28 protein-coding genes and 1 pseudogene (1 of these 29 only partly in view) are annotated in these 48,263 nt (G+C 71.7%); 22 read left to right on the forward strand and 7 right to left on the reverse strand.

Annotated elements, in window-relative coordinates:
* A protein-coding gene (locus tag ABIA38_RS39590) for a DUF2254 domain-containing protein (RefSeq protein WP_424643818.1) crosses the window boundary here: on the reverse strand, positions 1-458 show its beginning. Its footprint begins 922 nt before the window's first position; only the first 458 of its 1,380 coding nucleotides appear in the window; the start codon lies at positions 456-458; its stop codon lies beyond the left edge, outside the window.
* 91 nt (positions 459-549) lie between these two features.
* On the reverse strand, positions 550-2,373 hold the full coding sequence (locus ABIA38_RS39595; RefSeq protein ID WP_424643819.1) for a glycoside hydrolase family 15 protein: 1,824 nt from the start codon (positions 2,371-2,373) through the stop codon (positions 550-552).
* Positions 2,374-3,075: 702 nt separating this feature from the next.
* Between ABIA38_RS39595 and ABIA38_RS39600 the strand changes: the two genes are divergently transcribed.
* From ABIA38_RS39600 to ABIA38_RS39610, 3 genes are all read left to right on the forward strand, one after another.
* Positions 3,076-4,752 (forward strand): CTP synthase, encoded by a 1,677-nt coding sequence (locus ABIA38_RS39600; protein WP_424643843.1) that lies wholly within the window; start codon positions 3,076-3,078, stop codon positions 4,750-4,752.
* 172 nt (positions 4,753-4,924) lie between these two features.
* Positions 4,925-5,284 carry a TrmO family methyltransferase domain-containing protein gene (locus tag ABIA38_RS39605; protein ID WP_424643820.1) on the forward strand — a complete coding sequence of 120 codons (360 nt, stop codon included), beginning with the start codon at positions 4,925-4,927 and terminating at the stop codon, positions 5,282-5,284.
* Positions 5,285-5,738: 454 nt separating this feature from the next.
* Positions 5,739-13,937 carry an RHS repeat-associated core domain-containing protein gene (locus ABIA38_RS39610; protein ID WP_424643821.1) on the forward strand — a complete coding sequence of 2,733 codons (8,199 nt, stop codon included), beginning with the start codon at positions 5,739-5,741 and terminating at the stop codon, positions 13,935-13,937.
* Positions 13,938-14,011: 74 nt separating this feature from the next.
* Here ABIA38_RS39610 and ABIA38_RS39615 read toward each other — a convergent pair.
* Positions 14,012-14,458 (reverse strand): annotated as a pseudogene (locus ABIA38_RS39615) (glutamine amidotransferase-related protein); the annotation flags it as partial.
* Positions 14,459-14,740: 282 nt separating this feature from the next.
* On the opposite strand from ABIA38_RS39615, the gene ABIA38_RS39620 reads away from it, so the two are divergent.
* From ABIA38_RS39620 to ABIA38_RS39695, 16 genes are all read left to right on the forward strand, one after another.
* Positions 14,741-15,361 carry an NUDIX domain-containing protein gene (locus ABIA38_RS39620; RefSeq protein WP_424643844.1) on the forward strand — a complete coding sequence of 207 codons (621 nt, stop codon included), beginning with the start codon at positions 14,741-14,743 and terminating at the stop codon, positions 15,359-15,361.
* Positions 15,362-15,538: 177 nt separating this feature from the next.
* On the forward strand, positions 15,539-17,659 hold the full coding sequence (locus ABIA38_RS39625) for a tetratricopeptide repeat protein (RefSeq protein WP_424643822.1): 2,121 nt from the start codon (positions 15,539-15,541) through the stop codon (positions 17,657-17,659).
* Positions 17,660-17,859: 200 nt separating this feature from the next.
* Positions 17,860-18,978 (forward strand): alanine dehydrogenase, encoded by a 1,119-nt coding sequence (ald, locus tag ABIA38_RS39630; RefSeq protein ID WP_424643823.1) that lies wholly within the window; start codon positions 17,860-17,862, stop codon positions 18,976-18,978.
* 209 nt (positions 18,979-19,187) lie between these two features.
* Positions 19,188-20,063, forward strand: a complete 876-nt coding sequence (locus ABIA38_RS39635; RefSeq protein WP_424643824.1) for a tyrosine-type recombinase/integrase — start codon at positions 19,188-19,190, stop codon at positions 20,061-20,063.
* 354 nt (positions 20,064-20,417) lie between these two features.
* Entirely contained in the window at positions 20,418-21,392 is a 975-nt protein-coding gene (locus ABIA38_RS39640) for a ParA family protein (protein ID WP_020555592.1), read from the forward strand.
* Positions 21,377-21,943: a hypothetical protein gene (locus tag ABIA38_RS39645; RefSeq protein ID WP_424643825.1), complete on the forward strand. Its 567-nt coding sequence runs from the start codon at positions 21,377-21,379 to the stop codon at positions 21,941-21,943. The genes ABIA38_RS39640 and ABIA38_RS39645 overlap by 16 nt, the downstream gene beginning before the upstream one ends.
* Positions 21,944-22,076: 133 nt before the next feature.
* Positions 22,077-23,777: a segregation/condensation protein A gene (locus ABIA38_RS39650; RefSeq protein ID WP_424643826.1), complete on the forward strand. Its 1,701-nt coding sequence runs from the start codon at positions 22,077-22,079 to the stop codon at positions 23,775-23,777.
* 143 nt (positions 23,778-23,920) lie between these two features.
* Complete coding sequence (gene scpB / locus ABIA38_RS39655; protein ID WP_424643845.1) at positions 23,921-24,544, forward strand: SMC-Scp complex subunit ScpB; 624 nt, start codon at positions 23,921-23,923, stop codon at positions 24,542-24,544.
* Positions 24,544-25,530, forward strand: a complete 987-nt coding sequence (locus ABIA38_RS39660) for a pseudouridine synthase (protein WP_424643827.1) — start codon at positions 24,544-24,546, stop codon at positions 25,528-25,530. Before scpB ends, ABIA38_RS39660 begins: the two co-directional genes overlap by 1 nt.
* Positions 25,531-25,820: 290 nt before the next feature.
* On the forward strand, positions 25,821-28,211 hold the full coding sequence (locus ABIA38_RS39665) for a vWA domain-containing protein (RefSeq protein ID WP_424643846.1): 2,391 nt from the start codon (positions 25,821-25,823) through the stop codon (positions 28,209-28,211).
* Positions 28,212-28,285: 74 nt separating this feature from the next.
* Positions 28,286-32,368 carry a tubulin-like doman-containing protein gene (locus ABIA38_RS39670; RefSeq protein ID WP_424643828.1) on the forward strand — a complete coding sequence of 1,361 codons (4,083 nt, stop codon included), beginning with the start codon at positions 28,286-28,288 and terminating at the stop codon, positions 32,366-32,368.
* Positions 32,365-34,824, forward strand: coding sequence for a hypothetical protein (locus ABIA38_RS39675; RefSeq protein WP_424643829.1), 2,460 nt, complete (start codon positions 32,365-32,367; stop codon positions 34,822-34,824). Before ABIA38_RS39670 ends, ABIA38_RS39675 begins: the two co-directional genes overlap by 4 nt.
* Positions 34,821-35,876, forward strand: a complete 1,056-nt coding sequence (locus ABIA38_RS39680) for a protein kinase domain-containing protein (protein ID WP_424643830.1) — start codon at positions 34,821-34,823, stop codon at positions 35,874-35,876. The genes ABIA38_RS39675 and ABIA38_RS39680 overlap by 4 nt, the downstream gene beginning before the upstream one ends.
* Before the next feature lie 43 nt (positions 35,877-35,919).
* A complete protein-coding gene (locus ABIA38_RS39685; RefSeq protein WP_424643831.1) occupies positions 35,920-38,235 on the forward strand; it encodes a TRAFAC clade GTPase domain-containing protein in 2,316 nt (771 codons plus the stop codon).
* 1 nt (position 38,236) lies between these two features.
* A complete protein-coding gene (locus tag ABIA38_RS39690; protein ID WP_424643832.1) occupies positions 38,237-40,351 on the forward strand; it encodes a hypothetical protein in 2,115 nt (704 codons plus the stop codon).
* Positions 40,348-42,414, forward strand: coding sequence for a hypothetical protein (locus ABIA38_RS39695; protein ID WP_424643833.1), 2,067 nt, complete (start codon positions 40,348-40,350; stop codon positions 42,412-42,414). The genes ABIA38_RS39690 and ABIA38_RS39695 overlap by 4 nt, the downstream gene beginning before the upstream one ends.
* A gap of 21 nt (positions 42,415-42,435) precedes the next feature.
* Here ABIA38_RS39695 and ABIA38_RS39700 read toward each other — a convergent pair whose 3' ends face one another.
* The 3 genes from ABIA38_RS39700 to ABIA38_RS39710 form a co-directional block, all read right to left on the reverse strand.
* Positions 42,436-42,750 (reverse strand): type II toxin-antitoxin system PemK/MazF family toxin, encoded by a 315-nt coding sequence (locus ABIA38_RS39700; RefSeq protein WP_424643834.1) that lies wholly within the window; start codon positions 42,748-42,750, stop codon positions 42,436-42,438.
* Positions 42,751-42,779: 29 nt separating this feature from the next.
* Positions 42,780-43,025, reverse strand: a complete 246-nt coding sequence (locus ABIA38_RS39705; protein WP_424643835.1) for a hypothetical protein — start codon at positions 43,023-43,025, stop codon at positions 42,780-42,782.
* A 174-nt stretch (positions 43,026-43,199) separates the two neighbouring features.
* Positions 43,200-44,285: a prephenate dehydrogenase gene (locus ABIA38_RS39710; RefSeq protein WP_424643836.1), complete on the reverse strand. Its 1,086-nt coding sequence runs from the start codon at positions 44,283-44,285 to the stop codon at positions 43,200-43,202.
* Between the two features lie 196 nt (positions 44,286-44,481).
* Between ABIA38_RS39710 and cmk the strand changes: the two genes are divergently transcribed.
* Genes cmk through der form a run of 3 tightly spaced genes read left to right on the forward strand, consistent with a single transcriptional unit; the run spans position 44,482 to position 47,343 of the window.
* Positions 44,482-45,168 (forward strand): (d)CMP kinase, encoded by a 687-nt coding sequence (gene cmk, locus ABIA38_RS39715; protein WP_424643837.1) that lies wholly within the window; start codon positions 44,482-44,484, stop codon positions 45,166-45,168.
* Complete coding sequence (locus ABIA38_RS39720) at positions 45,165-45,830, forward strand: lysophospholipid acyltransferase family protein (RefSeq protein WP_424643838.1); 666 nt, start codon at positions 45,165-45,167, stop codon at positions 45,828-45,830. The genes cmk and ABIA38_RS39720 overlap by 4 nt, the downstream gene beginning before the upstream one ends.
* A gap of 43 nt (positions 45,831-45,873) precedes the next feature.
* Positions 45,874-47,343, forward strand: a complete 1,470-nt coding sequence (gene der / locus ABIA38_RS39725; RefSeq protein WP_424643839.1) for a ribosome biogenesis GTPase Der — start codon at positions 45,874-45,876, stop codon at positions 47,341-47,343.
* 135 nt (positions 47,344-47,478) lie between these two features.
* On the opposite strand, the gene ABIA38_RS39730 is transcribed toward der, so the two are convergent.
* Positions 47,479-47,841 (reverse strand): hypothetical protein, encoded by a 363-nt coding sequence (locus ABIA38_RS39730; protein ID WP_424643840.1) that lies wholly within the window; start codon positions 47,839-47,841, stop codon positions 47,479-47,481.
* Positions 47,842-48,263: the final 422 nt, after the last annotated feature.

A 48,263-nucleotide genomic window follows, 5' to 3' on the forward strand; every position in this document is an offset into this window, starting at 1 on the left:
ATCAGGAACACCGCGAAGGTGACCTTGGTGACCCGGCTGCGGACGTACACCCGCACCACGCGCGGGGTGAACTGACTCGCCATCTGGAGCGCCACCAGGGTGATCGAGAAGACCACGCCGATAAAGGTGAGCATCGCCGAACTCATGGTCGCGATGGCCTCTTTGGCCCCGGTGGCGACATGCAGGAACCAGTCGTAGCCGTCCTTGAGCCAGGGCCGACGGTGGTGCGCCAGATAGTCCGGGATCCACCGGTCCAGCGACAACATCAAGGTGGCCAGCGCCCACCCGGAGGCCAGCCCGATCAGCGGCGCGAACCAGAAGCCGTCCCGCAGATGTTCCCGCCAGGGGGTGAGCGGACGCCGCCGGCGGGCCGTGGGCAGGAACGGCAACGACGAAACGGGCGACGAGCCGGCCGGCTCGTCGCCCGTGGTGGCGGTCGTGGAACGTTCGCGGGTCATGGTGTCGGGAGGTACCACCCCGAACCGGTACGCACACCTGCACAGCGCGCATACCGCCCCCGGCGCCGTCCCTGCCCGCGCCGGTGCGGTACTAGTCCTGTTCGGCAGCCGCCGCCGCGCGCATCGTGGCGGTCAGCCGCAGTGCCGTGTCGATCAGTGGCACGTGACTGAACGCCTGCGGGAAGTTGCCCACCTGGCGCTGCAGGCGCGGGTCCCACTCCTCGGCGAGCAGGCCCAGGTCGTTGCGCAGCGCCAGGAGCCGCTCGAACAACTCGCGCGCCTCCTCGACCCGGCCGATCATCGCCAGGTCGTCGGCGAGCCAGAACGAGCAGGCCAGGAACGCGCCTTCGTCGCCGGGCAGGCCGTCCAGACCGACGCTGGAGCCGTTGGTGGGGTAGCGGCGGACGAAGCCGTCCTCGGTCAGCTCGCGCTGGATCGCCTCGATCGTGCCGATCACCCGCTTGTCCTCCGGCGGCAGGAAGCCCACCTGCGGGATCAGCAGCAGCGAGGCGTCCAACTCGGTGGAGCCGTAGTACTGGGTGAAGGTGTTGCGGTTGGCGTCGTAGCCGTACGCGCACACCTCGCGGTGGATCTCCTCGCGTACCCCTTCGAGGTGTTCGAGCATCTTTTGGGTATCGGAGTCCATCGGTTCGTCGACGAGCATCCTGATGGTGCGGTCCACCGCGACCCAGGCCATCACCTTCGAGTGCACGAAGTGCCGGCGCGGCCCGCGCACCTCCCAGATGCCCTCGTCCGGGTCGCGCCAGTGCTGCTCCATGTAGTCCATCAGCTTGAGCTGCAGCGCGTGCGCGTGGTCGTTGCCCTCCATGCCGGAGACCCGGCCCAGGTGCAGCGCGTCGACCACTTCGCCGTAGACGTCGAGCTGGAACTGCTCGGCGGCGGCGTTGCCGATCCGGACCGGGTGCGAGCCCTCGTAGCCGGGCAGCCAGGTCGCCTCGTACTCGGTCAACCGGCGCTCGCCGCCCACGCCGTACATGATCTGCAGGTTCTCCGGATCGCCCGCGACCGCGCGCAGCAGCCACTCGCGCCACGCCTTCGCCTCGTCCACGAACCCGGTCTTGAGCAACGCGCCCAGCGTCATCGCCGCGTCGCGCAACCACGTGTAGCGGTAGTCCCAGTTGCGCACGCCGCCCACGTCCTCGGGCAACGACGTGGTCGGCGCGGCGACGATGCCGCCGGTGGGCGCGTAGGTGAGCGCCTTGAGGGTGATCAGCGAGCGGACCACCGGCTCGCGCCACGGGCCCTGGTAGGTGCAGCGGGTCATCCAGTCGGCCCAGAACACCTCGGTGTCCGCGAGCGCGGACAGCGCGTCGGTGCGCAGCGGGCCCTCGACGTGCGAGGGATGCCACGTGAGGGTGAAGGTGACCCGGTCGCCCTCGCCGAGGGTGACGTCCGAATAGGTGGTCAGGCCGCGCCCGTAGGACTCGGCGTCGCTGTCGAACCACACCGCGTCGGGGCCGGCCACCGCGACGGTACGGCCGTCCGCCTCGCGGCGCACCCACGGCACGACCTTGCCGTAGTGGAATCGCATGCGCAGTTCCGAGCGCACCGGTACCTGGCCCGACACGCCCTCGACGATGCGCACCACGACCGGCGCGCCGACCAGCGCGTCGGCGGGCGGCATGAAGTCGATCACCCGAACGGTCCCCCGGGGGGTCTCCCATTCCGATTCGAGGATCAGCGAGTCGCCGCGATACCGGCGGCGCGTCGCGGGGCCGCCGGAGAGCGGCGCGACCCGCCACGACCCGTGTTCCTCGCTGCCGAGCAGGCCGGCGAACACGGCGGGGGAGTCGAAGCGGGGGAGGCAGAGCCAATCCATGGAACCGTCGCGGCCCACGAGCGCGGCGGTCTGCATGTCCCCGATGAGGGCGTAGTCCTCGATGCGGCTGGTCACGGGCAACGCTTTCCGTTCCTGGTCGTCCTGATGGTGCCGGTCGTCCTGGCTGTGCGACCTGCTGGGTACGTACTGGGGCGTGGGGCTCCGTTGTGCGCTCCACGCGCGCTGATCGACTGTTTTGATCGCCAGTCGTCAGAGGTTGATCGATTCATTGCGTTTCGGTACGTCGATCGCTTCAATCGCTTCATCCAGGGTGCACCACACGCGCGTGATCGACCGCCACAGCGGTGGTCGAATCGACCGGTGCTCCCGAAATGTCGTCCCGTCGGGATCCGGGGGACGGGCACCCGTCGCGCGCGTGGGTTCCGCTGCGCGCAGGTGTCGGCGAACGGAGGAAGGCTCGCGCGCCGCCTGCGTAGCATAGTGCGCCTGCGGCGCCGAAACGTGCCTGCGGCCCACCCCGCCTGTGCCGAGTCGGTGCCGCGTTTGTGCCGAGGTCGGCCGACTCGATCGTTGACTCTGTGTCGAATCCGACTCGGCCGTTCCGTCGGCATGTGCCCGGATTCTCCCGTGCGTTGTCACTGTGGGCAATCGCCGTATGGTGTCGCAGTTGTTCCGCACCGGGTGCGGGACCTCGGCCCCCGACGCTGTTAGGCTGGTATCCCGTGGACTTGGTGGGACTGTTCCGGGCCCGCATCGGCCCAACAGCGTCCCCTTCGAAATCCCCTCCATCCAAACCACGGGAGCCCCTCCTTGGCAGTGCCTCAGACGCCCAGTCGCACCCGGCAGGCGAAGCACCTTTTCGTCACCGGAGGCGTCGCCTCCTCGCTCGGCAAGGGGCTCACCGCGTCGAGCCTCGGAGCGCTCCTCAAGGCGCGCGGCCTGCGGGTCACGATGCAGAAGCTGGACCCCTACCTCAACGTCGACCCCGGGACGATGAACCCGTTCCAGCACGGCGAGGTGTTCGTCACCAACGACGGCGCCGAGACCGACCTGGACGTCGGCCACTACGAGCGCTTCCTCGACGTCGACCTGCACGGCTCGGCGAATGTGACCACCGGTCAGGTGTACTCGACGGTGATCGCCAAGGAACGGCGCGGCGAGTACCTCGGTGACACCGTGCAGGTCATCCCGCACATCACCAACGAGATCAAGTCGCGGATCCGGGCGATGGCCGCGGACGACGTGGACATCGTGATCACCGAGGTCGGCGGCACCGTCGGCGACATCGAATCGTTGCCCTTCCTCGAATCCATCCGCCAGGTCCGACACGAGGTCGGCCGGGACAACGTGTTCTTCCTGCACGTCTCGCTGCTGCCCTACATCGGCCCGTCGGGCGAGCTGAAGACCAAGCCGACCCAGCACTCGGTGGCCGCGCTGCGCAGCATCGGCATCCAGCCGGACGCGATCGTGCTGCGCGCGGACCGCGCGGTGCCGCAGGACATCAAGCGCAAGATCTCGCTGATGTGCGACGTGGACGAGGAGGCCGTGGTCGCGGCCATCGACGCCCCCTCGATCTACGACATCCCCAAGGTCCTGCACTCCGAGGGCCTGGACGCCTACGTGGTGCGCCGGCTCGGGCTCAACTTCCGGGACGTGGACTGGACCCAGTGGGACGACCTGCTGCGCCGGGTGCACCAGCCCGAGCGGGAGGTCACCGTCGCCCTGGTCGGCAAGTACATCGACCTGCCCGACGCCTACCTCTCGGTCACCGAGGCGATCCGCGCGGGCGGCTTCGCCAACAATGTGCGCACCCGGATCAAGTGGGTGACCTCGGACAACACCGCCACGCCCGAGGGCGCCGCGCGCGAACTCGGCGACTGCGACGCGGTGCTGGTCCCCGGCGGCTTCGGCGACCGGGGCGTCGAGGGCAAGGTGCAGGCGATCACCTACGCCCGCGAGCACCGGATCCCGACCCTGGGCATCTGCCTGGGCCTGCAGTGCATGGTGATCGAGGCGGCCCGCAACCTGGCCGGCCTGGCCGGCGCCAACTCGCTCGAATTCGACCCGGAGGCCACCCACCCGGTGGTCGCCACGATGGCCGACCAGCTCGACATCGTCGCGGGCCAGGGCGACCTGGGCGGCACGATGCGGCTCGGCCTGTACACCGCGGACCTGGCCGAGGGCACGATCGCGCGCGAGGTCTACGGCGCGACCCAGTCCGAGGAACGACACCGGCACCGCTACGAGGTCAACAACGCCTACCGCGCCCAACTGGAGGAGACCGGCCTGGTCTTCTCCGGCCTGTCGCCCGACGGCCGATTGGTCGAGTACGTCGAACTCCCGCGCGAGCAACACCCGTACTTCATCGCCACCCAGGCCCACCCGGAACTCAAATCCCGCCCCACCCGCCCACACCCCCTCTTCGCCGGCCTGGTCGCCGCAGCGGTCCGCCGCATCAAGGGCGAGGACCGCGTGGCCGAGACGACGTCCTGACCCCGGGCCGCCGGCGCTCGACCTGACCGGCAACCCGAAACAGCCACCCGCCCGGAGACCCGGGCGGGTGGCTGTTCTCTTGCCCGGACCGCCGCAACACCGCAGCACCGGGGCACCGCAGAGCGTCGACCGTCGTCCTACCGCGCCCGGATTTCGCCGCTATCGACCGGGCTTGGCGGACTTCTCGCATCTGGAGATCGTCTTTCGCTTCCACCTCACCGATCCGACCGACCTGAACCTCGGCGCCTGCCGGCCTCGGGACAACCCGGACTGGCCGGAGGTCGGGATCTTCGGCCACCGCAACATGCGGCGCCTGAACTGGCTGGGGGTATCCCGTTGCCGCCTGGTTGCGGTCGACGGCCTGGACCTGCACGTCGAAGACCTCGATGCCGTGGACGGGACACCCGTACCGGACGTGAAGCCGTGGTTCGGTGAGATGGGTCCGCGCGGACCACAGCATCAGGCCGACTGGACCACCGTCATGCTCCGCGACTACTTCGCGCAGCAGCCCCGGAGCAACGGCAGCCGGTAGCCGACCACCCGGGTCGGCACCTCCGGGCCGACCCTCCGAACCCGGGCGCGCTCCAAGCCGAAACCGGCCACCCGCTCGAACGTCGGGTAGCTAGCTTCTCGGTGTCGGAACGGTCGTCATGTCAGCGCCCGACAAGCGGTGCTCGGGGTCGAGTACCCGGTGGGGAGTGCACCCTGATCCGGGGGCGGTGGGCCGCCCGATTTCGACGGAGCGCGCCGCCACTCCCGCAGACCCGAACGTCCCGTGATGTCCGCAGTGTTCCCGACCGTGCGGCGACCGTCGGGGAAACGTGGGATGAAGCCCTTCGCCAACCATGGCGCTTGTTGGTGCCAGGTCCCCAGGATCGAAACCGCGTCGCTTGCGGCGTGTGGGGTCCGGGGAGGACCGGACGTCGCGATGCCCGGACCCGGGATCCGGGATCGCGGCTTCCGCCGTGGCTCGTGGGGGGCCGGCGATGGTGATTCGTGCACGTGTGGGGTTGGTCGGGGTCGTGATTCCGGCCCTGTTGTCGGGACTGCTGTCGTCGTGGGCCGCGACCGCCGACGATCGGTCCACGCCCTCCCGATCCGGTGCGTTGCCACCGGGCGTGGTCTCGGTCGCGCCGACCGCGCCGCCGCCGCTGCCGAACACCCGGACCGAGGCCAAGCCGGGCGAAGCCCTGTACGAGGCGCGCGAGCGGCTCAAGCGGTCGGTCGCGGAACGGGAGAGCCCGCCGGCGCCCCCGTCGGCTCCGGTGGCGATGAGCGACGCGCTGCGGGCCAACGAGAGTGCGCTGGAGCGTCGCGGCGCGGTGGTGGACACGCCCAACCCCGATCACCTCGACATCGCGCGTCCGCCTCGCGTCGAGAAGGGGCCGCGACTGGCCGAGTTGCCGCTCGCGAAGGACGGCGCCAACGCGGACCTGCCACGCGCCGACCCCGCTCAGGAGAAGGCACCGGCACCGGGGAAGGTCTCACGGCCGACCGAAGCCGCAGCCCCACGCACCGGTGCGATCGCCGCGGACAAGGTCTACGGCGCGCAGTACGCGAGTCCTTCGGCGTTCACGGTGGACCCGACCTACGCCCAACGCGGCTACGCGTGGGTGACCATCACCAACGACTCGAACTTCACCTGGCCCGCCGACTCGCCAATCCGGCTCTCCTACCACGTCTACCGGCCCAACGGAACGATCTACAACTTGGTCGGCCTCTCCACCCCGCTGCCGATCACCTTGGAGCCCGGGCACTGGCTCCAGATGAGCACCGTGGTGGAGCAGTTGCCCGCCGGAGCTTTCAAGATCGTGTGGGATCTGCTCGATGGAGGCTCGTGGTTCACCGAACACGGTGTGCCGGGAGTGACCTGGGACATCAACCTGCCCCACCAACCCCCCTCGGCCCGCGCCTACACGCCGACCGACGGGAGCACCCAGTCCACCCTGGACACCTCGTTCTACATCGGCGTATTCGGCGACGACACCCAACCGATCGACATCGAGTACGAACTGTGCGCGCAGGGCGGATCGAGCGGGCCGCAGCCGCAATGTCGGGACAGCGGCTGGCTGCGCGTCGGCACACCCACGCAGAGTTTCTCGATGTCCCATCATTGGACCCCGCCATCGGGCTGGATCCTGTGGAACACCACATACCGCTGGCGTGTGCGGGTCCGGGACGCCGCCGCGACCACCCCGTGGAGCGGACAGGCAAGCCTGACCACCATCGTGCAACCCGTCGAGGGGCTCGGTCGCCTCGGCGTCGACCCCACCTCGGTCGACGCGGCCGGCGTCGGCCTGTTCCGCGGCAACTACACCCGTCGTGAGATCGACATGGCGATTCCCGGGCGCGGACTGCCGCTACAGATCGAGCGGATCTACAACAGCGCCAACCCGACACGCGGGGTGTTCGGCCAAGGCTGGTCGTCCGTACTGGACATGCGGTCCGCCACCGAGGCCGACGGTTCGGTGCTGATCACCTACGCCGACGGCCGCCGGGTCCGCTACGGCCACAACCCGGACGGGGGATACGTCGCGGCATATGGCGAAGGCAGCGGCGCCGAAGTCTCCGGCCCGAACGAGGTGCGGATGGAGGACGGCACCAGATACCTCTTCAACGCCAACGGCAGGCTCACCACGATCGTCGGCGCGAGCGGCCAGGCCCAGTTCCTGACCTACGACACGCAGGGCCGGCCCGCCTCGATCCGCGAGGGCTTCGAGTCGTGGTCGCGCACGCTGTACTTCGGTTGGGTCGACGGCGGCATCGGCTGGGTGGCCACCGGCCCCAACGGCGTCGGGAGCGCCCGTTGGCAGACCTACAGCTACCAGAACGGCTACCTCGCCGGCACCTGTGAGGCGACCAACTGGTGCCACTCCTACCGATACGGGTACGCCCAACCCCCCGACAGCATCGCCCGCATGGTGTACGTGGAAGGAACCCGGCCGGGCATCGGGACCGAAATCTTCTACACCGGCGACTACGTCGGCTTGGTGAAGTTCGCCGACGGCGCGGCGTGGACCTATGTACGCGGCCCGGGCCGATCGGCCAACGGCGCATTGGTCGTCAAGGTACACGCACCGAACGGGCTCGTCACCCAGTACGAATTCGATGCCAGAGCCTCGCTCTGGTATCGGTGGACCGGGGAGAACCCGACCCCGTCCACGACCAAGGTCTGGGGATACGACGCCTTCGGCCGGCCGTCGTCCACGTTGGACGAGAACGGCAACGTCACCGAGACCTACTGGGGCAACGGGCGCGCCACCGACCACAACACGTACCGCGACGCCAACACGATCGTCAACACACACCTCGTCTACCACCTCGGGCTGCCCAACGACCCATGGAACGGCCGGCTGGTCGGAACCCAGGACGCGAACGGTCACAAGACCTCGTACAGCTACGAAACCGCCGACTCCGGAAACGAGTTCGTCGGCCTGGTGGAGTCGAGCACGGCTGCGGACGGCGGCGTCACCAGACGCACCTACACCTGCGTGAACCCCGAGCCTCGCCCACTCGTGGTGAACGACCCCGGGGCGCCCCTGGCTTCGCTGCAACCATGCGGCCTGGTGCGCAGTGTCACCGACCCGGACGGGCGGGTGACACGCTACGAGTACAACCGGTTCGGCGATCAGACTCGTGCCATCTCGCCGAGCGGTCAGGTCACCGACGCCTTCTACGACGATCTGGGCCAGGCGGTGCGCCGCGTCGTCGACGGCGTCGAGACCACCTACACCTACGACGCCGTCGGCCGGGTCGCGACGGTCACCGACGCCGCCGTCACCAACCCGATCTCCGGAGTTCGCCACCAAAGGCACGTCCGCAACCTCTACGACGGCGACGGCAACCTGACCGAGCGCCGCGACACCGACCTCACGCCCTACGCGTCCGGGGGCGACGTGGCCCGCGTCACCGCCTACAAGTACGACGTGCGGGGCCGTCGGACGGAGGAACTGCGGGACGGGCAGACCGTCGGATACACCACCTACGGGCCGATGGGCGAAGTGCTCACCAGCATGGAGCCGAACACCAACACCTACTCCTTCACCTACGACTCGTTCGGCAGGCTGTCCGAGACATGGCTGCGCCAGTACACGGAGCCGGGCACGCGCACCGAACGTCCCGTACGGATCGAGGCGCGCGCGTACGACCCGGTCGGGCGACTGACCTTCCTGGGCGACTCGATGAACCGCTGGGTCACCTACGGCTATACGACCGACGACCTGCGCCTGACCGAGACCCTCACGGTCTATCACGACCCGGTGACCAATCAGTCCCGGGACATACCACTGCGCACCCTCACCTACGACCGGGCCGGCAACGTACTCACCGACGTCAAGGGCGGCGGAGACACCAAACTGGTGACGGCGCTCGGGTACGACGACGCAAACCGCAACATCGCCACGACCATCGACCCGGGTGGCGTCAACCGGGTCACCACGACCGCCTACAGCAAGGCCGGGACGCTGCTCCGGACCGCCCGCTCGGACGGCCGTGACGAGGTCGACCGCAGCACCCACATCTACGACGCGCGCGGCCGACTGACCGCCACCGCGACGCGGTCCAAGCGGGCGCCGGCGGATCCGGGTTTGCTCACCTCGTTCCGGCGGGACACGGCGGGCCGGGTGTTGTCGACCACGGATCCGCGTGGCACTCCGCCGATCGGCTCGACCGATCCGCCCGACGCGCGATTCACCACCGATCAGACCTACGACGTCCTCGGCCGGGTGAGCACCATCACCGGGCCGCCGATCCCGGTCGAGGACGGTGCCGGCGGTCCCACGCGCTCGGAACGCCCAGTGGACACCCGCGGCTACAACACCTTCGGCGAACTCACCCACACCCGGGACGCCCTCGGCCGGGTGACCACCACCGTCTACGACGTGCGAGGCCGACGTATCAAGATCGTCCACCCGCAGGTCACCAACCCGGACGGGTCGACGGTGTCGCCGTCCGAATCCTGGTGGTACGACGACGCAGGCAATCCGACCGCGTATCAGGACCGGTCCGGCCAGGTCACCCGGACCGAGTACGACAACCGCAACCGCCCGTTTCGGGTCACCCTGCCCCCGGCCGCGGACAAGGCGGATCCGTATGTGGTGACGACCGTTCGCGACGATGCGGGCAATGTGCTCTCGCAGCGCGATTCGCTGGGCGCACAGCAGTTGTGGACATACGACGGCATGGATCGCATGCTGACCTCCGCCGTCACCCAGCGCGGATTCGGCGGGCAGGTCAAGCAGTTCGTCACCGGCTATCGCTACGACGACCTCGGCCGGCTTCTCGAGGTCACCTCTCCGACCAAGACCCAGTCCACCCGCTACACCTACAACGCCGCCGGCGACAGGTTGACCGAGACCGTGGCCGGACACGGTTCGACGAGGTACGAGTACGACCCCGTCGGCCGGTTGACGAAGACCGTCGATCCGGTGGGACGCTCCCGCGAGAGCCGGTTGGACTTCGACGGGACGGTGTCCTCGGTCGTCGACACCGGCGCGGACGGGTCGTCGATCGGCGCCGAGGAATACACGCGCGACGCGGTGGGCAACGTCACCCGCCTGAATGTCCTGCGCGGCGGGAGCATCGGCTGGACCTCGCGGTACCTGGAGTACGACGCCGAGAGTCGCCTCACCTCGCTGCGCGAGGGCGTCGCCGACCCGACCGTGCCCGGCCAGACCACCACGTTCGGGTACGACCCGGTGGGCAACCGGGTCCGCACCACCGACCCGCTCGCGCACTCGACCTACACCGCGTACAACGCGTGGGACCTGCCGAGCACCCGCACCGAACCTGCCACCGCCGCGCAACCGGCGCCGGCCGATCGTACGTGGAACACGTCCTACGACGCGGCGGGGCGCACCACCACCGCTGTCGAACCGGGCGGGGTGGTCCGCAAGTTCGAGTACGACCGGCTCGGCCGTACCGTGCGCGACAGCGGCACCGGAGCCGACCGGGCGGCGGAACGCACCTTCAGCTACGACGCGGCCGGTCGCGTCACCGGAAGCCGCAGCGGCAACACCACGACGCTGTACGAGTACGACGACCGCGGGTTGCTCACCACGGCGAGTGGTCCGGTGATCGGGCGCACCGTCTACGCCTACGACGACGACGGCCGGGTGACCAACCGGGTCGGGCCGTCGGCCGTGGACGGCGTGGGCTGGAGCTACGACAGGTCCGACCTGGCGACCGTGAGCGACACCATGTCCGGCATCCAGCGCACCTACACGCACGACGCGGCGGGCCGCACGACCGGGGAGGAACAGAAGCGCGGGATCAAGCCGTTGGCCACGCGCGCCTACACGTACGACCAGGCCGGTCGACTCGACAGCGACACCGTGCGCGACCCGGCGGGTGGGGTCACCGCCAAGCAGTCGTTTCGCTGGGACCTGCAGGGCAATCTGGTCGGCAGCAAGACCGAGGGAGCGCTCGCCGGCACCAAGTCACAGGACTACACCTACGACTTCGCCGGTCGACTGACCAGCGACTACGACCCGGCAGCGGGGACCGGCACCGACTACACCTGGGACGCGGTCGGCAACCGCACCGCCGCCACGAAGTGGGAGGGGACCCCGGACAAGCATGTCGCCACCGGCGGCAGCAGCTTCAGCTACGACGAGCGCAACCGCATCACCCGGGCGACCGACCCCGCCGGCGGCACCACCGACTACACGTGGCGGCCCACCGGCACGCTCGCCTCGACCACGAACCGCACCGTCGGCAAACCCGTTGTCACCACCAACCAGACCTTCGACGCGTTCGCCCGACTGATCGGCGACGGCACGTCCGCCTACACCTATGACGCGTTCGATCGATTGACAAGCGAGAAGAACACGGCCGCCGGGTCGGGGCACACCTTCGGCTACACCGGATTCGACAAGGAGCCGGCCACCGACGGTCAATGGTGGTTCTCCCGGGCGGGCAGCACCGTACTGGGCGCGCGCAACGGCGCCCCCGACGTGACGTTCGCCGCCGGCTCGGGCGGCGGCCTGCCGAAGTCGGCCGCCGCGGACCCGGGCGCCGCCGCGACGTACGGCGTGCTGGCCAACGCGCACCACGATGTCGTGGCGCTCACGGACAGCACCACCGGCGCGGTCAGCGGGTCGCGCGCGTTCGACGCGTTCGGCCGGGTCACTGCGTCGACCGGGGTCCTGGCGCCACTCGGCTTCCAGGGCTCGTGGACCGACGAGAGCACCGGGCGGGTCCAGGCGCAGGCCCGTTGGTACGACCCGAAGACGGGTTCGTTCGCGTCGGGCGACACGGCGTCCGTCCCCTTCGTCGGTGCGGCGTCGACCAACCGCTACACCTACGCCGAGGGCAACCCGACCAGCAGGTGGGATCCCAGCGGCCACTTCTGGGGCATCGACCTGGGCTTCGACCTCGAAGACGTGGGCCACTTGGCCTCGGCGGCGCTGCACAACGTGCACGCCCGGGAGCTGGTCAACGCGGTGGGCCGCGAGACCGAGCAACTCGCGCGATCGGCCGGCGGTGGTGTGGCCTCGGGAGCGGTGAGCGCGGGCCGCCAGGCGGCCCGGGTCGTGAAGAGCGCCGCGTTCCGCAACGGTGTGCGGTTCGCGATACGCGGACTCGGCGGCGCGGTCGAGGCGATCGCGCTACCGGAGGAACTGGTCATCGGCGCGGTCGTCTTGGTCGTCGTGGGTGGCATCGCGCTGTACGTCGTGATCAACGCGGACGGTACGGGCACGCCGGTGGAGGACGGCCGCCGGCGCGATCCGCTCCCGCAGCAGGCACCCGGTGGCGACACCGGGCCAAAGGGGCCGAAGAGCCAGGAAAAACCGGTCGACGCCACCCCCACACCGCCCGCGGCGCCGAGCGTGGTCGGCAGCTACACGGGCCGGACCTCGAACACGGTCTCGACCGTCACCAAGTGGTTCGACTCGACGTTCGCCTACACCCGCACCGACTGGTACCGGCTCACCGTCGTCCACCAGTGGAACCGCTGGTCCGACGGCACCGAGACCTGGGCCGGCACAGGGTGGGCCAAGCAGCACTGGTGGCGCACGGTCGCCCAGCCGCTCATCGACCTGAAGCACGGCGTCCACGTCGCCGTCAACCCGACCCCGAGAACCGCGACCGCCCCGGCCTTGCCCATACAGGCCCCACCGAGCGGATCCTGCGGCGCCGGCGGCCCGATCAGCGCCTGCGGCGACGGCATCGGCACCGGCTCCGCACGCCCACACTCCCTCGGCCGCTGCACCGGCAACTTCGACCCCACCGACGCCATCCAGGCATGCCGGACCGCCGACCCCCCGAGCTCCCCCGCCGACCCCAACACCCGACTCGAACCCTGCAAGAGCACCACCGGCGCCGGCGCGGCCTGCGGCAACCCCGACCCGGCCTGCCACAGCTTCCCCACCGACACCCGAGTCCTCCTCGCCGACGGCACCCACAAACCCATCCAGGACATCAAGCCGGGCGACAAGGTACTCGCCACCGACCCGGCAAGCGGCCGATCCACACCCCGCGAAGTTCTCAAGACCTTCACCACCGAAAACGACAAAGACTTCGCCGACATCACCGTCAAAACCGACCAGGGCAACGCCTCCCTCACCGCCACCACCAACCACCCATTCTGGGCCCCGGACCTGAAGCAATGGGTCCACGCCGGCAACCTCGCGCCGGGCCGCTGGCTGCAAACCTCGCAAGGCACCTGGGTGCAGGTCGACGCGGTCCGCACATTCCACCATCGGCAGCGCACATATGACCTCACGGTCGATATCGACCACACGTACCATGTGCTCGCGGGGTCTGCTCCAGTTCTTGTTCACAACTGCGGCGGCCATATGCCGGGTCATGCCGAATCGTGCATGTGCAACGGCATCGGCGACGACATCATCCTTAAAGATATCCCTGCCGCCTACGGCGAGGACGACACTGGTGGCGGCAACCACATCGGCAGCCGAGATATCCACGGAGTATTGGCATCCGGCGACGACCAAATGACTGAGACTGACATCCAGGACCTTGTCGCCAACGCGGATCAAGTTCTCTGGCAAGGGAGCGGGGGAAGTCTTGCGAGGGTCTATCTCAGGCGGGCTGCGCATGGAAAATATGATGCTGTCATCCGGAGGTTCGAAGACGGTGGGCCGATCACCAGTTTTCGAAATCTGACGGAGTCGTCGTACCAGAAGCGGTTGAATGATGGAAGGTGGTATCACCCGAATGGTTGAAATGAATTCTGATCCGACATGCTGTTTCTGTTACGGCGTAATTCGGAGCGCGGAAGACCCGTTGGCAATGCGAATCAGGGTCGGCTTTCTGATCGGCGATGCCAACCAAGTTCTTTATGCGCACTCGGATTGCTTCCGAGCTCGGCTGCACAGGGATATCGACTTCTGGTGGGAGTAAGAAAAGGCCACCCGCCCGGGGGGTGTGGGCGGGTGGGGCGGGATTTGAGTTCCGGGTGGGCCTGGGTGGCGATGAAGTACGGGTGTTGTTCGCGCGGGAGTTCGACGTACTCGACCAATCGGCCGTCGGGCGACAGGCCGGAGAAGACCAGGCCGGTCTCCTCCAGTTGGGCGCGGTAGGCGTTGTTGACCTCGTAGCGGTGCCGGTGTCGTTCCTCGGACTGCGTTGCGCCGTAGACCTCGCGCGCGATCGTGCCCTCGGCCAGGTCCGCGGTGTACAGGCCGAGCCGCATCGTGCCGCCCAGGTCGCCCTGGCCCGCGACGATGTCGAGTTGGTCGGCCATCCGACCCTGGATCTCGGCTCGCCCCGCGGGCGTCTTCTGCTCGCTGCGGCTTCAGGTCCGCATGCGGTCTACAGGAGGAGATGTCTCGCGGTGTCGATGGTCAGGACGGGGGCCGCGCATCAGCTCAGAGCCCGGATGCCTTTCCGCACCGGGTAGTGGGCGCTTCGCCGTTGTCGCATACCGGTGGCGCAGCCCCGGAGCACTAGGCTGATCGGCCTGGGCGGCGGTATTCGGCCGGCGGTCGGGTGGAGGGGAGCGGGCGTGGACGAGCCGGGTACTCGGGTGGGGATCGTGGATGCGGCCGAGGCGTGGCCCGTGGCGGAGAGCGAGACGCCGTTCAAGGGGCGGGTCTGGTCGATGCGCAGTGATCTGGTCGAGATGCCGGATGGGAGCAGCGCTCGGCGGGATTACCTCGATCATCCCGGGTCGGTGGGCGTGGTGGCGCTGGACGAGGCCGGGCGGTTGTTGGTGCTGCGGCAGTATCGGCATCCGGTGCGGCACAAGCTTTGGGAGGTGCCGGCCGGGCTGCTCGACGTGCCGGGGGAGAACCCGTTGCACGCGGCTCGGCGGGAGTTGTTCGAGGAGGCCCACTACGAGGCCGAGACCTGGAATGTGCTCGTGGATATTTATACGACGCCCGGGTCTTCGGACGAGGCGATTCGGGTGTTCCTGGCGCGTGGGTTGGCCGAGTCGACGGCCGAGCGGTTCGCGGTGGAGCACGAAGAGGTCGGGATGGAGTTGGCCTGGCTGCCGCTCGACGAGGCGATCGGGTCGATCCTGGCGGGGCGGTTGCACAACCCGATTCTGGTTTCGGGGGCGTTGGCGCTCTCGGCCGCGTTGGCCGGGGACGGGTTGGCCGCGCTCCGGGCGGCGGACGCGCCGTGGGCCGCGCGGCCGTATTGATCGGCGACTGGGATATTGGTGCCCGCCCCTGCCGAATCAGCGCCTCGGGGTTGGCGCGTCGGGCCTCGTGGCCGGGTGCGGGTGGCTAGCCTGCGGGCTGGGTGCGGTCGCGGCTCGTGAGGGTGGGGGCAACCGGGGCCTTCGGGTCGGCAGCGGGTGGGACAGGGGGCGGCTGCGGTGGGTGTGACCGGGGAGTCCGGTGTCGGGTGCGCCACGGCCGAGGCGCTGGTTCCCGGAATGCGCGCGCCGGTCGAGGTGTTGCCCGCGATCGTGGACCAACTGCCGCCCGGCGGACCCGACTTCGTCGGGCGTGCCGACGAACTCGACACCCTTTATACGTGGGTGACCGGACCCGGTCAGGCGATCCCCGCGCAGCTTGCCCCCGCCGACCCCGAGCAGCAGGGCGCCGGCCGCACCGTGTGGTTGCCTCGGGACCGGGTGGTGGCGATCACCGGGCCGGTGGGAGTGGGGCGGACCGAGTTCGCGGTGCGGCTCGCGCATCGGCTCGCGCCGCATTTTCCGGATGGGCGGTTGTACGCCCGGCTCACCGGGCCGCGCGGCGAGTTGATCCCGCCCGGCGATGTGCTGGAATCGTTGTTGTACGCGCTGGGCACGGTGGTCATACCGGCCGCGCACGAGGAGCGGATCCGGCTCTTTCGGGAGCATTTGGACGGCAAGAGTTTCCTGATTCTGCTGGAGGACGTGACCGGGACGGCGCAGTTGCGGCCGTTGCTTCCGGAGTCGCCGACCGCGCTCGTGGTCTTGACCACGGTGTCCCCGCTCACCGGCCTGGGGCGGGCCGCCGCGGTGCGCACGTGTGCGCTCGACATGTTGGACGCGCGGGCCTCGGCGGAGTTGCTCGGCAATCTGGCCGGGCATACCCGGGTGGCCTGCGATCCGCGGGCCGCCGACGACCTGGCCGCGCTGTGCGACTTCCATCCGGCGGCGTTGCGGATGGCCGGGGCGTGGCTGCGGGCTCGGCCGCGGTACGCGATGGCCGATGTCGGGCGGCGGTTGCGGGCCGAGCGGTTGCGGCTGCACGAGCAGGCCGGGGACGACCTCGCGGTACGGGCGTGTTTTTCGTTGATCCACCGGGAGCTGGTGCCCTCGGCGGCTCGGCTGTTGCGGTTGTTGGCGCTGGTGCCGGGGCGCGAGTTCGGGGCGGACGCGGCGGCGGCGTTGGCGGACTGCGGTCCGGACGCGGCTACCCGGTCGTTGATCGAGCTGCGTGAGCTGCATCTGCTGGAGCAGGGCTCGGTGCCGGGGCGGTTCCGCTTTCACGACTTGGTGCGCGGCTATGTACAGGAGCGCCTGGACGCGGAGGAGCGGCCCGGCGAGCGGCGCAACGCGCGGGTGCGCCTGTTGGACCGGTATGTCCGGCTGGCCCGGTCGGCGGAGCGGATCATCGTCGGGGTGGACGGTCCGGATCCGGCGGCCGACGTGCGGTTCGAGACCGCCGACGAGGCGCGGGCCTGGCTGCGCGACGAGCGGCCCGAGCTGTTGGCCGCGGCGCGGGTGGCGGCGGCGGCCGGGTTGGACGCGGCGACTCGGCGGCTGGTGTCGGTGCTCACCCGGTTGTTGGATCGGCGGGCGCACTGGAGCGATGTGCGTGAGCTGCACGAGTTGGCGCTGACCACCGCGCGGCGGGCCGGGTCGGGCCGGCAGGAGGCGGTCGCGCTGCTGAATCTGGGCAATCTGCATGTGGCCCGGGAGGAGCTGGAGGAGGCGCTGTCCTGTTATCGGGCGGCGTTGGAGGTCTCGCGCGGGTTGGGCGATCCGGCCGGCGAGGGGCGGGCGATGGTCAACCTGGGCAATGCCTACGCCGACCTGGGCGATCTGCAACGGGCCGCCGACTGGTACGACCGGTCGCTGCTGCTGCGCCGCACGATCGGCGACGCGGCCGGGCAGGCCCGGGTGCTCTCCCACCTCGGGCGGCTGCATGCGCGGATGGGGCGGTTCGAGCAGTCGGTACGCGATCACCGCGCCGCGCTCGGGGTGCGTCGGCGGATCGGCGATCCGGCCGACATCGGGCGGGTGCTGACGGATATCGCGGCCGTACTCGGTGAGGCGGGGCGGGCGCAGGAGGCGCTCGCGGTCTACCGGGACGCGATGGAGGCGTTCCGCGCGGCGGGCGACGAGCGACTCGAGGCCCTCGCGCTGTTGCAGAGCGCCGAGCTGGCGCTGGAATCCGGCGACGTGCGGGACGCCCGCTCGCGCCGTCGGCAGGCGTTGGCTCTGCTCGTGGACGCGGGCGCGCCCGAGGCGGACGAGGTTCGTCGCTTCCTGGGTGACGAATAGCACCCCTGCGGGTACTCGCTTTCGTCCATGATCCCGGGCGCAACCTACGAAATAGACAAGCGGTAGACCCCTCACTGCCACTTTGTAAGGTTGGCGGGGCGTTAGAACCGCATTAAGCTAGGAACACCGCGAGGTACGGCGTGCATTCGCATGCCTGGACTCGCTGGTGCCCAACCCTCTGTCGACAGGACTTGATAGCCGTGAAGGTCGGTATCCCCCGCGAGGTCAAGAACCACGAATACCGCGTGGCGATCACGCCCGCCGGCGTGCACGAGCTCGTGCGCAACGGTCACGAGGTCTTCATCGAGCACGACGCCGGTGTCGGCTCGTCCATCCCGAACGAGGAGTACGTGGCCGCGGGGGCGACCATCCTCGCCACGGCGGACGACGTCTGGGCGACCGGCGATCTGATCCTGAAGGTCAAGGAGCCGATCGCCTCGGAGTTCGGGCGCCTGCGCAAGAACCAGACGCTCTTCACCTACCTGCACCTGGCCGCGGGCCGCGAGTGCACGGAGGCCCTGCTGAACGCGGGGACCACGTCGATCGCGTACGAGACGGTGCAGCTGCCCAGCGGCGCGCTGCCGCTGCTCGCGCCGATGTCCGAGGTGGCCGGGCGGCTCGCGCCGCAGGTCGGCTCGTACCACCTGATGGCGCAGGGCGGCGGGCGCGGCACCCTGATGGGCGGCGTGTCCGGGGTCTACGCGGCGAAGGTCGTGGTGATCGGCGCGGGTGTGTCGGGGATGAACGCCGCGGCGATCGCGCTCGGCATGCAGGCCGAGGTGCTGCTGCTGGACCGGAACATCCAGGCGCTGCGCGACGCGGACCGGATCTACCAGGGTCACCTGCAGACCGTCGCCTCGAACTCGTACGAGATCGAGAAGGCCGTGCTCGACGCGGACCTGGTGATCGGCGCGGTGCTGATCCCCGGGGCGAAGGCGCCGAAGCTGATCACCAACGAGCTGGTGTCCCGGATGAAGCCGGGTTCGGTGCTGGTCGACATCGCGATCGACCAGGGCGGGTGCTTCGAGGACTCGCACGCGACGACGCACGACGACCCGGTGTACAAGGTGCACAACTCGATCTTCTACTGCGTCGCGAACATGCCGGGCGCGGTGCCGCACACCTCTACGTACGCGCTGACCAACGCGACGCTGCCGTACATCGTGCAGCTCGCCAACCGCGGGTGGCGGGACGCGGCGAAGGCGGACCGGGCGCTGGCGCTCGGTCTGTCGACGCACGAGGGTCGGCTCACCAACGCCGCGGTCGGCGAGGCGCTGGGCCTGCCGGCGGTGTCGTTGGAGGAGATCCTGGGTTCCTGACTTGTCCTCGGGCGCCGGACGGGTCGATGTTTGCTCGGTCGGTGCCCGAGGGTTGCGGACGCGCTGTGTTGTCTTCAGGCGCCGGACGGGCTGATGGATGCCTGCTCGGTGTCGGACCCGCAGCCGAGCTTCCGTAGGACATTGCATGCCGTACACCCCCAATGACGTGGGTGTGCGGCATGTGGTGTTTTGCTGGGGAGAATGGGGGCGTGGATACGGTAGTTGGGGAGTATTTGGCCGGTTTGGGGTTGGCGCGGAACACCGTGCTCGCCTATCGGGGGGACCTGGCGCGTTACCTCTCTTATTTGGCGGGGCTCGGGGTTCGCGACCTCGGTGCGGTTCGGGGGGTGGATGTCGGCGGGTTTGTGCGGGACTTGCGGGATCAGGGGCTCGCGGAGGCCTCGGTGGCCCGGTGTCTGGTCGCGGTGCGGGGGTTGCATCGGTTCGCGGTGCGGCGCGGGTTGGTCGCGGTCGATGTGACTCGGGGCGTCGCGGTGCCGTCGGTGCCGGTGCGGCGGGCCCCGGTGTTGTCCGTGCAGCGCGTCGAGGCGTTGTTCGCCGCCGCCTCGGCGGGTGCGGCGCCGTTCGGGGTGCGGGATCGGGCCTTGGTCGAACTGTTGTACGCGGGTGGGGCGCGGGTTTCGGAGGCCGTCGGGGCGGATCTGGCCGGTGTGGACCTGGCCGTCGGCACGATTCGGTTGGGTGGTGGGCGGGTTGTCCCGTTGGCGCAGTCCGCTTTGGTCGCGCTCGACGCGTACCTGATCCGCGCCCGTCCCGGGCTGGTCGCCTCCGGGGGTGATGGCGCCGCCGTCTTTCTCAACGCGCGAGGCGGGAGATTGTCACGGCAGAGCGGGTGGGCGGTGCTCGCCGGGGCCGCCGCGCGGATGGCGCCCGCGGACCGGATCTCCCCTCGTATGTTGCGCAGTTCGTTCGCCGCGCATTTGCTCGACGGTGGGGCCGATGTCCGGGTCGTCCAGGAACTCCTGGGTCATTCCTCGGTGTCCACGACCCGGGTCCACGTGCGCGAAACCTCCGATCGAGCACGTCAGGTGTACTCAGGATCCCACCCTCGGGCGCTTGACTAGATCGCCTCACATGTTGCATACGTCGGGCGGTTCGCCTTGCTGCGACCGTCCGCAACGCCATAGAGTCGCGATCCGTCGGCAAGGATTCAGGCTGACGAAGCAAGAAATGACCTGGTCGGCAAGGAGGTAAGACGACTTGTGAACGAGTCGACATTTGCTCCCGGGGGTGCCCAGCCAGGGGCGGCGCCGGGCCGTGCAGCGCCGACTACCTCTTCCTACGGGCCCGCCGACGGCCTACAGGACCAGCAGGGGACGCGCACGGACAGCGCCGCCCAGGCGGGCCAGACCGCCCCGGCCGGCCAGGCCGGGCAAGACGGGCTCGATGGTCCCGACGCGCACGAGTACGCCTACGATATGTACTACTACGACGACGAGTTGCGCTACGCCGAGGAACTGCGTGGCGGGCCGTTCGACCCCGACGCGGACTACGAACCGGATCCGGAGTACGCCGCGACCCTCGCCCCCGACGCCGCCACGCAGCGGCGCGAGCGGGTCGGCCCGACCGGCCGCGCCCTGCCGTACTTCCCGATTCCGGCGCCCGTGAGCGAACACGGTCCGGCGAAGATCATCGCGATGTGCAACCAGAAGGGCGGCGTCGGCAAGACCACGTCGACCATCAACCTGGGTGCCGCGCTGGCCGAATACGGTCGACGGGTCCTGCTCGTGGACTTCGACCCCCAGGGCGCGCTGTCGGTGGGCCTGGGCGTCAACCCCATGGAGCTCGAACTCACGGTCTACAACCTGCTGATGGAAAGTCATCTCAGCGCGGACGACGTGCTGCTGAAGACGATCATCCCCGGCATGGACCTGTTGCCCAGCAACATCGACTTGTCGGCGGCGGAGGTCCAGCTGGTCACCGAGGTGGCCCGCGAGACCACGCTCTCGCGCGCGATCCGGCCGCTGGTCAACGACTACGACTACATCATCATCGACTGCCAGCCCTCGCTCGGGCTGCTCACGGTCAACGCGCTCACCGCGGCGAACAGCGTCATCGTGCCGCTGGAGTGCGAGTTCTTCGCACTGCGCGGGGTGGCGCTGCTGACCGAGACGATCGAGAAGGTGCACGAGCGGCTCAACCCCGACCTCGTGCTCGACGGCATCCTGGCGACCATGTACGACGTTCGCACGGTGCATGGGCGCGAGGTATTGGCCCGGGTCACCGAGGCGTTCGGCGACCAGGTCTTCCACACGGTGATCGGACGGACCGTCAGGTTCCCCGAGACCACCGTCGCGGGCGAGCCGATCACCACGTACGCCTCCAACTCGGTGGGCGCGGCTGCCTACCGCCAACTGGCCAGGGAGGTGCTCGCCCGGTGTCGCGCCGAGTGAGTCTCCCGGGTGCCGACGAACTCTTCCGGACCACCGGTGGCGCGATGTTGCGGCAACAGCAGCAGCAGAGCGCCGGCGGCGATTCGGCGGAGTCGCGCGGCACCGTTCCGGCCCAGGTGCCGCCGGTCGGGGCCAACCCCGACAGTGCCGAGCGGCACGAGTCGTCCGGTACGGACGGCGTCGCCGGCGAACCCGATCAGCGTCCCGCCCAGCACCCGATGCCGGGCCGCCGCGAGGCGCCCACGCCGTCGGGGGCGTCCTCGATGTCCGCCGCCGCCGCAGGCGTGGACCCCAACGCGCGTCCGGCACACCGGCGGACCCGTGCGCAGCGCCGACCGAGCGGGCGCGAGCGACACGACGAGAAGATCACGGTCTACGTCTCGGCCGAGGAACTGATGGACCTCGAACACGCGCGCCTCAGCCTGCGCGGTGACTACGGCCTGGCCGTGGACCGCGGTCGGATAGTGCGTGAGGCGGTCGCGGTGGTCCTGGCGGACCTGGAGGCGCGCGGCGAGGCGAGCATTCTCGTCCGTCGGCTGCGTGGCTCTTAAGCGACATTCGAGCGACCCACGGGGTCGTGAAGTCTCGACGGACCCGCCGGTCCCCTGAGTGGCCCAATTCGGACCACCGCCCGGCGGGTCCGTGCCGTTTCCCGCAGTCGCGGCCCGCACCATTGAGCGCACGATGTCCAACACCAACGGTTCCGTCCCCACCCGACGCCCGCTCGGGCACGGCCCGGCCCGCGTGGCGGCCGCGCCGGGCGAGCGGGGCTCGGCGGACGAGCCGCACCCGGCTGCGCAGCAGGCCGAGGCCCCGGCCGGGTCGGCTACTGCGCAGCCGGCCGAGGCCCCGGTGGCGTCAGCCAGCGCGCACCCGGCCGAGACCCCGGCGGCGTCGGCTACCGCGCCCCCGGCTGCGCAGCCGGCCAAGGGCCGGGTAGTCGGCCCCACCCCGCCGGCCGACCCGGAACCGGGCGCGGCGCCGGACCCGCGCCCGACCTCGGCGCACGCCGCCGAGCCGGCCTCGGCCGACCCGATCCCGGCCGCCGGGTGCGCGCCGCCGGCCGACCCGGACCCGGGTTCGGCCCCGGCCCGCGTTCCCGATTCGGCCATGGCCGTCGGGTCTGCCGCAGCCACCGACCCGGACTCGCGCCCGGTGCCGGCCGGCGTCCCTGAATCGGCTTCGCCCGGCCTGGCTTCGGCCGGTGTGTCCGCCGCGCTTGTGCCGGACGCGGAAGCGGATTTGCGCCCGGTGCCGGCCCGCGACCCCGAATCGGCCTCGGCCGGCCACGCCCCGGCCGCCGTGTCCGCCGCGCTCGCGCCGGAGGCGGACCCGCGCTGGCACCCGCCCCGCGTTGCCGATCCCGCCGGGCCCGTTCCGGCCGCGCCCGCCCCGGCGCCGGAGGCCGACCCGCACCGGGCCCGCGTCGCCGTTCCGGCCGCGCCCGTTCCGGCCGCGCCCGCTCCGGCGCCGGAGGCCGACCCGCACCCGCCCCGCGTTGCCGATCCCGCCGCGCCCGCCCCGGCCGCCCCCGGTTCCGTTGCCTCCGTGGCGCTCCCAGCCGACGGCGGCGGCGGGTTTCGGGTCAATCTGCATAACTTCGAAGGGCCCTTCGACCTCCTCCTCGGGTTGATCGCCAAGCACAAGTTGGATCTCACCGAGGTGGCGTTGTCGCAGGTCACCGAAGAGTTCATCGGCTATATCCGGGCTCGGGGGGCGGATTGGGATCTCGGGCAGGCGACCGAGTTCCTGTTGATCGCGGCGACCCTGCTCGACCTCAAGACCGCCCGGCTGCTGCCCGTTGCCGAGGTGGAGGACGAGGAGGATCTGGCGCTGCTCGAGGCGCGGGACGTGTTGTTCGCGCGGCTGTTGCAGTATCGGGCGTACAAGCAGATCGCCGGGATCCTGGCGGATCGGTGGGCGCAGGAATCGCGGCGATATCCGCGCGACGTCGCGTTGGAGCCGCGTTATCAGGGGCTGCTGCCGGAGGTGGTGATCACCACCAGCCTGGAGCGGTTCGCCCGGATGGCGGCGAAGGCGATGACGCCCAAGGCGCCCAAGGTGGTCTCGATCGAGCACATCCACGTACAGCGGGTCAGCGTGCGCGAGCAGGCGGCGATCGTGGTCGAGCGGCTGCGCCGGATGGGCAGCGCGTCGTTCGCCGAGCTGGCCGCCGACGCCCCGGACACGCTGCACGTGATCGCCCGGTTCCTGGTCCTGCTCGAACTCTTCCGCGAACTGGCGGTGGCCTTCGATCAGGTCGAGGCACTGGGCGAGCTCAACGTGAAGTGGACCGCCGGTGCGGACGAGGAGTTGGTGGTGGGGGCCGAGTTCGACGAGTTCGACACGGTGGTGCGCGCGCACGGCGAGGAGGAGGACGCGTGAGCGACGAGCGACACGAGGGCTATTGGGTCGAGCCGCCGGACGAGGCCGCCGTGCCGCCGCCTCGGGCCGCCGCGGGCAAGACCCCACCGCCCACCCTCCCGGTGTCGGACAGCCCGCTCCCGGCCGCCCTGGAGGCCATCCTGATGGTGGTCCAGGAGCCGGTGTCCGAACACCTGCTCGCCGAGGTGCTCGACCACCCGCTCGCCGACGTGCTCGCCACGCTGCGCACGTTGTCCCTGGAGTACACCGCGCAGGGTCGCGGCTTCGACCTGCGCGAGGTGGCCGGCGGCTGGCGCTTCTACAGCCGGCCCGAGCACGCCGCCGCGGTCGAGCGCTTCGTGCTGGACGGGCAACAGTCCAAGCTGACCCAGGCCGCCCTGGAGACGCTCGCCGTGGTCGCCTACCGCCAGCCGGTCAGCCGGGGCCGGATCGCCGCGGTGCGCGGGGTCAACTGCGACGGAGTGATGCGCACGCTGCTCGCGCGCGGTCTGGTCGAGGAGTACGGCGTCGAGTACGAGACGCAGGCCACCCTGTACCGCACCACCGAGTTCTTCCTGGAGCGGATGGGCCTGCGCACGCTGGACGAGTTGCCGGAATTGGCCCCCTTCCTGCCGGAGATGGACGCCCTGGAGGCGGAGGGCGAGGGCGGTGCGGAGCTGTTCCCGACCCGCGCGGCGTCCCCGCTTGCGCGGAGCGGGGATACTGGGAGGGATACCGGGGCGGTGCACGCCTACCCCGACGACGGCGAGACGACTACGGAAGATTGATGGCACCCACCAACAGGCAAGGCTCCGGCGGCAACGACCGAGGCAACGGACGCTCGGTGAACAAGCGCGGGGGCACCGGGCGCGGCAGCAACACTCCGCAGCCCCGGCGGGTCGCCGACGACAACCGTCGCGGCGGCGCGGGTGGGCAGCCGAAGTCGGGCGCCGCGGGCGGCAAGGACCGCCGCCCCTCGACGGGCACCGGCCGCCCGGACCGGCGGCCGACCACGATGCGCTCCAGCGAGCGCAACGAGCGCGAGCAGCAGGAGGGCGTCCGCCTGCAGAAGGTGATGGCGGACGCGGGCATCGGCAGCCGCCGGCACTGCGAGAACCTGATCGAGGCCGGCCGCGTCCAGGTCAACGACGAGCGGGTCACCGAGCAGGGCAAGCGGGTGGACCCGGACACGGTGGAGATCAAGGTCGACGGGATGCGCATCCCGACCCGCCCGGCCGAGACCTACATCGCGTTCAACAAGCCGACCGGCGTGGTGTCCACCATGTTCGACCCGGACGGCCGGTTCACCATCGCGGACTACATCACCGAGTTCGAGCAGCGTCTGTTCCACGTCGGCCGGCTCGACACCGAGACCGAGGGCCTGATCCTGCTCACCAACCACGGTGAGCTCTCCAACCGGCTGACCCACCCCCGGTACGAGGTGCGCAAGACCTACCTCGCCTCGATCCAGGGCCCGATCCCGCGCGACCTGGGCAAGCAGCTCAAGGCCGGCGTCGAGCTGGAGGACGGGGTCGCGCGCGCGGACAGCTTCCGGATCGTGGACAGCGTCGGCAACAACTACCTCGTCGAGGTGGTGCTGCACGAGGGCCGCAAGCACATCGTCCGGCGCATGCTGGCCGAGCTGGGCTTCCCGGTCGAGCGGCTGGTGCGTACCCAGTTCGGGCCGATCCAGCTGGGCGACCAGAAGCCGGGGCGCACCCGCCGGTTGTCCAACGACGAGATCGGGCTGCTGTTCCGCCAGGTCGACCTGTAACCATCCGGGCGGCCAACTGCCTTGACGGCCGCGACCGTTCCACTTCCGAGTGGAACGGTCGCGGCCGTTGTTCGGATCTGGTCGATGCGGTTCCGCAGGCCGGCGACATGGTGCATCGTGGAAGCCCGCACGGGGGTGTCCGGGTCCTGGCCGAATAACGGTTCGGGACCGGGCGTGTGCCAGTGATCGCGAACGGCGCCCGAAACCCCCCGAGTTGCTGCTAGAACGTTGCCGATACCCGAGGTGTGCCTCGCGTACGCGGGGCCGACAGCAGGGGGGACGCCACCTTGGTGCTGCCTGTCCGCCGGGGAGCGCCGCGGCCGGCGCCCTCCACACGGCGTGCCCGACGGCCGGTCGCCGCACTGGGCCTCGCCGGACTCGCCCTTGCGCTGCTCCCGGGCGCGGCCCGGGCCGCCGACCCGCCCGCGGGCGATGCCAATCTCAAGGTGCAGCCGATCTCCTACGTGGTCCTGGTCGACGAGTCCGGCAGCCTCAGCGTCCCCGACCTGGACCGGGAGAAGGACGCCGCCGCGCTCGCCGCGATCGGCGAACTCTCGCCCGACTCGCGCGTGGGCATGGTCGGCTTCGGCAGCGGCGCCGGCGCCACGTCGGCGGTCGACGTGGTCTGCCCGATGACCGCCGTCGCCGACCCGGCGGTGGCCGGCTGCGCGGGCAGGCTGCACAAACGCACCGACCGGGAGGGGAACAACACCGACATCCCGGCGGCGATCCGGCAGGGCGTGAGCATGTTGCGCTCGGCGCCCGCGCAGCAGCCCAAGGTCTTGTTCATCACCACCGACGGGGCGATGGAGGCGCAGCCCGGCGAGGGCTACGGCAACGACGCCGCGCGCATCCCGGGCGAGCTGGACAAGGCGCTCACCGGTGCGCTGGCCGAGGCCAGGGCGGCCGGCGTACAGATCTGGCCACTGGGTTTCGGCGGCGCGATCAACGCCGAGCAGCTGAGCCGGATCGCGGGTGGCGGGGCGCCGTCGACGTGTTCCCAGCGTCCCGAGGACAAGCCGGCGGCGGCTACCGCCAAGGACTCGGGCGAGGTCGTGCAGTTTCTGCGCAAGGCGTTCGGCAGCGCGCGCTGCGCCGGGGTCACCCAGACCGACTCGACCGACGTCGACGGCGAGGCCGATCTGCATGTGACGATCCCGGCGATCGCCACCGACGTGGTCATCCAGGTACACAAGGCCGACGAGCGGATCGAGACCACCTTCTTCGACCCGGACGGCAGGCAGGCCGACACCGCACCCGGTACCGAGCGGCGCGGCCAGGGCTCGCGGACCGAGACGTTGCGGATCACCGACCCGGCGGCGGGCGGTTGGCGGATCCACCTCAAGGCCCCCGCCGGGGTCTCCGGGCCGGTCAGCGCCGCCGCGGTATGGCAGGGCGTGGTCAAGTCGTACGTGCAACTCAACCCGCCGCAACCGAGCGCGGGCGATTCGGTGCGGCTCAGCGTCTTCCTACAGACCCGGGAGAAGAACCTGACCGACCCGGGCGCGCTCAAGGGCGTCGTGGTCTCCGGGCACGTCGACGGCAACGGGCTCAAGGCGGACATCCCGCTCAAGGCCGGTGACAAGGGCGAGTTCTACAGCGACTACAAGATCCCGAGCGGGACCACCGGCGAGGTGACCTTCACCGGGACGGTCACCGCGCCCGGCGTGGCCGGCACCCGCGAGGGCAGGAAGGTCACCCTGGGCCGGGGGCCGGCGCCGGTGGGCGTCGAACTCAAGTGGGGCGACACCACCATCGAACCCGGCGGCAGCGTCGGCGGCACGGTGCAGTGGAAGGTCAACGACGGCAGGTCGCACACCCTGCGGGTGATCGCCGACTTCCCGGCGGACGTCGGGCTGAGGATCAACGGCGGCGAGCAGAAGGTGAGCGCCGGGTCCGACTCGTTCGACTTCAAGCTGAGCTTCGGCGACTCGATCGCCAAGGGCGACCACACCGGGCGGATCCGGGTGGTGGACGCCGACGACGGCGACAAGGTGCTCGCCGACACCACCCGCACCATCACCGTCGAACCGCCGCCCGGCTTTTGGGACAGGTATCTGTGGGTGGTGATCGGCGCCGTCGTGCTGCTCCTGCTCGTGGTCGGTGTGCTCGGCTACCTCGCCAAGCGGCGCGGTCGGGCCCGCCGGATCGGACCGATCACGCTGCGCCTGTACCGCGACGGGCAACCGATCGGGGTGGAGACCAGGCCGCTGGACGAGCGCGCCGAGGCGATGTGGTTCCGACTCGACACGGCCGGCTTCCCGCCCCAGCTGGTCCCGCTCTACCAACACGAGCCCGGCAGTTCGTGGATCGTGCGGCGGACCGCCGCGACCGGCACTCTGGACGTGGAGACCCCGCTCGGCGCACACCTGCACCTGGACATGGGCCGGCCCACCGAGATCGAACCCGGACTCGCGCTCGGGTTCGGCGACGACCGGGTCCAGGCCGCAGGCGCGTCGGACGGGGGCGCCGGTGCCGCCGATCCGTACAGCCCGTACGGCGCCGGCGGGCCGCCGACTCCGCCCGCACGGCCGTACGGCGACGGTGCCTACGGATCCGACCAGCCCGACAACCCCTACGGCCCGTACGGCACGGGACCGGCCGCCGACCCGGGGTCGGGCCCGGGGTCGGGTTCGGGCCCCGACGACACCCCGTTCGGCTACGGACCACCGCGCACCTAGCACCGCGAAAGTGCCGGCCCGGCGCCGGTCCGAGCACCCGAACTCGCACGTCACGTACTTTTCGAGGAGGGCCCGTGGCAGCGCAAGGCCGCAGGGGCATGTCCATCCACCAGTCCATGCTGTTCGTGGGCCTGGGCGGCACCGGTTGTCTGATCGGCGCCGAACTCGAGCGACGGCTGCGCGAGGAACTGTGCGGCGCCGACGGCACCGGCCTGATGCAGCGGCTCGGCGGCCAACTGGCGCCGTACCAACTGCCCAACTGCATCCAGTTCGTCTACGCCGACCTGAACGAGAACGAGTTGCAGCGGCAGCGACTGCGCGCCGCGCCGCCCGCGCACCGGGCCGCCGCGGATCGCAACGCGCACCTGACCACCCAGCTGGTGCCGCCGCTGAACACCTATCCGGAGGTGGCCCGTTCGTTGCGGATCAACGCGGCGGAGGAGACCATCCCGTGGTTGCCGGCGCGTGAGGGCGAGCCGCGGGTGACCCCGCTGCGGCGCGGCGCGGGGCAGTTGCCCACGGTCGGCCGCGCCGCCCTGTTCGAGACCTTCCGGCACGGACTGGCGCCCGCGATGGACCCGTTGCGCCGCGCGGTCGGGCTGATCAGCAACGGCAACGACCACCTGATGGCGCTCAGCGGCAGCCAGAACAACCGCAACACATGCGATGTGTTCGTCGCCTTCTCGATCGCCGGCGGCACCGGCTGCGGGATCTTCTACGACTATCTGCACCTGATCGGCGAGGCGTTCGCGCAGGGCTACGACGGGATCAAGATCTATCCGCTGGTGCTGATGCCGTCCGCGTTCGACGAGGAACGCGGCGGCGGGCGACCGGCGGTGCTCAACGCCGGTCGGGCGCTGCTCGACCTGTTCCAGCTGGTCGACGACCAGAACGGGCAGTACGCGCAGGAGGAGTTGGACACCGGGCTCGGCGCGCCGGCGGGCAACCTGGCGGTGCGCTACCCGGGGCTGGAGTCCACCCGGCTCCGGGCCGGCACCGTGCAGACCGGCTTCCTGTTCAGCCGCACCAGTGGGATCGAGCGCGAGGACCTGCACCGCTCGGTGGTCTCGCTGGTGATGTCGCTGATCGGGACCGGACTCAACCCGGGTGGGCCCGAGTTGGAGAACGCGGTCATCCAGGGCGACCTGTACCAGTCCTTCGCGGACAGCTTCATCAACGAGGGGGTGCGGCGCGAGGTGCCCGCGCCCAGCGGGATCGGCGCGTGCGGGGTCTCCACCAGCCTGGTCGCCTCGATGACCGTGCCGGTGGACGAACTCGCCGACATCGTCGCGGGTCGCCTGCTCGCCCACGCCGTGCGCGAGCTGACCCACGACAGCCGGGTGGCCGCCGAGGCCAACCTGGACCGGATCAAGTCCTTCATGTCGGTGGCCGGGCTCGGCGAACTGTGGTTGTGCGCACCGCCGCACGTGGCCGACCCGGCACCGGCGAGGGGCGCGGCGGGCATCATGCAGGCGCTCAACGCCCGATCCCGGGCGATGGAGCAGGCGCTTCGCCAGCAGGAGGCCCAACTGCGCACCCATACCGCGCAGTTGGCCGAGGAGTTCAACCACGCCCGGGGGATCCGGCAACTGCTGGCCGACGGCGACCTGTTCCGGGCCCGTCGGGTGCTCTTCGGGGATCGCCGGCTCCACGGCGACAGCGACCGGCCCGGGGTGGCCGGGCTGCTCGCCCATTGCAGCACCGAACCCACCCCGCCGCCCGGGATCACCGTCAACGCCCCGCACGTCCCCGCGATCAAGGACCGGGCCGGCGGGGTGGTCAAGGCCAAGTGGGGCGACCCCGAGGTGCAGCGCGCGCTGAGTGCCCAGCAGCAGTGGTTCGAATGGCGCTCGCGGCGCAACTGGCATGCCCAGTGGGGCAGTCAGGCCGAGGTGTGGGACCGCAGGATGAACTACCTGCGGGCCGTGGTGGACGGCCTCGCGCAGGCCTTCAACGACCACCGCGACCAGGAGGAGGCCAACTTCGGCCGGGCCACCCGGGAGCTGTACCGGCAGCGCTCGGGGGTCTCCTACCTGCTGCCGCCGCAGGGCAACCTGGAGTCGTTCTACCGCCAGGTGCTGCGCCGCTTCGTGGACCGCGAACGACTGCCCGAGACGGCCGGCGCCGCGCAACTCCTCGGCAAGCTGCTCGGCGCGGGCATCTGGCAACACGCCTACGAGATGGGCGAGGAACGTGAAGGCGGCCCGGCGGCGGTCACCTATGTGCGTGACCAGATAAAGCAGCAGGTCAAGACGTTGTTCGTGGAGGCCGGCGAGCTCAACGCGCAACCACTGCTGCCGCCGGTGCGCGATCTGCTCACCCGCGCGGCCACCCGGCGCGGCGCCTCGGTGGGCGAGGAGGACCTGGAGCAGTTCGTGCAAAAGCTCGCGGGTATGTTGCCCAACGGCTTCTCGCCGGAGGGCAGCGGCGAACTCAAGGTGCTGATCGCGCACCCGGGCACCACCCAGGATGCGGAGGTGCGCCGCTACCTGGAACGGATGTTGAACATCCCCAACGAGCCGTCCCGCAAGATCGAGTTCCGCGCGGTCGAGCAGGAGTCGATCGTGGTGGTGCTCTTCCGCAGCGCGATGAGCCTGACCGAAGTGCCCGAGGTGCGGCAGGTGTTGGCCCAGTGGTCGCGCTCGCTCGACCGGCAGGACCCGGTCGACTTCCTCAAATGGCGACAACGACTCGGCTTCGGCTACGACTGGTTGGCCACCACCGAGGGGCATCGGGCCTACATCCTGCACCGGTTGTTGTGCGCGATGTGGAACGGGCAGGTGGAGGTGGCGCGCGGGGATCGTTCCTCGCCGGAGGTGGTGGACATCCGGCTGCCGCACGGGTCGACCACGATGAGGCTGCCGCTGCGACCGTTCGACCGGGCCTCGTCCTGGGGCAGCCTGCTGCGCGCGTACGAGGAGTGGACGCTGACCGACGACGCCTCGGTGCGGCGGGAGTTCGCCAAGCAGCTGATGCTCACCCAGCCCGACGGATTGGGCTCGCGCGTGCGCGAACCGGCGCCGCTGTACCGGCACTTCGTACACGAGGTGGCACCTCGGCAGGTCAAATCGCTGAAGGAGCTGCGGGATCGGTTGCCGGAGCGCAGCCGGGGGTGGGCGGAGGAGCTGTTGCGGCTGTGGGAGGTCACGCTGCCGGCGGCACTGGACCTGTCCTTCGCGCACCAGGGGGCGAACCGGGACTCGTTGCGGGAGTTGGAGTACCTCGACGAGGGGCCCGGGGACGACTTCGGGACGCGTGGTGGTGCGCCGGAGTGGGCCGGGGAGGACCGGGGGCGGGGGCGCGACGAGCGTTACGACCGGGAGCGGCGCGGGCCGGAGTGGGACCAGCGCCACCACGACGACCGGGAGCTGCGCGGCCGGGAGCGCGAGCGCGACGAGTGGGACCGCGAGCCGCGCCGGCCGAGGCAGCCGCCCGAGCCCCGGGACGCCGGCGAGTGGGAGCGCCGGTCGGGCACCGAGTCGGGCCGGGCGACGTTCGACGACGTGGGAGGGCGCCGGGAGCGTCGGGACGTGCCGGAGCCGCGCCGGCGGGACGAGTGGCGGGACCCGGGCGAGCCCGAGGTCACCCGCGACCTCGGCCGGCCGAACCTGGACAAGCCCGGCGACCACCGCCGCGAGGAGCGCGACCACCCGCCCGGGCCGGAACGACGCGGGTGGCCCGATCCGTACGACCCCTACGACGATCCGTACGACGCGCGCCCTCCGCGCCCGGACCGCGAACCCCGCGCCGCCGCGCGCCGGGAGCCGCCGGTCGACCCGTACGCCGCGCCCGAGTCCCGTGCTCCGGTGGGCGGTTCGGCTCGCCACGATCGCTACGACGAGCCCGGGCGCGACCAACGGCCCGAGCCGCGTGGGCCGTTGCCCGGGGACGACCCCGGTGACGGGCCGGATCCACGGGCCGCGTCGGCCGGATCGGACCGCTACGAAGGGCCCGAGTCGCGTGCTTCGTTCGGCGGCGGCGATCCGTCCGACGTGACCCGCCCGCTCGGCGCGTTCGATCCTCGGGATCGGCGCGAGCCCGGGGATCCGGACGACCGGACGGTGCGGTTGCCCGGATTGGACCACACCCGGCGGTCGGACCCACCGGGCGAACTCGACGAGCGGGACGGGCGCGAGTTGCCCGGGGGTGGCCGGTGACCGAGAGCGCCGTTCCCGCGGCGAGTGTGCCGCACCCGCTGGTGATCGTGGTGGACCTGCGCACCGAGTACGACACCGTGCTGGCCGCACGCCGCTTCGCCGACGTGCAGACCGCCTACGCGCGCACCCGGGTGCCCGCCGGGACACGAAACGTGGACGCCGATCGGGTACTCGTGCTCGACTCGGTCGACGACCTGGTGGCGCACCGGCAGGCGTACGAGCGCATCTTCGCCGGCATGTACAGCAAGGTCGTATGCGTCGCGGTGGGCACACCGGTGGCCGGCTCGGTCGTACTGCGCCGACCCGGGCAACTCGCGGGCAGCGACGCCGCGACGTTGTGGGTGGGCGACGTCCGGGGCACCGAGTGGGCGCCGGGCCGGGCGCCCGGGGTCAGCCTCGGTCCGGACGACGCGGACGCGCTCGGGCCGCTGGTGGACGTACTCAGCCAGCCCGAGGTGTTCGACCAGGTGCTCGCCGGGGTGACCGAGATGCCCAGGTCGATCGCCGCGCCCGGGATGAGTGTGTTCGTCCATCGGATCCGCGACGACGCGGTCCGGCGGGCCCGGATCCGCGCGGTGCAGCGGCTGGTCGGCGCCGAGGGCGGGGTCGACCAGCCGTGGCCCGAACCGCTCGCGGCGCTCGCCGACGACCAGGGCGCGGGGCTTGCCTCGGCGGCCGGCGGCAGTCGGGAGTGTGTGCGTGCCGACGGGCTGCTCGCCGCCCGTTGGGCACAGGCCGAGCACGGCTTCGAGCGGGCCCGACAGCGATTGACCGGGCTGGCCGCGCCACTGGCCCTGTACGGTTCCACCGGCCGCGACGGGCGGCCGATCGACGCGGAGATCGCCGACTCGGCAGTCCTCCTGCGCGAATACCGGGACCTGGTCCGGCAGACCGTGGGACGCGGTGCGGCCGGCCTCGACGCGGACGGGCGGGCCTGGTTGGACCGACTCGGCGTGCTCGTCCCCGAACCGCCCGGCCTGGGCGCGACCTCCGTGGCCGCCGCGCTGCGCGAGCGCACCACCGCCGCGTTCGAACGCCCCGAGGGGCTGCGCGGGTTGGCCGGGCGGCTGCGCGAACTCGCCGACCGGATCGCCCCGGGCGCGGGCGCCTCGCGGGCCCACGAGGTCGATCAGACCTGCTCGGACGGCTTCCTGACCCGCTACCTGCGTCCGGCCGTGTTCCCGCTCGGCCCCGGGCAGGTCGGCATCGTCGGCGGGCTGCTCGTCGGGGCCTTCCTGACCGCGCTGTGGCCCGCGCTCGGGCTGCTCGGCGCCGGTCTCGCGGTGTTGCTCGGGGTGCTCGGGCCGACGCTGATCACGATGCGCCGCCCCGACCGAGGGACCCGGCCGATATTGCCCACCGAGGCGCTGCCGATGATCGTGGTGGCCGGCCTGGTGACCCTGGTCGGTGCGGTCCTCGGGGTGCTCGCGGGGCGCGCGTGGGGTCCGCCGACCGGCGTGGGGCCGCTCGCCCTGCTGCTCGGCCCGGCCGTACTGGTCGTGCTGCCCGGTCTGGACTGGATGGTGCGGGTGCGGCACTGGGACCGGGCCCTCGGGCTGGGCGCGGCGAGCCGGGCGCTGCACGGACTGCACGGCGTGCTCGTACGCACCGTGTGGAACGACTGGGCGCTGGCCGCGCCGCGCCGCGAGGCGGTGGACCGGGCGACCGTACTGGCCGCCCTGTTGGAGGAGAGCGCGACCATCCTGGCCGAGGACGCGGCCCCGCCGGCGCGGCAGTTCACCGATGAGCCGGCCGCCCCCGAGCCGGTCGGCGCGATGTTCGGCACCGGCGCCCCGCCGACGCCGGGTCGATCGGCCCGGCCGACGACTCCGCCGCCGGGCGCGGGCGCGAGTACGGGCGGGAGTGTGGGCGCGAGTCTCCACGACACGGTGCTCGGCGATCTGGTGGACGCGCTGCACGCCGCGTTCGAACCGCTGTGGCCGCTCCTGGAACGTGATCCGGCGGAGGCGTCGCGCCGTGGCGCCGGGCCCGAACTGCGGCCGGTACTGCACGCGTACACCGACCACCTCGCGCACCACGGTGTGCAGGCCGCGCCGCCGTTCGGGCGCGGCAGCCAGGACCGTCCGCACGTGGGGGAGGCGGTCGGCGGCGACGCGGACCGGATCGCCGAACTGCTCGCCCAGCCCGCCGACCGCTCGATGTTGCAACTGTGCGCGGCGGACCAGCTGATCCTGCTCGACCACACGCCCACCCACGCACGAGGGGTGCGCTTCGCGCCGCGCGGGGTGCGCCCGGCGGTGCGCGAGGCGTTGCGCGAACGCAGCGCCGGGCACCTGCTCGAGCCCGAGCTGGTGTGGACCGGCGGCGGCCGGCTGGCCGGCGTACTGCGCCTGTTGCCGCTGCTCCCGGGATCCGTGGACGACGCGCGGATCTGGGAGGAGGGCGCCGGCGGCGCGCCGACCGACCCGGAGCGCGACGGCGGATGGGCCCGATGAGCCCGGCGCCCGGGGACGCCCGCGAGGAAAAGCTCGGCTACACCGACCCCGAGGGCCGGTCGGTGGAGCGCCGGGTGGAGTACGGCCCGGATCGACCCGCCGCACCGGGGGAGCCGTTCCGGATCCGCGACGTGCGCGACGTGGAGGACGGCAGCGTCTTCGTCCAGAAGCGGCTCGGCGTGCTCGATCCGCGCCGCCGGGTGGGCGCCGAGGCGGGCCTGGAGACGGAGATCCGGGTGTTGTTGCGGCTGGTGCGCAGCTTCGGCGCGGCCGGGTATCCGCGCGAGCTGGCCCGGATCGCCGGCCACGACTTCGACGGCGTCGAACCGTTCCTCCTGCTCGAGGCGGTGCCCGGTCCACCCGCCGAGGAGGTGGTCGGCAGGCTGCTGACCGAGGAGCAGGACGCGTTTCGGCGCGCACTCTTTCGCGCGGTCCGCTACCTGGAGACGGCCGGCGTCGTACACGGCGACCTGACCCCCACCAGCGTGCGCTGGCACCGTGAGCAACGCCGGCTCTGCGTCACCGACTTCGGCCACGCGGCGCTGGCCGGCGAACCACGCAGCAGCCTGGGTGTCGCACAGTGGGCCGCGCCGGGGCCGCTGCGCGGACCCGGGCCCGCCGACTCGCGCGACGACGTCTGGTCGGCCGGGCAGGTCGCCTACCACGTCACCACCGCCCGCCCGGTCCGCCAGGGCCTGGCCCCGGTCGGCGTGGAGACCCAGGGTGTCCTGCTCGACCTGCTCCAGGGCGTGTTCGCGGCCGACCCGCAGGGCCGGCCGGGACCGGCCGAACTGCTGCGCCGGTTGGCCGAGCCGGATCCGTACGTACCCGGCCACGCCCAGTACGACCCGCTCGCCGAGGGGCGGCGCGGCTACGCGGCGGCCCTGGAGCGCAAGCGGCAGCGCATGCCGCTGCCCGGCCAACCGGCGCCGCCCCGCGCCGCGCCCGAGGAGCGCCCGTACCCCGTACTGCCGCCGAAGCCCGCCGAACCGCCCGGCGCCGCGCCGAAGCCGGGTCGATTCCGGCTCTTCGGAAAGAACCAACCCGGTTGAACGCCATGGCAGGTACGGCAGGTACGGCAGGTGAGGTCGGCTGATGTTGCATCAGATCGTGTACCGATGGGACCCGGACGGACTGCTCGGGCGACGCGGCATCGTTCCGGTCGCCACGTCGCTCGGCCGCGACGAGGTGTTCGGTTGGCATACCCGCACCCGGCTGGGCCGGGCGGTCACCATGGACTACGGCGACCCCGCGTGCCCGGCGTCCAGCCTGTGTCTGCTCGACACCCCGCTCGGCGTCGCGCTGATCCGCCGCGAGTTCAGCCCGGACGCGCGCCGGCAGCGGCTGAACAACTCGGCCCACGTCCTGGTCGGCCCCCGGGACAGCATCGCGCCGTTCGACGCGATCGCGTGGGGCTCGATGGGCCGGAAGGGGCCCGGCGCGCTCGACCTGGACACGGTGCCGCCCGGCTACGGACTGCGGCCGCTGTCCGACGACCGGCTGGCCGCGGCCTTCGAGGTCGCGGCCGGCGAACTGCACGAGCGGGCCCGCCGCCTCGCCGACCCGCTGGAGGTGCTGGTCGCCGCGGTACTGCGCAGGCCCCGGGCCCGGCTGGCGCTGCTGCCCGCCACGGCCGAGGACGCCACCGTGCTGCTGTGGGGCCTGCAGCACCTCCTGACCGCGCTGCTCCCGGGCCCGTGGACGTTCTCCACCTTCGAGGTGGACGACGCGGCGCCCGACCCCGAGGACGCGCCCCGGTTCATCGCGCTGCCCCGAGTGCCGAACAATCCGCCGGGGACCCGGGTCCGGGTCGACCTGACCGGGCACGGCGAGCCCTACGACGCGCCGCGCGAACTGGCCCGGCGGATCGTGAAGTACTACGTGGGCGCCGGCTGGGCGGGCTTCCACCGGCTGCTCAACGTGCCCACCGAGGTACACACGCTGCCGGAGGCAGGCCGGGTGGACGCGGTGCGCGAACGCCTCGACGCGCTCGGCAGCCGCCAGGAGGCGCGGAGTCGGCCGCGCGAGACGGGGCCCGGAACGGGCGGAGCATCCGGTGCGCCCGGTACATCCGGAACCCCTGGAACTCCCGGAACTTCCGGAGCGGTTGGGATGCCCGGGGGTGCCGGCGCCCCCGGGACGACCGGGACGACCGGGACGCCCGGGAGCGCCGGGGCGCGGGGGACGTCCGGAACGCGGGGGACCTCCGGAACGCCCGCGCCCACGCCGTCGCGGGAGAGCGCCGGCGACGTCCGACGCGCGACGCCCGAACCGGCCTCCGCCGAGGCCCCGCCGGCCGCCGTCCGGGCCGCCGGTCCCATCGACCCGAATCGACCCGTGGTGCGCTGCCCCTACTGCCTGGACCTGGTCCGCTGGAACGAACACGACCTCTACGAACGCGACGCGCGGCTGCGCTACGAACGGGTGGACCTGAGCACGGTCACCGACCCGATCAAGCGGCACGACCGACTGCGCGCCACCTTCATGCGCTGCCCCAACCCGACCGGGGACGAGGAGCGCGAACACTACCTGCCGACCAACTATCTGATCCACGAACCGCCGCTGGTGATCGGCCTGATCGGCGACGGCCTCTCCGGCAAGACGCACCTGCTCGCCGCGATGATCGCCGAGATCGACGCGGGCGGGCTTCGACCGTACGGGGTCACCCACATGCCGGTGGACGCCGATCAGCACCAGGACTACCTGCACAACCGGGTCGATCCGCTCCAGCGCGGGCACATGCTCGCGACCACGGTCAACCACCAGGGCAACCTGGTCCAGTTCGCGGACGCGCTGCTCCTGCGCACCGCCGGGCGGACCCGGCCGATCGCGTTCTTCGACGTCAGCGGGGAGGACCTGGCCCGGGGCGGCCGGGAGATGCAATTCCTGGCCGCCGCGGACGCGTTCGTCTTCGTGGTGGACCCGGTGGTCGCGGTCGACCTGCCGGAGCTGCGCGGGTTGACCGGGGACGGGGACGAGCCGACCGGCCTGCGCCGGGGTGACCGGACGTTCGCCGCGGTGATGGACCGGCTGCCCCGTACCGACGAGTTGCTCGGCCAACCGGTCGCCGTCGCGGTGACCAAGTCCGACCTGATCCGGTTCGAGCCGCCCGTGGACGCGTGGTTGGGCTCGCAGGCGCCCCGGATCGGGGTGGTCGACCCGGCCAGGGTGGCCGCCGAGTGCCGAGACGTGTACTCGTTCCTGTCCGCGCACGACGCGGCGGCCTGGCTGAGCCCGTTCGAGGAATTCCGGCGCTGCACGATGCACTTCGTCTCGGCCACCGGCGCGCGGGATCGGGACGGCCGATTCCCCGGCGGCATCCGGCCGCGCCGGGTTCTCGAACCCATCGTGTCCATCCTCGCGATGTGCGACATGCTCGATCAGGCCGGCATCGAGCGGGTGGGGGTGTGAGATGGCATCGGACGCCACAGGGGACGCACTGGACCAGATCGTCTATCGCTGGAGCTACGAGCACCTGCTCGGCGGTCGGGGGATGGGTCCGGTCGCCACCTCGCTGACCCCCGACCGGCTCCGGGACTGGCACGGCGGTCTGGACAACCACGTCTCGATGGACCGTTCGTTCCCGGAGACACCCGCGTGGAGCTTCAGCCGGGTGCGCCTGGAGGAGCGGCACGCGCTGATCCTGCGCGAGGCCGCGATCCACGGCACCAACCGGCCCGGCACCAACGCACACGTCCTCCTGGACCCCACGCTCGGCGTCTCCGGGCACCGGATGCTGGCCACCGCGTGGCTGCACGAGCGGCAGGGCGGCGGGCTCACCGGATCCGGGGTCCCGCTCGCCGACGTGCCCGAGAACGTACCGATGCGCACCGGCTCGATCCGCCCGGACTCGGTGGACCGGGCGGTGTGCGCACGGATCCGCGAACAGGCGCGGGCGCACGCCGAGTTGCTCGAAGTGGTGCTCGCCGCCGTGTTGCGCGACCACCTGCGGACCTTCACCCTGCATCTGCACCACGTCGGCCCGGACATCGTGCCGCTGCTCTGGGGCGTGTTCGATCTGGCCCAGCCGCTCGCGCCGGGGATGTGGACCTTCTCCACGTACGAGACCAGCGACGCGTCGCTCAAGCCGCGCTTCGTCCTGGTCCCGCGCTGGCCCAACACGCCGGAGCCGAGCAACCGGCTGCGGATCGACCCGCGTGCGGAACCACAGCCGGGACAGGACGTGTTCCGGGACGCGGCGGGCTTCCTGGTGCAGCTGTACTGCACACGCCCGTGGGCCGAGGTGGACGCGTTGCTGCTGAAGCTGGAGCAGGCGGCGGGGAAGAACGCCTCGTACGCGGACGTCGCCGATCTGGTGCTGCGGCTGGAGGCGGACCGCACGGGCGCGGTGCGGACGGTGGGACCGGGGGTGGGGCTCGAATCGGGGTCCGGGGTCGGGTCGGGAGCGGGGCCGGTGACGGGGCCGGTGGCGGGGCCGTACGGCGACCCGGCGGCGCAGGGTGCCGACGACCTCGGCGTGATCGGATACACGGAGACGTGGATCACCGGCGATGCGCAGGATGAGTCGCATGAATCGTACGAGTTGCCTGAATTACACGAGTTGCACGAGTTGCACGAGTCGGATACGCCCGGTGAGCCGGATCGGGACGGGTTCGGTCGGGCCACTCCGCGACCCGGGCGGGCTGTGCCGGTCCGACCCGAGAGGCCCGACGAGCCGGACGAGCCCGACGAGCCGTGGCAGGGGCCGTCGGCGGGTGCCGGTGGGGCCGGGCCGATGCCGTCGTTTCGGCCGACCGTCGGCGGCGGTGGGCCGTTCGTGCCGATCCCGCCCCGACCGGACCGGCTCGCGGCGCCGCCGGCCGGCAGGACCGCCCGGCCCGCGCCGGGCGACTCCGGGGGCCGTCCGGTGTTGCCGACGAACCCCTCGGCGAACCCGGCCGGGCGCGGCAGTTGGGACCGGGCCGGATGGGAGCGACTGGGCGCGGGCCGCAACGGCTTCACCGCGCTCGACCAGGCCGCCCGGCAACTGGCCCGGAGTGGTGGGCAGCCGACCCGCGAGTTCCACGAGCTGCTGGCCCGGGTCGACCCCGCCACCCTGGCGGTCGCACTCCTGCTGGCCCGGCCGCCGCTGCTGGCCCCGGTGGTCCACCTGCTCGACCGACTCCTGGACCGCGACGATGTGGCGGGGGTGCGGCAGAGTACGCACACCAGGGAGACGTACGCGCGGGTGCTCGGCCGGCTGCACGAGGACATCAACACCCTGGACGGGTGCGGCGCGCCGCGTGAGACGGTGTGTCGGCTGGTGGGGACGATGACCCGGCTCACCGTGGGCGACGGCAAACGGACCAGGTTCGGCGGCGATGTGTTGCCCACGCTCGGCACCGACATCGCGGGCACGGTCTGGGCCCTTCGCACGTCCTTGAAGGTGTGGGCGGATTATCAGTGCGTGCTTCGGGACGGGCTGCGCGCCTCGCCCCGACACCGCGAGTCGTACCTGCTCGAACTCGGCAGACTGGTCGACGAGAGCTTCCGGAACACGCCGCACAGGACGGAACCGCAACCATGACGGCACGCACGGCCCAACCGGCCGGGAAGGACGCACCGGTCGACGCCGCGGCGAGTGGATTTCGGCAGATCGTCTACCGACGCCAGGACGACAGCCTGCTCGGCGGGCGCGGCCTGGGGCCGATCGCGGCCTCGGTGTCCCGGGACGAACTGATCGGTTGGCACGACGAGTTGCGGGAACACGTGGCGATCGACGCGGACGACCGGGGGGCGCCGGTGACCAGTGTCGCGCTGGTGCACACCGGGCGGGGCGCGGCGGTGATCCGACGCGAGTACGTGGTGGACGGGAACAACGCCCGCGTGCTGCTCGATCCGGGCCGCGATCTGGGGCCGCATGCCGCGCTGGTGCTCGCCCAGGACGACGTGTGGGCGGGTGAGCCGGCCCTGGAGGACATCCCGCGCGGCTACGGACTCGCGCCGCTGGCACCGGACTTCATGGCGGGCGCGCTGGCCGGGCAGGCCGAGCGGTTGCGCGGGCGGGCGCGGGACCAGGCGTATCTGCTCGAGGTCGCGGTGGCCGCGGTGTTGCGGCACCCGGGGCGGTTCTTCTCGTTTCGGCAGGCCGACGTCGGGATCGATCCGGTGCCGATGTTGTGGGGGTTGTCCGACCTGCTGTTGTGGCTGGTGCCGGTCTCGTTCACGTTCTCGACGTTCGAGACGCACGACCACTCGGGCAAGCCGAGGTTCGTGGTGTTGCCGCGCCGGCCGCGGGACGCGGAGCCGTGGGCGGGCCGGTATCGGCTGGTGGTGGGGGAGGAGCCGAAGGCCGGTTCGGATGTGCACGCGCATGCGGCGGCGCTGTTGGTGAGCCGGTACACGGACACCGACTGGGCGGGGATTCACCGCCTCCTGGAGGGCATGCGCGACCTGCGGCGTTTCCCGCACGAACGGGCCGAGCAGCGGTCCCGGGAGATCTGCGCGCGGCTGGGCCGGCGGACGGTGGCCGTGCCGACGCCCGTGCCGGCGCCGGCGCCGGTGCCCTCGCCCTCGGCCGAGCCGGTCGTCGACCGGGCGTTGGTGACCGAGAAGGCGTTGGTGGCCGCGACCGCTCGGGCGGAGCGGGCCGGGCAGCGGGCGCGGCCGGTCCGGGCCGAACGTGAGCGCGAACATGAGCCGCGGGTGGTCACCGTGTCGGCGGCCGAGGAGGAACCGGCCTTCCCACCGGCGGAATCCGCCCGCGCGGCGCGGCCGGAACCGACGCCCGAACCCGAACCCGAGTCCGAACCCCGGCGCGAACCCGAACCGGCCGCCGAACCGGCCGACGTCACCTGGTACGCCGACGAGGGCACGGTGTTCGAGGAGTTGGAGGACGCCTTCGCCGGGCCGTGGCCGGGCTTCGAGGAGGAGCGGGGCGAACTGCCGATCCCCGCGCTGCCGATCGTCGAGGACGACCCGGACGACCCGGACGGCCGGCCCGAGGTGGGCGCCGCCGACGGCCCGGGGAGCCCGCCGACCCCGGGCGCGCCGCCGACCAGCGCCGGGAACGCGCCGTGGAGTGTGTGGGCCGAGTACGGCGTTCCGGACACCGAGGTGGACAAGATACGGCGTGCGGTCAAGCGCCTCCCGGACAAGCCGACGTTGCGCGAACGTGCCCTCGGCGGCGGCGCGGCCAAGACCGAGGTCGCCGGCATCGACAATGTGGTCACGCTGGCCGTCGCGCTACGGCTGGCAGACCTGCGCGTATTGCCCGTCCTGGCCGACCGGCTGATCACCCGCCTGGAACAACGCCGCCGGCAACTGGCCCCGGAGGCCTGGAACCCCGACGACCTCCGAGCCATGCGGGAAACCCTCCTGGACGCCGAACAGTTCGGCGACCGCCTGGCGGCGGCCGGCGCGGGCGAAAAACGCACCCGAAAACTCCTCGAACAACTCCTGGTCGTGGTCCTGGCCCCGAAAACCGACACCAAGGGCATCCTCCGCCAGGTGGCCATCTGTACCCTGTCCGACCGCCGGGACCGCTCCCCCAACCCGCTGATCGAGGAAATCCTCCTCAACTCCCAATGGGCCGAAGCCTTCCGCACCGAACTGGGCCGCCGCTGGTCGGAACAGAACCCACCCCGGTGACCATCGGGTGCCCGGAGTGGGTCAGATGTCCAGCATCAGCCGGAGGTAGGCGCGGATGTCGTCGGCCTCCTTGTCGCCGACGCGGCCGAGCGGGCGCCCGGTGAGCCGCTGTTCGGAGACCGCTCGAACGTCGTCGGTCCGTGCCCAGCTCGGACGGCGGAGACCGGACTGCGGCGAGGACACCGGGACGTGATGGGGCAGACCCCGGTCCTGAGTGGTCAGCGGCACGACGATCACCATTGCGATGGGGAAGGAGGCGTAGAAGGGCGAATTGACGACCACGACCGGCCGTCGACCGGACTGCTCCGAGCCGATGACCGGGGAGAGGTCGGCCATCCACACCTCCCACGGGGCGGCCTTTCGGCTCACTGCCCACCCCCCAGGCCATCGCCGGCCAGGCCGTCCCACTCGTCGAGTTCGTGCTCGTAGTCCTGCCACGCCGAGGAGTCGGCCGCCAAACGCGCGTACGCGGCGAGGACTGCCGCTTTGCGGTGCTCGGTGAGCAGATGGGCGAGTGCGGCGTTGAGCGTGACGCCACCGAGCTCATCCGCGGCTACCCGGGCAAGGTCGTCCCGGACGCCCATTTCAACCTTTATCGTGGTCGAAGTCATACTCCACAGTATACCTCGGGGTATGCGAGGGGCGGCGATCGGCGCGCGAGGCGGGGAGCGGCGAGGCCGCCCGACGAGGGCAACGCTCCCGAACCGACACCGCCCGGCCCGGCCCGGCCCGACGCGCCGCACTCGCCTCCCGGCCGTCCCGCCGCCCCGGGGCACCGCGTGTGTTCAGCGCTGTACGGTCCAGCCGCCCGCGCGCAGGGCCGTGGTGAGGGACTCCGCTCGTTTGGGGTCGACCTGGAGTTCGACCAGGCCGGTCGGGCGGCCCTGGGCGTGGTCGATGCGGATGTCCTCGATGTTGACCTCGGCCCGGCCGACGTCGGCGAACAGGCGGGCCAACTCGCCCGGGCGGTCGGGGATCACCACCGGGATCGCCTCGTAGTGGGCCGCGGGCGCGCCGTGTTTGCCCGGGATTCGGGCGTGGCCGGCATTGCCCCGGCGCAACAGCGCGGCCACCCGGCGCGAGCCCTCCTCGCGTTCGGATACGTCGGCGGCGGCCAGCGAGCGCAGCGAGCCGACCACCGTGTCCAGGTCGGCGGCCAGGCCCGCCAGGACGTCGGCGACCGCCGTCGCGTTGGCACCCAGGATGTCGATCCACAGGCGCGGGTCGGAGCCCGCGATCCGGGTCACGTCGCGTACCCCCTGCCCGGCCAGCCGGGTGTCGGTGTCCGCCGCGTGTTCGAGCCGCGCGGCCATCAGCGCGGACACCAGGTGCGGCGCGTGCGACACCAGCGCCACCGCGTGGTCGTGATCGCGCGGCGCCATCACCACCGGCACCGCCCGACACAGCGACACCATCTCCAGCGCCCGGTTGAGCGTTTCGGTGCCGGTCTCCGCCGAAGGCGTCAGCACCCAGGGCCGGCCCTCGAACAGTTCGGCCCGCCCCGCCAACGGCCCCGAGCGCTCGCGCCCGGCCAGCGGATGCCCGCCGATGTAGCGCGAGAGATCACAGCCGAGCGCGGCCACCTCGGCCAGTGGTTGCTCCTTGACGCTGGCCACATCCGTGTAGCTGTGCGCCAGTTCGGCCTTCTGTACCTGGCGCAGGGTCTCGGCGATCCGCCCGGGCGGCACCGCGAGTACGGCCAGGTCGACCGGCTCCGGCGGCTCCTCGGCCAGTCCCGCGCCCATCGCCGCCGCCGTCTGTACCGCGGTGTCGTCCCGGTCGCGCAGATACACGGTGACCCCGCGCGCGGTGAGCGCGAGTGCGACGGATGTGCCGATCAGTCCGGTGCCGACCACGGCGGCGCTACGCACGACGGGAACTCCAAGGGACGCGGGGCGGAATAATGGCGGAACCGATCAAGGCTATCCGTGACGGTACCCTCGGGCGGTGTCCCATCGCCCCGCGGCATCCGCAGCGCCGCCCGGTTCGGCAATACCCGCGATATCCGCACCACCCGAGCCGGCCGCAGGGCCGGCAATCAGCGAATCAAGCGAAAGGTCGGCGACCGTGGAAGCCCGTACGCCGCTCGCGACCGCCGTGGTCGCCATTGACGGCCCGTCAGGTTCCGGCAAGTCCAGCGTCTCGCGCGCGGTCGCCGCGCGCCTGGGCCTGCGCTACCTCGACACGGGCGCGATGTACCGGGCGATGACGTGGTGGATGCTCCTCAACGGCGTCGACATCCACGACCCGGCCGCGGTCGCCGCCGCCGCGGACAAGCCGCAGATCGTCTCCGGCACCGAGCCGGACGGACCCACCATCACGGTCGACGGCAAGGACGCGGCGGGCCCGATCCGGACCGACGAGGTGACCAGGGCGGTCAGCGCGGTCAGCGCGGTCCCCGAGGTGCGTACGCGGCTGGTCGACCTGCAGCGGGCGGTGATCGGCGCGGGCGGGATCGTGGTCGAGGGCCGCGACATCGCGAGCGTGGTGGCCCCCGACGCGCCGGTCAAGGTCTACCTGACCGCGTCCGAGGCGGCCCGCGCGGCCCGGCGCAACGCCGAACTGACCGGCGCGCAGGCCAAGAGCGTCGAAGCCACGCAGGCCGACCTGGCCCGGCGCGACGCGCTGGACTCGGGCCGCGCGGTCGCCCCGGCCGGCATGGCCGAGGGCGCGATCCTGGTGGACACCACCGAGCTGGACCGCGACCAGGTCGTCGACCACCTGCTCGCCCTGGTCGCGGAACACGTGCGGTGAGCGCGGCACTCGGGACCACCTCGAAACCCCCGCTGGCCGGTGCCGCGCACTTCATCGGCGAGCCGCTTCTGCGCAGCTTCTGGCGGATACGCGCGCTGGGTGCGTGGCACGTACCGCTCGCCGGCCCGGTGATCCTGGCCGGGAACCACGCCAACTTCGTCGACGGGCCGATGCTCTTCGCATTCGCCCCTCGGCCCACCCAGGTGCTGGTCAAGCGCGAGATGTTCGCCGGCGCGCTGGGCCCGGTACTGCGCGGGATCGGGCACATCCCGGTCCAGCGCGGGGTCGCCGACCGCAAGATGATCACCGATTCGCTCGCCGTACTGGCCGGCGGCGGCGCGCTCGGCGTGTTCCCGGAGGGCACGCGGGGACAGGCCGACTTCTCGGCAGTGCACAATGGACTTGCATATCTGGCATTGCGCTCCGGGGCACCCATCGTCCCGGTGGCCTGCCTCGGCACCGGTGCGCGGGGATCCTCGATCGGTGCATTGCCGGGTCTGCGCTCCCGGATCGACGTGGTCTACGGCAAGCCCTTCCAGGCGGTCGAGAACGCCGACCGCCGGGCCACCCGCAAGGCCGTCCAGGCCGCGTCCGATCGCATCGTCGAACGGCTCACCGCGCATCTGCGCGAGGCCGAGCGGATGACCGGCCGCGCCGGCTGACCACGATCTCACCCGTACCGCTACCCGAACGAGGAACACCCCCATGGAGCAGCACGCCGACGCCACCACCGAGGGCGCCTTCGACCCGGAGGCGTGGGAGGCGGGCTACGACCCGGACGAGTGGGTCGACCTGGAAGGGGACGGCCCCGACCGCGGCGAGCACGGCGACGAGGCCGGCGGCCCGCTGCCGGTGCTCGCCGTCGTCGGCCGCCCCAACGTGGGCAAGTCCACGCTGGTCAACCGGATCATCGGGCGCCGCGAGGCGGTCGTCGAGGACACCCCCGGGGTGACCCGGGACCGGGTCTACTACGAGGCCACCTGGAACGGCCGCCGGTTCACCGTCGTGGACACCGGCGGCTGGGAGCGCGACGTGGTCGGCATCGACCTGTCGGTGGCGGTCCAGGCCGAGTACGCGATCGACTCGGCGGACGCGGTGATGTTCGTGGTGGACGCCATCGTCGGCCCCACCGACAGCGACGAGGCCGTGGTCCGGGTGCTGCGCAAGGCCGGCAAGCCGGTCGTGCTGGCCGCCAACAAGGTCGACAACATGGCCCAGGAGGCGGATGCCGCCGCGCTGTGGTCACTCGGCCTGGGCCAGCCCTGGCCGGTCTCGGCCGTACACGGCCGCGGCAGCGGCGACCTGCTCGACGCGGCGCTCGCGATCCTGCCCGAGGCCCCCGCGCAGCGCTTCGGCGTGCAGGAGGGCGGCCCGCGCCGGGTGGCCCTGCTCGGCCGCCCGAACGTGGGCAAGTCGAGCATGCTGAACAAGGTCGCCGGCGAGAACCGGGTGGTCGTGGACAAGATCGCGGGCACCACCCGCGACCCGGTCGACGAGCTGATCCAGCTCGGCGGCAAGACCTGGAAGTTCATCGACACCGCGGGCATCCGACGCCGCGTGCACCTGACCCAGGGCGCCGACTTCTACGCGTCGCTGCGCACCACGGCGGCGCTCGAGAAGGCCGAGGTCGGGGTGATCCTGATCGACGCCAGCGAGCGGCTGACCGAGCAGGACACCCGGATCATCTCGCTCGCGGTCGAGGCGGGCCGCGCGATCGTGATCGCGTACAACAAGTGGGACCTGATGGACGAGGAGCGCCGCTACTACCTCGAACGCGAGATCGAGCAGGACCTGGTCCAGGTCACCTGGGCGCCTCGGGTGAACGTCTCGGCGCTGACCGGGCGGCACATGGAGAAGCTGGTCCCGGCCATCGAGACCGCGCTCGCCAGCTGGGAGAAGCGGATCCCCACGGGTCAGCTGAACGCGTTCCTGGGCACGCTGGTCGCCTCCCACCCGCACCCGATCCGCGGCGGCAAGCAGCCGCGCATCCTGTTCGGCACCCAAGCGGGTACCAAACCGCCCCGGTTCGTGCTGTTCACCAGCGGCTTCCTGGAGGCCGGCTACCGCCGCTTCATCGAGCGCCGGCTGCGCGAGGAGTTCGGCTTCCCGGGCACCCCGATCGAGATCCGGATGAAGGTCCGGGAGAAGCGCGGGCGCAACAAGACCGGTCGCTGAGCACGCGCGGTATTCGTGCGGTAGTCGCGTGACATTCGAGGAGGGCCCGGACGCGATTCGCGTCCGGGCCCTCCTCGTGCTTGTGCCTGTGCCTGTGCTCCGCTTCGTCCGGGTCGCCGCGCACGTCCCCCGGGCCTACAGCGGCAGGTGGCCGTGCGGGCCGGCAGCGCGCGGCGGCTGGGCGGGGACCAGCGAGGCGCCCCGGTGTCGGCCGTAGTCGGGGTAGCCGCCCTGGGTGGGCAGCGAGAAGTTCGGGAACGGTGGGTCCGGCGCGTACGTGTGGCTGATCGCGGCGGGCGCGCCGTACGAGGGGCGGCTCGCCGCGTAGTCCTCGTTCGAGCGCTCGTGCGGGACGGCGCGGAACATCCGCCGCCATTCGGTCTCCAACGCGTTGTAGATCGGCGTCAGAACGTCGTGCGTCGAGGCCGAGGAAGCCCCCACGGCGACCACGGGATGGCCCAGGGCCCGGCTGCTGATGGAGTCATCGAAACTGAACACACCGACTCCAACGACCAAACCCCCACCCGGTTGCGGCCCCACCCCCGAACCGCCACCCGACCCACACGGAACGCGATCGGATGTTATAAGCACGGAAGACGCCCGGCGGGCGGATCGAGCGACGGCGCATGGAGCGCGGGAGCGCACGGTGGGGATGGCGCGTGGGGACGGGCGGCGCGAGCGCGCACGGTGGGGACGGGGGCGGTTGGCACGGGCGGCGCGGGAGCGCACGGTGGGGATGGTGCGTGGGGACGGGCGGCGCGGGCGCGCACGGTGGGGACGGGGGCGGTTGGCACGGGCGGCGCGGGAGCGCACGGTGGGGATGGTGCGTGGGGACGGGCGGCGCGAGCGCGCACGGTGGGGACGGGGGCGGTTGGCACGGGCGGCGCGGGAGCGCACGGTGGGGATGGTGCGTGGGGACG

It is taken from the genome of Embleya sp. AB8 (assembly GCF_049739465.1).
Taxonomy (GTDB): domain Bacteria; phylum Actinomycetota; class Actinomycetes; order Streptomycetales; family Streptomycetaceae; genus Embleya.

Excerpts from the sequence above, each read along its gene's own strand:
- ABIA38_RS39685 (WP_424643831.1), top strand. The coding sequence starts at position 35,920 with ATGTTGCATCAGATCGTGTACCGATGGGACCCGGACGGACTGCTCGGG.
- ABIA38_RS39610 (WP_424643821.1), top strand. The coding sequence starts at position 5,739 with ATGGTGATTCGTGCACGTGTGGGGTTGGTCGGGGTCGTGATTCCGGCC.
- ABIA38_RS39640 (WP_020555592.1), top strand. The coding sequence starts at position 20,418 with ATGTACTACTACGACGACGAGTTGCGCTACGCCGAGGAACTGCGTGGC.
- ABIA38_RS39650 (WP_424643826.1), top strand. The coding sequence starts at position 22,077 with ATGTCCAACACCAACGGTTCCGTCCCCACCCGACGCCCGCTCGGGCAC.
- scpB (WP_424643845.1), top strand. The coding sequence starts at position 23,921 with ATGGTGGTCCAGGAGCCGGTGTCCGAACACCTGCTCGCCGAGGTGCTC.
- ABIA38_RS39700 (WP_424643834.1), bottom strand. The coding sequence starts at position 42,750 with ATGGCCGACCTCTCCCCGGTCATCGGCTCGGAGCAGTCCGGTCGACGG.
- ABIA38_RS39690 (WP_424643832.1), top strand. The coding sequence starts at position 38,237 with ATGGCATCGGACGCCACAGGGGACGCACTGGACCAGATCGTCTATCGC.
- ABIA38_RS39660 (WP_424643827.1), top strand. The coding sequence starts at position 24,544 with ATGGCACCCACCAACAGGCAAGGCTCCGGCGGCAACGACCGAGGCAAC.
- ABIA38_RS39705 (WP_424643835.1), bottom strand. The coding sequence starts at position 43,025 with ATGACTTCGACCACGATAAAGGTTGAAATGGGCGTCCGGGACGACCTT.
- der (WP_424643839.1), top strand. The coding sequence starts at position 45,874 with ATGGAGCAGCACGCCGACGCCACCACCGAGGGCGCCTTCGACCCGGAG.
- ABIA38_RS39695 (WP_424643833.1), top strand. The coding sequence starts at position 40,348 with ATGACGGCACGCACGGCCCAACCGGCCGGGAAGGACGCACCGGTCGAC.
- ABIA38_RS39680 (WP_424643830.1), top strand. The coding sequence starts at position 34,821 with ATGAGCCCGGCGCCCGGGGACGCCCGCGAGGAAAAGCTCGGCTACACC.